This window comes from Weissella cibaria, assembly GCF_004521965.1.
Taxonomy (GTDB): Bacteria; Bacillota; Bacilli; order Lactobacillales; family Lactobacillaceae; genus Weissella; species Weissella cibaria_A.
This window is the reverse complement of record NZ_SDGK01000031.1, coordinates 57672-98820: the sequence shown is the minus strand read 5'-3', so window position 1 is coordinate 98820 and position 41149 is coordinate 57672. Positions and strand designations below refer to the sequence as shown.

General features: G+C 44.2%; 44 protein-coding genes, 1 tRNA gene and 1 pseudogene (1 of these 46 running past the window's edge). 8 read left to right on the top strand and 38 right to left on the bottom strand.

Annotated features, from left to right (window positions below; genetic code table 11):
• Positions 1-865: 865 nt before the first annotated feature.
• Positions 866-937, bottom strand: a tRNA-Glu gene (locus EST42_RS04945).
• Positions 938-1013: 76 nt separating this feature from the next.
• Positions 1014-1763: a hypothetical protein gene (locus EST42_RS04940; RefSeq protein WP_134644473.1), complete on the bottom strand. Its 750-nt coding sequence runs from the start codon at positions 1761-1763 to the stop codon at positions 1014-1016.
• A 114-nt stretch (positions 1764-1877) separates the two neighbouring features.
• Between EST42_RS04940 and EST42_RS04935 the strand changes: the two genes are divergently transcribed.
• A complete protein-coding gene (locus EST42_RS04935; RefSeq protein ID WP_134644472.1) occupies positions 1878-2126 on the top strand; it encodes a hypothetical protein in 249 nt (82 codons plus the stop codon).
• A 94-nt stretch (positions 2127-2220) separates the two neighbouring features.
• Here EST42_RS04935 and proC read toward each other — a convergent pair whose 3' ends face one another.
• From proC to mreB, 4 genes are all read right to left on the bottom strand, one after another.
• Positions 2221-3012 carry a pyrroline-5-carboxylate reductase gene (proC, locus tag EST42_RS04930; protein ID WP_134644471.1) on the bottom strand — a complete coding sequence of 264 codons (792 nt, stop codon included), beginning with the start codon at positions 3010-3012 and terminating at the stop codon, positions 2221-2223.
• Positions 3013-3144: 132 nt separating this feature from the next.
• Positions 3145-4335: an FtsW/RodA/SpoVE family cell cycle protein gene (locus EST42_RS04925; protein WP_134644470.1), complete on the bottom strand. Its 1191-nt coding sequence runs from the start codon at positions 4333-4335 to the stop codon at positions 3145-3147.
• 21 nt (positions 4336-4356) lie between these two features.
• Positions 4357-4566: a DUF2969 domain-containing protein gene (locus tag EST42_RS04920; protein WP_010371407.1), complete on the bottom strand. Its 210-nt coding sequence runs from the start codon at positions 4564-4566 to the stop codon at positions 4357-4359.
• A 2-nt stretch (positions 4567-4568) separates the two neighbouring features.
• Positions 4569-5558 carry a rod shape-determining protein gene (gene mreB, locus EST42_RS04915; protein WP_134644469.1) on the bottom strand — a complete coding sequence of 330 codons (990 nt, stop codon included), beginning with the start codon at positions 5556-5558 and terminating at the stop codon, positions 4569-4571.
• Positions 5559-5710: 152 nt separating this feature from the next.
• Here mreB and EST42_RS04910 point away from each other — a divergent pair, with 152 nt between their 5' ends.
• Positions 5711-7075, top strand: coding sequence for a UDP-N-acetylmuramoyl-tripeptide--D-alanyl-D-alanine ligase (locus EST42_RS04910; protein WP_134644468.1), 1365 nt, complete (start codon positions 5711-5713; stop codon positions 7073-7075).
• Between the two features lie 60 nt (positions 7076-7135).
• Here EST42_RS04910 and EST42_RS04905 read toward each other — a convergent pair whose 3' ends face one another.
• The 8 genes from EST42_RS04905 to EST42_RS11045 form a co-directional block, all read right to left on the bottom strand.
• Positions 7136-8092, bottom strand: coding sequence for an ABC transporter permease (locus EST42_RS04905; protein WP_134644467.1), 957 nt, complete (start codon positions 8090-8092; stop codon positions 7136-7138).
• Positions 8093-8094: 2 nt separating this feature from the next.
• Positions 8095-9231, bottom strand: coding sequence for an ABC transporter permease (locus EST42_RS04900; protein ID WP_209019474.1), 1137 nt, complete (start codon positions 9229-9231; stop codon positions 8095-8097).
• Positions 9228-10787 carry an ABC transporter ATP-binding protein gene (locus EST42_RS04895; protein WP_134644465.1) on the bottom strand — a complete coding sequence of 520 codons (1560 nt, stop codon included), beginning with the start codon at positions 10785-10787 and terminating at the stop codon, positions 9228-9230. Before EST42_RS04895 ends, EST42_RS04900 begins: the two co-directional genes overlap by 4 nt.
• Positions 10788-11009: 222 nt before the next feature.
• The gene (locus tag EST42_RS04890; protein ID WP_134644464.1) at positions 11010-12086 is read right to left on the bottom strand and encodes a BMP family lipoprotein; all 1077 of its coding nucleotides are present in this window, start codon (positions 12084-12086) and stop codon (positions 11010-11012) included.
• A gap of 506 nt (positions 12087-12592) precedes the next feature.
• Entirely contained in the window at positions 12593-13330 is a 738-nt protein-coding gene (locus EST42_RS11060; protein WP_245150388.1) for an FAD-dependent oxidoreductase, read from the bottom strand.
• Positions 13331-13412: 82 nt separating this feature from the next.
• Positions 13413-13643 carry a hypothetical protein gene (locus tag EST42_RS11055; protein WP_245150387.1) on the bottom strand — a complete coding sequence of 77 codons (231 nt, stop codon included), beginning with the start codon at positions 13641-13643 and terminating at the stop codon, positions 13413-13415.
• A gap of 57 nt (positions 13644-13700) precedes the next feature.
• Positions 13701-13877: a hypothetical protein gene (locus EST42_RS11050; RefSeq protein WP_245150386.1), complete on the bottom strand. Its 177-nt coding sequence runs from the start codon at positions 13875-13877 to the stop codon at positions 13701-13703.
• Positions 13874-14059: a hypothetical protein gene (locus tag EST42_RS11045; RefSeq protein WP_245150385.1), complete on the bottom strand. Its 186-nt coding sequence runs from the start codon at positions 14057-14059 to the stop codon at positions 13874-13876. Before EST42_RS11045 ends, EST42_RS11050 begins: the two co-directional genes overlap by 4 nt.
• A 171-nt stretch (positions 14060-14230) precedes the next feature.
• On the opposite strand from EST42_RS11045, the gene EST42_RS04875 reads away from it, so the two are divergent.
• Positions 14231-14560, top strand: coding sequence for an ArsR/SmtB family transcription factor (locus EST42_RS04875; RefSeq protein ID WP_134644463.1), 330 nt, complete (start codon positions 14231-14233; stop codon positions 14558-14560).
• A 72-nt stretch (positions 14561-14632) separates the two neighbouring features.
• Positions 14633-15664 carry an AI-2E family transporter gene (locus tag EST42_RS04870; protein WP_134644462.1) on the top strand — a complete coding sequence of 344 codons (1032 nt, stop codon included), beginning with the start codon at positions 14633-14635 and terminating at the stop codon, positions 15662-15664.
• Positions 15665-15710: 46 nt separating this feature from the next.
• Here the strand turns inward: EST42_RS04870 and EST42_RS04865 are convergent, their stop codons facing one another.
• From EST42_RS04865 to EST42_RS04845, 5 genes are all read right to left on the bottom strand, one after another.
• A complete protein-coding gene (locus tag EST42_RS04865) occupies positions 15711-16550 on the bottom strand; it encodes a YitT family protein (protein ID WP_134644461.1) in 840 nt (279 codons plus the stop codon).
• Positions 16551-16637: 87 nt separating this feature from the next.
• Complete coding sequence (locus EST42_RS04860) at positions 16638-17498, bottom strand: aminotransferase class IV (RefSeq protein WP_134644460.1); 861 nt, start codon at positions 17496-17498, stop codon at positions 16638-16640.
• A 94-nt stretch (positions 17499-17592) separates the two neighbouring features.
• Positions 17593-17931 (bottom strand): heavy metal-binding domain-containing protein, encoded by a 339-nt coding sequence (locus tag EST42_RS04855; RefSeq protein ID WP_010371450.1) that lies wholly within the window; start codon positions 17929-17931, stop codon positions 17593-17595.
• A 74-nt stretch (positions 17932-18005) separates the two neighbouring features.
• Positions 18006-18578: a hypothetical protein gene (locus tag EST42_RS04850; RefSeq protein WP_134644459.1), complete on the bottom strand. Its 573-nt coding sequence runs from the start codon at positions 18576-18578 to the stop codon at positions 18006-18008.
• 100 nt (positions 18579-18678) lie between these two features.
• Positions 18679-19155 carry a glutathione peroxidase gene (locus EST42_RS04845; protein ID WP_134644458.1) on the bottom strand — a complete coding sequence of 159 codons (477 nt, stop codon included), beginning with the start codon at positions 19153-19155 and terminating at the stop codon, positions 18679-18681.
• 259 nt (positions 19156-19414) lie between these two features.
• On the opposite strand from EST42_RS04845, the gene EST42_RS04840 reads away from it, so the two are divergent.
• On the top strand, positions 19415-20683 hold the full coding sequence (locus EST42_RS04840) for an ISL3 family transposase (RefSeq protein WP_134643756.1): 1269 nt from the start codon (positions 19415-19417) through the stop codon (positions 20681-20683).
• Positions 20684-20803: 120 nt separating this feature from the next.
• Here the strand turns inward: EST42_RS04840 and EST42_RS04835 are convergent, their stop codons facing one another.
• From EST42_RS04835 to EST42_RS11025, 12 genes are all read right to left on the bottom strand, one after another.
• Positions 20804-21946, bottom strand: a complete 1143-nt coding sequence (locus tag EST42_RS04835; RefSeq protein WP_134644457.1) for a PTS sugar transporter subunit IIC — start codon at positions 21944-21946, stop codon at positions 20804-20806.
• Between the two features lie 139 nt (positions 21947-22085).
• Positions 22086-23081: a D-2-hydroxyacid dehydrogenase gene (locus EST42_RS04830; protein ID WP_134644456.1), complete on the bottom strand. Its 996-nt coding sequence runs from the start codon at positions 23079-23081 to the stop codon at positions 22086-22088.
• 345 nt (positions 23082-23426) lie between these two features.
• Positions 23427-24020, bottom strand: coding sequence for an ATP-dependent Clp protease proteolytic subunit (locus EST42_RS04825; protein WP_010372244.1), 594 nt, complete (start codon positions 24018-24020; stop codon positions 23427-23429).
• An 84-nt stretch (positions 24021-24104) separates the two neighbouring features.
• Positions 24105-25061, bottom strand: a complete 957-nt coding sequence (gene whiA / locus EST42_RS04820; protein WP_099088478.1) for a DNA-binding protein WhiA — start codon at positions 25059-25061, stop codon at positions 24105-24107.
• A 16-nt stretch (positions 25062-25077) separates the two neighbouring features.
• Entirely contained in the window at positions 25078-26082 is a 1005-nt protein-coding gene (locus EST42_RS04815; protein ID WP_134644455.1) for a gluconeogenesis factor YvcK family protein, read from the bottom strand.
• Positions 26079-26972, bottom strand: coding sequence for an RNase adapter RapZ (rapZ, locus tag EST42_RS04810; RefSeq protein WP_134644454.1), 894 nt, complete (start codon positions 26970-26972; stop codon positions 26079-26081). The genes EST42_RS04815 and rapZ overlap by 4 nt, the downstream gene beginning before the upstream one ends.
• A 155-nt stretch (positions 26973-27127) precedes the next feature.
• The gene (locus tag EST42_RS04805) at positions 27128-27250 is read right to left on the bottom strand and encodes a putative metal homeostasis protein (protein ID WP_010372234.1); all 123 of its coding nucleotides are present in this window, start codon (positions 27248-27250) and stop codon (positions 27128-27130) included.
• A gap of 119 nt (positions 27251-27369) precedes the next feature.
• Entirely contained in the window at positions 27370-30225 is a 2856-nt protein-coding gene (uvrA, locus tag EST42_RS04800) for an excinuclease ABC subunit UvrA (protein WP_134644453.1), read from the bottom strand.
• 116 nt (positions 30226-30341) lie between these two features.
• Positions 30342-30692 (bottom strand): hypothetical protein, encoded by a 351-nt coding sequence (locus EST42_RS11040; RefSeq protein ID WP_245150384.1) that lies wholly within the window; start codon positions 30690-30692, stop codon positions 30342-30344.
• A gap of 3 nt (positions 30693-30695) precedes the next feature.
• A complete protein-coding gene (locus EST42_RS11035; RefSeq protein WP_245150383.1) occupies positions 30696-31043 on the bottom strand; it encodes an MFS transporter in 348 nt (115 codons plus the stop codon).
• Positions 31004-31288 carry an MFS transporter gene (locus tag EST42_RS11030; protein WP_245150382.1) on the bottom strand — a complete coding sequence of 95 codons (285 nt, stop codon included), beginning with the start codon at positions 31286-31288 and terminating at the stop codon, positions 31004-31006. Before EST42_RS11030 ends, EST42_RS11035 begins: the two co-directional genes overlap by 40 nt.
• Positions 31285-31434, bottom strand: a complete 150-nt coding sequence (locus tag EST42_RS11025; protein WP_245150381.1) for a hypothetical protein — start codon at positions 31432-31434, stop codon at positions 31285-31287. Before EST42_RS11025 ends, EST42_RS11030 begins: the two co-directional genes overlap by 4 nt.
• Positions 31435-31550: 116 nt before the next feature.
• On the opposite strand from EST42_RS11025, the gene EST42_RS04790 reads away from it, so the two are divergent.
• Positions 31551-31844 (top strand): hypothetical protein, encoded by a 294-nt coding sequence (locus EST42_RS04790; RefSeq protein ID WP_134644452.1) that lies wholly within the window; start codon positions 31551-31553, stop codon positions 31842-31844.
• 52 nt (positions 31845-31896) lie between these two features.
• Here the strand turns inward: EST42_RS04790 and EST42_RS04785 are convergent, their stop codons facing one another.
• The 3 genes and pseudogenes from EST42_RS04785 to EST42_RS11550 form a co-directional block, all read right to left on the bottom strand.
• Positions 31897-32526, bottom strand: a complete 630-nt coding sequence (locus EST42_RS04785) for a phosphatase PAP2 family protein (RefSeq protein ID WP_134644451.1) — start codon at positions 32524-32526, stop codon at positions 31897-31899.
• Between the two features lie 5 nt (positions 32527-32531).
• The gene (locus EST42_RS04780) at positions 32532-33701 is read right to left on the bottom strand and encodes an ATP-binding protein (RefSeq protein ID WP_134644450.1); all 1170 of its coding nucleotides are present in this window, start codon (positions 33699-33701) and stop codon (positions 32532-32534) included.
• Positions 33702-33756: 55 nt separating this feature from the next.
• Positions 33757-35413: pseudogene (locus EST42_RS11550) on the bottom strand (glycoside hydrolase family 13 protein).
• Positions 35414-35567: 154 nt separating this feature from the next.
• On the opposite strand from EST42_RS11550, the gene EST42_RS04770 reads away from it, so the two are divergent.
• The gene (locus EST42_RS04770) at positions 35568-36410 is read left to right on the top strand and encodes an aldo/keto reductase (RefSeq protein ID WP_134644449.1); all 843 of its coding nucleotides are present in this window, start codon (positions 35568-35570) and stop codon (positions 36408-36410) included.
• An 81-nt stretch (positions 36411-36491) separates the two neighbouring features.
• Here EST42_RS04770 and EST42_RS04765 read toward each other — a convergent pair whose 3' ends face one another.
• From EST42_RS04765 to EST42_RS10505, 3 genes are all read right to left on the bottom strand, one after another.
• Positions 36492-38996, bottom strand: coding sequence for a leucine-rich repeat domain-containing protein (locus EST42_RS04765; RefSeq protein ID WP_134644448.1), 2505 nt, complete (start codon positions 38994-38996; stop codon positions 36492-36494).
• A gap of 112 nt (positions 38997-39108) precedes the next feature.
• Entirely contained in the window at positions 39109-39681 is a 573-nt protein-coding gene (locus tag EST42_RS04760; protein ID WP_134644447.1) for a uracil-DNA glycosylase family protein, read from the bottom strand.
• Positions 39682-39761: 80 nt separating this feature from the next.
• Positions 39762-39920, bottom strand: a complete 159-nt coding sequence (locus EST42_RS10505) for a hypothetical protein (protein WP_167711105.1) — start codon at positions 39918-39920, stop codon at positions 39762-39764.
• Positions 39921-40259: 339 nt separating this feature from the next.
• Between EST42_RS10505 and EST42_RS04755 the strand changes: the two genes are divergently transcribed.
• Entirely contained in the window at positions 40260-40706 is a 447-nt protein-coding gene (locus EST42_RS04755; RefSeq protein ID WP_134644446.1) for a hypothetical protein, read from the top strand.
• A 69-nt stretch (positions 40707-40775) separates the two neighbouring features.
• Here the strand turns inward: EST42_RS04755 and spxB are convergent, their stop codons facing one another.
• On the bottom strand, positions 40776-41149 hold the 3' portion of the coding sequence (gene spxB / locus EST42_RS04750; protein WP_134644445.1) for a pyruvate oxidase. The gene runs 1447 nt beyond the window's last position; 374 of the gene's 1821 nt are visible here — the last part of the coding sequence; its start codon lies off the right edge, out of view; it ends in the stop codon at positions 40776-40778.

Genomic DNA, 41149 nt, shown 5'->3' with positions numbered 1-41149 from the left:
TGATAAATGCAAAAAAGCGTTGGCGATTAACCACCAACGCCAAAAAGAATAGAACCTTAATAGTACCGCTGTCAGAATCATATTTTTTCTTCTAAATGACTGTGCTGACCGTTTAGTATTCGTTGAATTTCTAGTGAAAATGTCTTTCTGCTGATCGGGCGTAATTTTTTTAAGGAAGATAGTTTTGCCACATGCGACAAAAGTATGCCGGGGATAAAGGAACTTAATCGCGTTTTATCATAAATAATACCCGGATAGACAATGTACGCACGTCCCGGCAATGAATGATTCATTAGTCTTTCCGCCGCTCTTTTTACGTTTAGATAGGGTTTCATAAAAAAGGCCACTATTTGCGGAAATTAATAAAAAATTAGTATTTGCTTGTTTGATCAGTTGATTGATTAAGTGTCTAGCGGGTTCATAACCACTGTTTCTGTAAGTAATACCTTTAATAGGCTTGGGCAGCAAGATTCCTACCGCACTTATCACCCAGTCAGCGTCTACAATTCCGATGAGTTGAATAGATTAACTACATGATAAATCGTTTTATCGGTTGGATGCGACTTTTATTTATTTCGTGAAAGACTATGTACTTCAAATTTTTTGGGAGAGAGCAATTGAATAATCCACTGACCGAAAAATCCGGTTCCGACGGCAATAACGACTTTAATCATCATATACCCTCCAATTTTTTTGGCTATATTGTTTTTAGTGTGTTAAAACGTACTTTACGTATGGTGCCGATACGTTTTCATTCTAACAAAAACATTGTGAAAAAGTAACCGCTGTATGATTGCGTGCTGTCGCTATGGATTTGTTTGTTGTGAATACAAAAAAGGCATCCAAAACTGGATGCCTTTCAGAATAGCTCATCAGGGAGTCGAACCCTGGATGCCGGTGTGAAAAACCGGAGTCTTAACCGCTTGACCAATGAGCCATTATGTCGCTTCGTTGCCTCAACAACATAATACATATTACCAGGATAATCATCTCTTGGCAACCCTTTTTTAAAATTAATTTTCGCCCCATGTACGTGCCGTTTTATTGATAACTAAAACACCCCGACCTGGCACTGTAATTGTTGACAGTTGATTACAATCTTCAAATTGTGACAGAGCAGTCACCCAAATTGCCGCATCCGTTAAATCTGGCAACATCACTGCCACTACCCCATCGATTAATTCATGCGTTGCAATGGCCCCCGAATGAATCGGTACTTCTAAATAAGGGTCGACATCATCCGTCTTATCAAAAACTTCAAACGTCCAAAACCAATCTTGATCCTCCGGTTTCGTCTCAACGCGACGCATTCCACCACCTTCCAATGAGACAGCCGTGACTTCAGGTAACGCCAGCAACGGTCGCAAATGTTGTTCAAACGCCTGTTCAATTGCCCACCCCTGCACTAATGCACCTGGATGATAATTTGGCATTTCACCAGCAACATATAACTGATTAGTCATCTGCTCCCCATATGTTGCCGCTGCTAAGACCGTCCGAAATTGAGGCGACACCTCATGAATCGGCAGTTCACCTGTATTAAATCGATTCAAAGTCGACATTGGTCGCTTTTCTGAAAACTCACGAAAGACCCAGTCAAACCAATACTGCATTTGCACTTCGGCCAAATTGCCATGCTCAGCAATCGCTTGTCGTGCCGGTTCACCACCTTTAAACGCTATCTTCGCCTCATACATGACACCATCTTTTTCCACTGACAAACCTGCAAGCCAATACTTTGCATTAATTGGTTGTACAAACATTTGGTAGCCCCCTTCATTTGGTTACTAAAAGTTTAGCTGTTCAGGATTAATCTCACCTTGATTTAAACTTACCGGTTCTTCACGTATAATGAAATAGACAAGAGGATAAACAATATGACAACTAAACAATTAGCTCATCCGAAGCTACTGCTATTCTTTGAAACGTTAACGGCTATCGGAGTCGTTGTTGCACTATTACGTTTTCTCGCCAGTATCATTAATGCGATTTATAAGCATACAACTGGCAATGAATTAACGTTTGTCACAACTATTCGTGATAATGCCTGGCAAAATTATTTAACGCTAGCGCTATTAATCACTGGTATTATCGGCACTCGCATCCTAAAGCGCCGTTTCAAGTAAAACAAAGCCGCAACCTCATCTGAAGTTGCGGCTTTTAAGCGTGTTCCGAAAGGCGAATCCTTAATATAACGCCGTTCATCTCGCGCTTTTTATTTTATTCAAACTCGGCATTCTTTTTCATAGTTGCTTGAATGGCGTCAGCCACCAAAGCAGTTAAGTTGCCTTGTTCAAGTGCTTCCCAACCAGCAGCTGTAGAACCACCCGGTGTCATCACTTCATGGGCCAAGGTCATGGGGTCCTTCTTTAAATCACCCATGTGACGAGCCGTACCAATAACTGTTTGTTCTGCCAAACGCGTGGCTGTATCTGGTGTGATACCTGCCTGAATCCCCGCTTGCGTCATCGCTTCCGCAAATGCTGCAACAAAGGCTGGTCCCGAACCTGCTAATGCGCTAACAGCGCCAAACTGTTCTTCTGGCAATTCGTCTGTCCGACCCAACTCCAGGAACAAAGCTGCGATTGCGCCCTTCACATCTTGATCCATATCTGCATCGAATGCCAATGCTGTGTAGCCATACTTCAGCGCCACATTCACATTTGGCAACGTACGTGCGACCATGACATGATCGCCAAAGGCTGCATGTAAGGTTGCCAATGACACGCCACCCAACACAGATGCCACAATCACACTTGGCTTCATCATAATACCAAGTTGCAACTCTTTTGCGACAGCTTCAAGCTGCGCAGGTGTCATAGCCAACACGACCATATCTGATTCAGCCCAGACATCCAAGGCCGACTGCTTCGCTTCCAAACCTAATTCCGCAGCCACTTGGGCACCGGAATTAGGTGAATAAACTACTTGACGAATATCTGCATTGCCTGACCAGCCTTGCATCATCGCTTTGGCCATATTACCAGCGCCAATAAAACCGATTGTTAACATCTCACACCTCACTTATCACATTGTTATTATTCATATCATAACATAGCCAAATCACTCGCACTGGCTCAAAATACTTTTAAAATTTCGGATAAAGAAAAAGGTCTAGCAATTGCCAGACCTTTATTATTGATTCTATGAGAAACCTTGTCGTTCTGATAATGAGAATGACCGGTTATGATAGCGCATCGACATTACCAGGCCGATACCAATCATATTTCCGACTAACGCCGAACCACCTTGCGAAATAAATGGCAATGGAATACCCGTCAATGGTACCAATCCAATGTTCATCCCAATATTTTCGAAAATGTGGAAGAGTAGCATCATCACAACACCAGCTGCAATATAAGCATAGAATTGATTTGACGTATCGTAAACCACTTGGAAGATTTGGTAAATCAACAAGAAGTACAAAATCAATAACAAGATACTACCTGCGAAACCAAAGTTTTCTCCAATAACCGAGAAAATCATATCAGATTCGCGCACTGGCACAGCCACGTGTGATACGTTGAAACCTGTACCACTCAAACCACCCGAACCAATTGCTTTCATTGATTGCCACAACTGATAAGCACTGTTTGATGTATCGCCAGATGGCTTCAACCAAGCATCGACACGCGCAAACTGGTAAGCTTCAAATCCCACCTTTTCCAGAATATGGCGTCCCCAGGTTTGGGTAACGAACAGAATTGCTGTCGTTCCCAGTGCCCCAGCAACCCCCATAATTGGTCCAAGGATTTTCCAACTCAAACCAGATACAAGCGTCATACCAAAAACGATTGCCAAGAACACCATCATGGTTCCAAAGTCGTGTTGGGCAAGCACCAAAACAACAACCGGTGCCGACCAAGCAATGATTTTTAAGAGCAACATCTTATCTGAACGCCAATCGTGAACTGGATTGTTTAGATTGTGTTGCGAAATAGCGCGGGCCAACATCACGATGAAGGCCGGCTTCATAAATTCAGCTGGTTGAAAAGTTAACGGTCCAAAGGCGAACCACATACCACCAGTCCTTGCATAATACGAACGTGAATAAAACACCAACACGGCCAACATCAAGAAAACACCAAATCCAAAAATGTAAGGTGCTACTCGCCATAGCTGTTCCGAGTCAAAGCGCATAATAATCATGACGACTACAACACCTGCAAAATAGTAGGCCGTCTGCATAATTACCATTCGCGTCACGTTCACACCAACTGTATCGTGTGTTCCCGCCACATATAAGGATGCCAAACCAATCAACGCTAGCATCATGACAACGAAGATGATCGACCAATCAACCTCACCTTCGTGTGCAAAAAAGCGTTTGATCATGTTTTACCTCTTAACCTGCAATTAGTGGTGCAAATTGAATTCTGCAATCAACATTTCCATTGCATCATCAAAGTCCTTAGCCGTTACTGAACGGTTATCAGAAAAACGCACCGTCAATGGTGTCGTGGATTCATCAATCGTTCCCAAACGAACCTTGTTAATCTTTACTTCTGAGAGGTTATCTCCCATATCGTTAATTTCTACTGAAACTGGCTTATTATTCCGTGACATAATTACTTCCCTTGTGATCCGTGCATGTGTTCTAGCAACTTTCCAGCACCCTTGGCAACATTATCCAATGGGCTTTCTGAAATCATAACGGGTACGCCTAAGTGAGCTGAAATCAACTTGTCCATCCCGCGTAGTAGGGCACCACCACCAGTTAGCACGATACCACGATCGATGATGTCAGAAGCTAATTCTGGTTGAATGCGTGCCAATACTTGGTGTGCCGCATCGACGATTTGTGCCAATGCATCGTGCATCGCCGCCTCAACTTCATTAGCATTCAACGTAATTGTCCGTGGCATACCTGAGAAGTTATCTCGTCCACGAACTTCCATCTCTTCTGGATCGTCTAATGGTGTTGCCGTCCCAATCTTAATCTTAATTGTTTCAGATGTACGCTCACCGATTTGCAAACCGTGGTCACGCTTAACCATGTTGGCAATGTCTGCGTTCATCTTATCGCCGGCAATTCGAATTGATTCAGATGCCACGATATCACCAAGTGACAACACGGCAATATCAGACGTACCACCACCCATGTCGATAACCATTGACGCAATTGGTGAGAAGATATCCAAACCAGCACCAATCGCCGCAACCTTTGGCTCGTACTCTAGGTAGACCTTACTACCACCAGACTTTTCGGCAGCACCGATAATCGCCTTACGTTCAATTTCTGTAATATTCGTTGGGGCGCACACCATAATGTTTGGTCGTGACATGATGCCCTTTGCGTTCAACTTTGACATAAAGTATGACAACATCGCTTCCGTCATATCGAAGTCTGAAATAACACCATCCTTCAACGGACGAACTGCGCGAATGTTACCTGGCGTACGACCAACCATTTGGTAGGCTTCAGTCCCCACAGCCAAAACCTTCTCTGTTTTGGTATCAATTGCGACAACAGAAGGTTCGTTAAGGACGATTCCTTCACCCTCAACATAAATTAGGACATTTGCCGTTCCTAAATCAACGCCGATTTCCTTGGCCATGATTTTCCACCTCTTATTTTACTTGCGCATACTCGCTTTAATTCTTAAATATGTATCTTTAATAGTATACAACAAAATCCGCCTTAAATTGACCCCAGTTTGCTTTCCAGCGTAAAATAGGGGGTGACAAAAAATAAAGGACATTATTACCTATGAAACTGACATTGCAAGAAATGGCAACGGCCATCAACGCGGAAATTATTAACGCGGCCGATGTCGCTGTTACCAGCACCACATTCGATTCACGTAAAGCTGAATCCGGTAGTTTATTCGTCCCCCTCGTTGCTGCAAATGATGGTCACGATTACGTTGCTAGCGCTGTTACTAATGGCGCCACAGTTACCTTATGGCAAGCTGACCACCCTAATGTACCAACCGACGTGCCAACATTGGTCGTTGCCGATACGCTCGTGGCCTTCCAACAATTAGCCGTCTACTACTTGAAGCAAGTTCAACCAAAAGTCGTTGCGATTTCAGGTTCAAACGGTAAAACAACGACGAAAGATTTCGTCGCCGCAATTGGTGCTTCAACATTCAAAACTGTCAAAACACCTGCCAACTTCAATAACGAAATTGGCGTCCCAACGACCATCCTATCGATGCCTGCGAATACTGAATTGTTAGTCATCGAATTCGGTATGGATCGTCCTGGTGACCTAACCTTCCTATCTGAAATGGTTCACCCCGACATCGCCGTTTTAACGATGATTGGTGAAGCCCACATTGAATTCTTCAAAACTCGTGAACGCATCGCCGACGGTAAGATGGAAATCATTGCCGGCCTTCAACCTAACGGCGTCCTCGTGTACAACGGCGACGAGCCATTACTCCGCGAACGCGCTGGTCAACACGCATTCTTGCATACTACAACTTTTGGACTTAATCCTGATAACGATTTGTACGCGTCAACAATTGCTATGAATCCCGTCGGTGCCACCTTCCAAACGGATAAATCAGCGATGTCTTACCACATTCCATTGACGGGTCGCTACAACGTTTCTAACGCCTTGGCCGCCATTTCAGTCGGCATCTTGTTGGGGATTTCAGACGACAAGATTGCACAGGCGCTTGCAGACGCTCCCATCACTGAAAACCGCACTGAATGGTTAACTGGTAATTTTGGTGGTAAGATTTTGTCTGATGTTTACAACTCAAATCCAACCGCCGCCAAGGAGGTCTTGCACTTCTTTGCCGAGACACCTGTTACAGGCCGCCGTATTGCTGTTTTGGGTGATATGCTCGAACTTGGTGAAGCTGGCCCAGCCTTGCACGCTAGTCTTGCTGAAAAGCTTGATCCGGCAACGATTCAACATGTTTACCTCGTGGGTGACATCATGGCGAGCCTCGAAGATGCCCTGAGCGTTAATTATCCAGCTGGTACCGTTAAACGCTATAGTAAGGCTGACAAAGCAACTCTAATTGCTGATCTCCAAGCTGATTTAACGGCTGACGATGCCGTCCTTCTGAAGGGGTCACACGGCATTCACCTTGAAGAAGTGGTTACTGCCTTGATTTAATCCAATAATAATAAAAAGCGATGCGACATTCAAATGTCGCATCGCTTTTTATTATTGTCATTAGACTGACTTAATATAGTTTACACCGTCTGCTGCTGGGGCCTTTGACTTGGCGAAGAAGACAACCAAAATCAAAACCGTGAAGACGTATGGCGCAACTTGTAGGTAAACTGCTGGCACTTGGTTCAATAATGGCAATTGTGCACCGACGATTGCCATTGATTGTGAGAAGCCGAAGAACAACGCAGCCGCCATGGCACCAACTGGATTCCAGCGACCAAAAATCATGGCCGCCATTGACATAAACCCTTGTCCAACAATCGTTGATGCTGAAAAGTTACCCGCGATTGATTGGGCGAACAACGCCCCACCAATTCCACCAAGGACACCTGAAATCAGCACACCGGTATAACGCAAAGCATAAACATTCAAACCAAGCGTATCTGCAGCTTGTGGGTTTTCACCAACTGAACGCAAGCGCAACCCAAAGCGGGTCTTAAACAATACCCACGAAGCTACAAAGGCTACGATAATCGCAACCCACGCTGTGGCAGAAGTCTTCGTAAAGAAGATTGTGCCGATAAATGGAATCTTTGCCAAACCAGGTACATTCCAGTAACCAAAGTTTTCTGCAATCATTGATGTTTGACCCTTACCGTACATCAACTTAATCAAGTAAACACCCAAGGCTGGGGCCATCAAATTCATCACTGTACCTGACACGATGTGGTCAGCACGCAAAGTCACCGTTGCGACCGCATGTAGCAATGAGAAAATCAGACCAATGACTGCACCAGCAATCAAACCAAGCCATGGCGTCAAAGACCCAAATTGGCTTGCAAATGTTAAATTAAAGACAACGCCGGCGAAAGCTCCCATAATCATGGTTCCTTCTAGCCCAACGTTAACAACTCCAGCACGTTCTGAGAACGTACCCCCTAATGCAGTGAAAATCAAAGGCGCTGAGTAAACCAACGTACTTGAAATCACCAATTGCAAGATCGTTTCCAAACTCATGGTTACTCCGCCCCCTTCTCTACCTTCTTGTCTTTACGACCCTTTTTCTGAGGGCCGGCTAACTTCTTGGCTTTTTGCTTTGCATCATCTTCATCGATCTTAACCAAAATCAAACGAATCAAGTAGTTCGCACCGATAAAGAAGATAATTGACGCTGTCACAACAGAAACCAATTCAGTTGGGACACCAGAAGCCAATGGCATTCCTAATCCACCAACAGACAAAATAGAGAACAACAAGGCAGCGAAGAAGATACCCAAGAACGAACCAGATGCCAACAAGGCAACCGCCATACCGTCGTATCCAACTTGTGGTGCACCAGTTTGCGAGAAGATGTTCAAGTACGTTCCCAAACCTTCAGTTGCACCAGCCAACCCGGCTAACAAGCCAGAAATCGTCATAGCTGTAACTGCCGTGCGCTTTGCTGACATACCCGCATAACGAGCAGCATCGGGGTTCAACCCAACTGCACGGATTTCAAAACCAAGCGTTGTCCGCTTCATAATGAACCAAATGGCTACCAGCACCACAATCGCAATGATAAACCCAATGTTCAAACGAGACCCACCCGTTAAGTTCGCAAGCAAATCCCAACGTAGCGAATCTTCCGTTGGCAACGTAACCGTCATATCAGTTGTCGTCATTAACTTCTTAGGTAACCCTTGCACAAAGGCATTTCCACCATATAAGGCAATGTAATTCAACATGATTGTTGTAATAACTTCTGATGCACCAAACTGAGCTCGCAGCCAACCTGGTAAGGCACCCATCAAAGCACCAGCAAGTGCCCCGATGATAACTGCCAACGGAATTGACAGCCATGGTGTTATTGATTGGTTAACCAACACAAACCACGTTGATGCAATCCAACCAACCCAAACTTGACCAGCAAGTCCGATGTTGAAGAAACCAGCTGATTGTGCAACCAAGAAACCGGCCGCCGTTAGAATCAGGGGTGTCATTGATCGCAACACTTCACCTATATTCAATGATGACCCGAGCGCTGATTGCACCAAGCTCACATAACCAGTCACTGGATTAAAACCAGAGACCAACATGATGATCGCACCGACCATCAAACCAAAGAATACAGCCAGGCCTGCAACGAGACCTGTACCGTATGAATTAATTTTATTCACCAGTCTACTCCCCCCGCTAATTGCGCACGCGCTTCAGCCAATGACATTCCTGCCATCAACAAACCAAGCTCATTCTTTGACGTTTCATTTGCGTCAACGACACCTGTAATCTCACCATGTGAAATAACGGCGATGCGGTCAGCGACATTCAAAATTTCGTCCAATTCAAAACTAACCAACATGACAGCTTTACCAGCATCACGTTGATTAATGAGTTGCTGGTGAATATATTCAATTGCGCCAACGTCCAAACCACGTGTTGGCTGAGCCGCGATTACGAAGTCAGCATCGCGATCTAACTCACGCGCGATAATTGCCTTTTGTTGGTTGCCACCAGACAAAGCACTAGCCGGCACTAATTCGTTCACCGTACGAACATCAAACTTTTCAATCAACTCACGCGCGTGGGCGTTGATTTTGTCGTAATCCAACACACCCGCCTTCGACATCGGTGCCTTGTAATACGTTTGTAGGGCAATGTTCTCAGCCAATGTCATATCCAATTCCAACCCAAAACGGTGACGGTCTTCTGGAATGTGACCGACACCACTTTCAGTGATTTGGCGAGGCTTTTTGTTGGTAATATCTTTACCCTTAAGTGTCACCTTACCTGACACTGATGGCATCAGCCCGGTCAAAGCAGAAATAAATTCTGATTGTCCGTTACCATCAATACCAGCGATACCCACAACTTCACCAGCTCGGAAATCCAAACTCAAGTTTTTCACAACTTCAACACCACGAGCGTCCTTAACCGTCAAATCCAACACGGACAAAATCGTGTCAGTTGGGTGAGCAGGCTCCTTTTCAGTTGAGAAGAGTGATACTGAGCGGCCAACCATGATATCAGCCAGTTCTTGTGACGACACACCAGCAACAGGGAATGAGTCAATTGACTTTCCCCGACGGATAACCGTCACTTGGTCAGCCACCGCCTTGATTTCATCAAGCTTGTGCGTAATCAAAATGACTGACTTACCTTCAGCGGCCAAGCCCTTCAAAATTGTCATCAACTCATCAATTTCTTGTGGCGTCAACACGGCTGTTGGCTCATCAAAAATCAACATATCAGCGCCACGGTACAACGTCTTCAAAATTTCTACACGTTGTTGCATACCGACCGAAATGTCCCCTGCCAAGGCGTTCGGATCAACATCCAGCCCATATTGTTCAGATAACTTTTTAATTTCAGTCGCGGCAGCTTTCGTATTTAACTTCAGCCCATTAACGGGTTCTGATCCCAAAATAATGTTTTCTGTAACTGTAAATGCATCAATCAACATAAAGTGTTGGTGCACCATTCCGATTCCTAATTCAGCGGCTTTCGAAGGGCTATCAACAATAACCTTTTGACCATTAATCAAAATATCGCCGGCAGTCGGTTGTAGCAAACCTGACAATTGATTCATCAGCGTTGATTTTCCAGCTCCGTTTTCTCCTAACAAGGCATGAATTTGGCCTCGCTTCACTTGCAAATTAATATGGTCGTTCGCACGGAATTCACCAAATTGCTTCACAATGTCGCGCATTTCTAGCACGATTGGCTGATCTGCCATAGCACATTTCTCCCAGACATTTTTCTCGTCACATCTTCATCAAGACTATGACGTAATAGGTATATGTTACCTACTTTTTACTAAATTTTCTAGTCTATGCAATCGTTATTATTCGTCTATTAACATGGTTGTAATACAGAAATCGATTAACTAGAATTTTCCAATACACAAAAACAGGACATTCAATTAAATGCCCTGTTTTAAGTTCGTTTTTTAAACGTTTTACTTCATCGTGCTTGGCACAGTCACATCGCCAGACTCAATTGCCTTTTCAGCCTTCTCAACTGCAGACTTCTCTTCAGCATTCAAGTTCTTCTTTGTGATTGCAACACCACCATCCTTCAAACCGTAAGTCGTTGTCTTACCACCAGGGAACTTACCATCCATTGATTGGTTAGCAACCTTTTCGATCGAGCTAGCAATTTTCTTAATTGCTGACGTCAACGTGAAGTTGTCGCTCTTGCCATCCTTTGTTTTGTAGTTTCCTTGGTCGTTTTGATCCATATCAACACCAATGACCCAAGCCTTGTCTTTTGAACCAGCATTCAAACCCGTATTGATGTCCTTGGCAGCTGTAAATACCGCGTTACCTGCAGGACCAGCAGCTTGGAAGATAACGTGCGCACCTGACGTGTAAATAGCGCTGGCGATTGTCTTAGCCTTCGCCGTATCAGTAAATGACTCCGCAAATTGGGCATCAACCTTCATATTTGGGTCAACTGACTTTACACCGGCGATGTAACCTGCCTCAAATGATTGAATGACTGCTGAATTCATTCCACCGATGAACCCAACCTTGCTGTCACCCAACTCCTTAGCTTTCGTTGCTGCAGCAACACCAGCTAAGTATGACGCCTCTTGTTGCTTAAACGTTAATGAAGCGATGTTCTTATATTGCTTTGATGCCACATCGTCGACCAACACGTAGTCAGTCTTTGGGTTTTGCTTAGCTGATGCAACCAACGCATCATTCGTAGCGTAACCCACACCAATCAACATGCTGTACTTTGCTGATACACCTTGTTGGAAGTTCGTTGCAAAATCAGCATTTGTCTTTGAAGCAAAGTAGTCATAACCATTTGTGCCCTTCTTCAAATCGTGTGACTTTCCCCAAGCTTTCACACCATTCCAAGCCGACTCGTTAAATGACTTATCGTCGACACCACCAACGTCAGTAACCATCGCTACTGAGAAATTCTTCTTGTTTGAATCTGATCCGTTGTTTCCGGCGACTGCGGCCCCAATACCCACAGCAACAACAACGACACCACCAATAATCAAATTACGACGTGAAACCATTTCTCGTATCCTCCAAAGTAACAAACTGTATGGTTCTAGTTTAACCGTTTGGTTAACAGAACGTTTAACTGTTAACCTAACTTGCTGTGATTAGTATATAAGGTTCTTTTAATAAAAACAATGAATGGAGTGTGAATTTCGTTCGTTTATACTCTAAAAGGTTAAACGTTTTACTATATTTCAGACCTATTGTAGCTCCAATAAGCGAACAATAACGTCTGAAATAAATAAAACGTTTTTAGTAAAAACGTTTTACTTTTAAATTATCCATTGGTTAAATGGCTTATTTTCGTCACAATTTCTTCTTTACAGTTTAATGACAAAAAAGCTATCTCACGTAAACGCAACGCGAGATAGCTTTTTATCGTCAATTCTATTTAAAGTTCACTTTACTGAAACCCATTCAAGTTATCGTCACCATCAACGGTGTTACGATCGATAGCTTTACCAGCCGCACGCTTAGCTTCAGCAATAACACCTATCTCACCCAATCGGTTTGCTACTGATTATGGCAAATTGATTTCTGATTCGAAGTACGTGTCCAGGAATGCTAATTCTGTAACCGTTAGTCCTGAAGAAACTGCGTGTGACAATGTGGTAATCACCTCAGCTGCTGCTGGAGCATTCGTTGAAATTTGCGCACCATACACGATGCCTGACTCATAGTCATAAATCAATGATGCCATAATGTCCGTTTGTTCACCCAACGTATGAATTGTGGCGGGCGTGTGAATATCGAGACGTTCGATGTGATCACCGATACGCTCCTTCGCTTCTTCAACGGTCAATCCTGTCTTATAGACGAAGCGATCAAAAATCGAGAGTCCAATCGTACGCAAGATTGGTTGGATCTTAACGTCCAAGCCAGCTGCCGAATCACCAATAGCGTAAATATCAAGGTTTGATGACTTCATAGTGTCGTCGACCACAATCGCACCGTTTTCACGCATATCAACCTGACCAGCAAACAGCATCGTGTCAGGCTGCAACCCCGCCGCAATGGCCATGAAGTCGAACACTTCTGACGTGCCATTGTTAAAATTAACTTCAATCTTCTTCCCTTGATTATCAACTGAAACAACTTCTTGGTCCTTACGCCAGACAACTTTGTTATCGGTCAGCGTCTTTTCCAAGTCCTCTTGAATTGCTTGGTCAAAATAGCGCGTCACAAATGTGACATAGATACCTGAATGCACCAAAGCAGCCGCCAATTCAGTTGAAACTGGTCCACCACCGTAAACCAAGACTCACTTGCGGAAGCCCTTGGAAAACTTATTGATATCCACAGCATCTTGCTCATTTTTCACGAAGACAGCCCGGTCCAGATCAGCCCCCACAAATGATGGTGCGGGCATAAATTTTCTTGTCTGTGGCATCAACTCGTTCAACTAAAGCGCCTGAGCGATATGTTGTATTGGGTTGACCCTCAAAATGCTCAAAATTTACTTGTTCAACACTTGTCACGTGTTCATTCAACACCAACTTGATCCCCGCCGAAATAAATGGTCGTTCGCTTAAATTCTTTTCTAAGATGACAACTTCATCTGTTTCGTTCATTTGACGGAACGCATTGACGGCCGATAAGACAGTGTGCGTGCGTCCAAAAAATGACGCTTATAATAATAACCGAATTTTTGTATCCATGCGTGAAATTTTCGTATCAACCGGTTGCAACCGCTTTTTGACCCACTCCTGTCGTGAAAAACGATCACGATTCAAAATTGAGTAATAAATCAATAAGTACAACGTCGTAAAGAACGCTACCGCAGTTCCCACAACATAGGCTATCATCTTATCGATTGCCAAGAATGGCAAGCCAAAACAGCTGCAAGCGCCGTCAACACGAATGAGAGAATAAACGTCGCCGTATTCTTGAGTTGGCCCAAACGAACACGACGTTCAGCACGTAGCCGTCGGCGCCGTGCTAACAATTGGATAAGCGTATCATTCAGCTGGCGCAAGTGCTCCAGCAAACCAATCTTTTCGTTATTGCCATCTATAACTCAAACAATCCTCATCTCACTATAATTCAACATACTATAAGGTAGTACAGCGGGTTTATTTAACAAAAACCACCATAATGGCTTCTTTCACTTACTTTTAATTCGTGCATTTTCACAAACGGATGCGGTAAACTATAAAGTATGGAATTATCACAAGAAATATTTTTAAAAGAGCAAGAGGCTCTCAAAATTGCCAAACTCCTCGCCAATGATTTGCGTCTGAAAATTCTTTGCCTATTGCAGGAAAACGGTGCTGCTACTGTCACTGAAATCATGACTGCCTTGCATGCCGAACAATCCCGGGTGTCACACCAATTATCAGCTTTACGTGAGTATCAGATGATTTCTGCCACTCGAGAAGGTCGCACCATCACATACGCTTTAACTGACCCACACATGATGGAATTGCTCCAAGATTTGCTTGATCACGCTAATCACGTGCGCCTTCACCGCAATCATAATGACATTTAAAGCGTAACCATGGGTTGCGCTTTTTTTGTGATTTGTGACTATAATAGTAGAAACCACAAAAAGGAAGTAACAATGAAAGAAGTCAAAGCGTTTATTTTGCGCAATGATGTCCAGCAGTATATCGCCCTGGCCTTTATCGTGCTCTTATTGTTTATTGTCCATGACCTTATCAGCATCTTGCTACTAACCGTCATACTCGGCTATCTCGCTGTCAAAGGTGCTAATAACGTCCAACGATGGACTAAAATCCCCTACGGATTCTCAGTGTTAATCGTTTACCTATTGAGTATCTTCGTGGTTGTGATGGCATTTGTCTACATCGTACCAGCTTTGATCGACCAATTTGCCGTCATCCCCAACGAGGTCAACAAGCTCATCAAAGAGTATCCGGTCATTAAACAGTACTTCAATGAGACCTATCAAAAGTTAGACCTACTGAGTGAATTTTCAAAAAATTGGAAATCCCTTTTGGCTAGCGGTTGGGATACTATCAGCACTGTCGCGACAGTATTCACACAAATCATCCTGTCGATTTTCTTAAGCTTCGTGCTGGCATTGACTTGGCAACGCCTACGCGTCTTTGGATCACAATTTCTCCACTCCACCTACCCTAAGTTTTTCAAGAATGTCTATGAACTTGGTAGCACGTTCGTTCTCATTTTAGGTAGCGTCATCGAGGTCCAATTACTAATCGCCTTCATCAACACAATCTTAATGATGATCAGTTTGAGTATTCTGGGCGTGCCGAGTGTCTTGGTAATGGGGTTGATGATTTTCATCCTAGGCTTAATTCCAATTGCCGGTGTAATTATCTCACTACTACCGCTCAGTGTTATGGCTTTCGCAGCTCTGGGCTGGGTCGGCATGATTGAAGTATGGATTCTAATCGCTGTTATTCACATGTTTGAATCTTATTTCTTACACCCACGTTTGATGGCTAGCCGAACAGAGTTACCAGTGTTCTTCACATTTGCAACAATCATCGTGATGGAGCATCTGCTTGGCGCCTGGGGCTTGATTATTGGCGTCCCAATCGTCGCCTTTATCTTAAGCATCCTTGGTGTGCAAGATGCTAACATTACCCGTAGTGCAAAATCTGAATAATCAAAAAGCAGCGCACCAATTTGCGCTGCTTTTTGATTATTTATGATTAAATACCAAACGTACCACCATGAACCTCGTGTACATTGGTCGTCACAATAAATGCATTCTGGTCAATATCATGAACGCGGCGTAACATACGCCCGTAATTTGCGTTATCTACCATAACCATGAGCATTTCTTTGTTGTTATCAGTGTAGCCACCACGCACATCAAAAACGGTTAAACTCTGATCTTCTTGTAGCAACATCGTTTGAATGTCAGCCAAACGTTCATTACTCATGATCGTTACCTGGTGCTTTAAATCAAGCCCGGTTTCAATATAACGCATCACAATCGACGTAATGACTAATGAAAAGGCAGCCAAAAAGAACGCATTGGTGCCTGAAACCAACAAATTAAACAAGGTCACCACCATATCAATGGCTAACAATGACAAAGCGGAATTAATTTTAAAATACTTTTTCAAAATCATCGGCGGTACTGTTGTACCACCACTTGACGCTTCAAGCCGGTATAAAATGGCGATGCCCGATGCAAAAACAGCGCCACCAATAACAACCGCCAGTACTGCATCTTCAACAAGCCGATGACTAGGTGTAATGTACATTAATACCGGTAATAAAAAGCTGCCAAACGCAATATTGCGGACTGTACTTTTGTCTAAGAAAATAGCAGCTAAAATAATCATGACAATATTAATGATTAACACCGTCAGCGCACGGTTAATACCAAACGCAGCATCCAGCAAAATGGCGACCCCAGTTGCGCCACCAGCGGCAACGTTAATCGGGGCATAGAAAAAGTTAATAGATAGTGCAATAATTTCGAGCGCAATCACAAGCATAACCACTCGAAACCAGCCCTGTTGACTCAGTCTTCTCGGCATGTGGGTCTCCTTTGGGTTGGAAATGTATATCTGTTACCTTTCTAGCATACCATTTAACGCTATTTCATGTATGACACTTGTGTTAATTCATTCCGTTTCGGCATACCATTCATCCACCAATTTCGTTCGAAGTGGCAGAAAATGCGCTTCATCCCGTTGCCCAACTGATTCACCATCAATAGCGACAACTCGACCAGCCATCATTGTTGAACTCGTGATGAACACCTCGTCAGCCGTTTTTAATTCCGCCACTGTGAAGGCGCGTTCTTCAACCGGCATCCCCAATGAACGCGCAGCCTGCAATAAATGTTGCCGCGCAATCCCTGGTAAAATCAACTTATCCGTTGGCGCTGTAACTAGTTTACCCGCCTTAATCATATGGACATTCGTTTTAGAACCTTCAGTCACTCGGGTGTCACCGTTCTCAGTCATTCGGTAAAAAACAGTTTCATCCACTGATTCTTGTATCGCCCGCTGCGCTGCCAGCACATTTGGTAGTAAGTTAATCGTCTTCACATGCGTCAACCCTGATCGAATATCCAATTCGGTCCGTAAACGGTATGGACGTTCTTGTTTGTCCCGGTCTAACGACATAGGCGTTATCATCACCGCCAAATTTGGCGTCGCATCTAGTGGAAAATTATGGCTACGTCGTCCGGTTCCTCGGGTTACCTGCCAATAAATCATGTAGGCCTCCCCTGTCATGTTGGTAAGCAAATCATTCAAGAGATTGGTTAACTCTTCACGCGTAAAGTTAGGCGTTATCATCACTGCCGCCATACTGCGCCAAAAACGCTCTAAATGCTCGCCCAACGCAAAAATCTTTTGATTGCGCGCCATTGTTGCATCGTAAACACCATCACCAAACGTAAACCCACGGTCAGTTATCGGAATCATCATGTCATCAATTTCCGATATCTGACCGTTATAGTAAGCTACAGTTTCCATACTATCCCCACCGTTCCTAATCTTTTATTCATAATAGCACCTTTTTGTACACAAAAAACGTCCGAAGTGCAATTAGCATTCGGACGTTCATTAACTATTTCTTTTGCAATTTAACAGCCGTGCCGTAAGCAGCCACCATGTTCATATCAGCACCCATTGATCCTGAATCAAAACGCATCATAATCACTGCATCAGCACCCATTTTAGCCGCGTTATCACGCAACCGCTCCAAAGATGAATTACGTGTCTCTTCAAGCAATGACGTGTAGGCCTTGATTTCACCACCCACGATGGTCTTCAATCCAGCCCCAATATCTGCAACGACGTTCTTTGAGCGTGTCGTTAGGCCGAAGACCTCACCTAGTGTTTCCACCACTTCATAACCCGCAATATTTTCTGTCGTCGCAATGATAATATCATTTGCATTCGCCATGTTTGTTTATCCCCCTTAGTTTTTCTATTGTAATCATACCGATATAGTCTGGTCAGTGGCAACCAAATTTGTGTTTAATAATTAATTGTTCCAGCAGCCATCCCTGGATTAGACGAAGAATCCATCGTGACAGTTGCTTCGTGTGGCGTCATACGGAATTGGTAATGCACTGACGTTGTACTGTTTGGGTCAGTGGCCTGCATATGATACCCACCGTCTACATAACGAATCCCACTCAAAGCCCAAGATGACAGGTCTGTTTGCGTGTATTGATTGACTACTTCACGCACCGCTTGCGTCAACTGATCAATCGATGCATTTGGATCACTAAAAATATCATACTGAGATGCCGTGGTAGTCGACACTGCCATACTTGTCGATTCAGTCCCAGCTTCAGCTACCGATGTATTATCATTACTAGTCGCAACGTCAACGCTTGATTGGCTAACTGATGTTGCCTTATTACTTGTCACTTGCTTTGCACTTTCAGATTGCAACGAACTTAAAGCACTCTCCGCTTCACTAAGTCGTCGCTCCTGTTGCTGTTTTGAATCATTATGTTGTTGCCATGCGTAATACCTACCGGCGCCACAAAGTGTCACAACTGGCACCGCGATATTCGTCGCAATCATTCCTTTTTTAACCATCTACTAAATCCCCCCTTAGTCAAACTTGTGCTTATTACCTTGGATACTACCAAAGAAATATGACCAAATTTAACAAGAGCTATTTGTCGTTGGTTATCAATTACTTCGTAGTTGCGAGAGCTCGTTCAATATCCTTAACCATCTTGCTTGGCGCTGTCGTCGGCGCATAGCGTGCAATAGGTTGGCCATCGCGCCCAATCAAAAATTTCGTGTAATTCCACTTAATGCGACCGTGACCAGACTCAGCCTTCAAGTAGTCGAACAACGGTGCTGTCTCATCCCCGTTAACTGCGATCATTTCTGTCATTGGAAATGTGACGCCATAATTTTTTCGGCAAAATGCGCCAATTTCAGAAGTATTATCCAATTCTTGTTTGAATTGATTAGATGGGCATCCAATAATCGTAAACCCCTCATCTTGGTATCGATCATACAGCGCTTGGAGATCCGTTAATTGCGGGGCTAGGCCACACCTGCTTGCCGTATTAACAATAACCATCACATCCCCTGTAAATTGTTGCAAGTCTAGCTCTTGGCCCCCTTGGGTACGTTCTTTAAAATCGTAAACAGTCGTCATATTGTTTCCCCCATATAATCATTCCTGTGCAATCGCTTCTACAATTATTGTAACCGTTTTTCCATGGCAAATTTATTATATTTTGGCATCATTATTAAATAATGTAGATTAAAAAAGACGGTTCTATTCTTTTTGGCGTTGGTGGTTAATCGCCAACGCTTTTTTGCATTTATCAATCATTCTCAGAACAACAATAAAAACACCAATAGCTCGGTGTATCCTAAAGTCGTCTAAGACCAAAATACAAGGAGAGCTATTGATGTCTTTAAATGATTCTATCCTACGTAGCGTCGGATTAACAGACCCAAATTTCGAATTTTTAATGGATGATAACGGTGAATTCAACCACATCTCATATCGTGGAAAAGATAATCATAAAACTATCGTTTATGAAGCTGCACTACACGGTGATATGGATCGATGCACGTTGTGTGGCCAAGAGAGTATATTAACCAAAAATGGTTTCAGCAAACCCACCGAAGTAAAGCTACCCGCAACTAACGGTTTCGACAACCGCCTACGCCTGCGTAAGCAGCGCTATTACTGCCATGAGTGCAACGCTTCCGTAGTTGTGTCATCACCCGATTTAGAAGAAGCCCGAAACATCTCTAAACCCCTACGCCTTCAAGTTATTCGACTGGCTATGGAGGATATTTCAGAGAAAGTTATCGGTTTTATTTTGCGTCTTTCACACTCAACAGTTCACCGTGTTATCAACGACGAACTCCAGGATTATCGTTATGACTACAGTCATTTACCAGCAGTTCTAAGCTTCGATGAAATTCGAATTAGCAGATCATACGCTTTCGTGTATGCATCACCTGACAACTTTATGGAGATATTGCCAAGTCGTGATTTAAACACAATCCGAAGTTATTTCTATGGCTTCTCTTTGAAGCAACGCCAGGCAGTCACGCACGTCGTCATGGACATGAACGCTAGCTACGCTACCCTCGTGCCGGAACTATTTCCTAATGCCCAAATTGTCATTGATCGATTCCATATCGTTCAACTAATGACCCGTGCCATCAACACTATTCGCACAGGCATTCAGCATCTACTTGATAAGCACTCTCGTGAATACAAAATAATGAAAAACGGCTGGCGCCTTTTCCTCAAAAAATACAGCAACTTAGAAACTACCCATCGTAAATATATGCGAGGCTTGAACGAATATATCACGGAAGAAGAAGCTCTCACGCTAGTGTTCAAATCATTTCCGGTTCTCGAGGCGGCTTATTTAGTGTACCAAGAAGCTTTAGAAGCAATGGACAAGCGTAGCCCCGAGCTAATTCATGCATTGATCAGCACTTACAAACCGGTGGGTTCCGCCATGGACGTGACCATCGGTACTTTTAAGCGCAATTTAAAAGGCATCCTCGAAAGTCTTCGTTGCCCATGGTCAAACGGTAAAATCGAAGGCATCAACCGTCGCCTTAAGCAAATAGCTCGTACCGCATACGGTTATCAAAACCTCGGTAATTACATGCGACGCATCCGTATCCAAATGAAGTATGGAAAATTCTAAAAAAAGTGGTGACAACATTTCTGTCATCACCACTTTTTGCGACTCTTCAAATCGCGTTAATTTTCAAATTCATTGTCGACCAACGCTATTTGGCATAGAGCCCTTTTTGTTTGTCTCATATTACATGTCTTGCTCAAAATCAGCAGGCGTGTACAACTTAAAGACTTTTGTAAACAATAAGTCGACTACGAAACCAGCAACAGCTGGCACAATCAACCAAGTCAACAAGGCTGGGAAAGCACCAATCGTGTGCGTTACGATATCTCTTTCGGCACCATCAGCAATCATTGATTGAATTGGTGAAACCATTCCAATCCAACCGAAACCAGCTGATGTAGGCGTTCCTTGTACGTTGAAGATTGCCACTGGGATAGCTGAGATAGCTGCTGCAACCAAGAAGCTCAAAATCATAATAGGCTTCTTGAAAATTGCTGGCATCATACCCTTCATCGCACCCAAGAAGATGGCAACCGTCGTTCCCTTCTTGTTAACCTTCCATGAGTTGATCAACAAGATAACTGTCGTAGCAACAACACCAACACCTGCAGCACCAGCACCCAAACCTGACAAGGCGATTGCCAAAGCAATTCCAACCGTTGAGATAGGCGTGATAATGATGAATGAGAAGGCCATCGCAATCGCAATTGACATTGGCAATGGTTGCAAGTCAGTTGCCAAACGCACAGCATCACCAACCCAAGTCGTGATGTAAGCAACGTATGGAGCAATTGCCTTACCAAACAAAGCCACACCACCACCAATAACAATTGGGCTCAAGATAATCGCTACTGAACCAAAGCCCTTTAGGTACTTTGATACTAACCAGATAACCAAAACTGCAACCGCAGCGACGATGATAGCGTTAATCACGTCACCAGCGCCAGCTGCGATGTACACGTTAGCAGGTGCCGTCAACTTAACGCCTGTCACTGGGTTTACGAAGCCAGCAGGTGCCGTTGCCCACTTTAGAGAACCAGCAGATGCACCAACCGCAATCGCCATAACACCCGCATCAAGCGCCTTCATGCGGAATTGCATGGCAACCGCAAGACCAATCAACAACGGAATGAATGATGCGAACAGCGTCAAAATCGCTGACAAATCAAGTGCCCATTGCGCCGTGCCGAACATCTTCAAGATGTACTTCATTACGGCAGATGGCAAAACACCAATCAAGATACCTTGGGCAGATCCAGAAAGCACCTTGAAGAAGAAATCCTTCAACTTCAGCTCGTATGAACCGTCAAAAAATTCGCTCGTCATAATATTCAATTAACCTTTCAAACCAAAAACTCAATTCCCAACAAATTCTCGAAAACCGCTGAATCTCACAACAGTCGGCATTTCATTTGGAGAGGATTATAAAAATGAATAATTACTTACAAAAAGCAAGTTATCACAATTAGTATTCAACTGCAATAGCTGGAGTTTCACCATTAATAAATGCCAATGAGGCATCCATTGATTGGTGAACCATTTCAAGCACAGCCTTTGTCGTGTAGAAAGCCGTGTGAGGCGTAACCAAAACGTTCTCGCGGGCAATTAAGTCAGCAATCTTAGCGTCTGGGAATTCCTTATCTGACCAGTCGACATTAAACAAACCAACTTCTTCTTCGTAAACGTCCATCGCAAAGTCTGAAATCTTACCTGAATCCAAACCAGCAATAACTGCGTCGATATCCATCAAGTTACCACGTGAAACGTTAACCAAGACAACGCCGTCTTTCATCTTTGCAATTGACTCTGCGTTGATCATGTGGTGGTTAGCTGGGACACCTGGTACGTACAATGAAATAACGTCTGCTTGTGCGTACAACTCATCCAACGTATCAACGTAGATGCCTTCTGCTTCCAACTCTGCGTTGCGGTACAAGTCGTAAGCGATTACCTTGGCGCCAAAGCCCTTCAAGATGTTAATTGCAACACGACCAATGTGACCAGTACCGATAACACCAACCGTTTGCATGCGTACTTCACGTCCAATTGTTGGTGCCCAACGCAAGTCATGGTTCGCAATCTTGGCGTCCAACGCCTTCGCGCGACGCAACAAACGTGACATTTGAATCATTGAGTGCTCAGCAATGGCATTTGGTGAGTAAACAGGTACGTTTGAAATTGAAAAATCAAATTCGCGAGCGGCATCGAAATCAATGTTATCCGTACCAACGTTACGTAATGACATCTTATTGATGCCCAATTCGTGCAATGCCGTCAACGTCTCACGTGTGTAGTCCAATTGTTGGTAGACATTAACTGCATCAGCACCTTCTGCCAACTTAGCCGTCTTGGGATCCAACAACTTGTCAGTGTACCCAACTTCAACTTCCGGGTGAGCGGCAATCCACTCGTTCAATGATGGCTTTTCGTCTTCACGAATACCGTATGCAAAAATCTTCATAACTAAAATCCTCCAAAGCGTTTCTTAACACTTATTCATTATAGGGCAACTTGTGAATAAGTCAACATGCTTTCCCAAACTAGTTTCACATAGTTTTGTCCCATTTGGACAAAACTCGGGCCAAAACACCCACCAATGTCACAGTAGTATGTCAAACGGCGTATCTTTTGGCCCTTTTTTTGCTGCATAAAAGTTCACAAATTTCACGAATAATTCACATTCGGCCCTAAAAAACGGTCAAAAACCACTAAAACTCCAACTTATCGGAATACGCACTATTAATCTAAGAAAAAAACATGCCCAAACGACGATATTAAGGACATGTTTATGACGAATATTAACGATTTACTTACGATCGTCAGCGTTCTTCATGATCTTATCAACCAGACCGTATTCAAGTGATTCTTCCGCATCCAACCAATGGTCACGTTCCGTATCACGTTCAAGACGCTCATATGGGTTGTCTGTGTTTGCAGCCAAGATTTCATTCAACTTCTTACGCGTCTTCAAAATCTCTTCAGCCGCAATCGCAATTTCAGTTTGTTGACCTTGTGCACCACCAGATGGTTGGTGAATCATAAACTGAGAGTTAGGTAGCATAAAGCGCTTGCCCTTTGCTCCTGATGAAGCCAAGACTGACGCCATTGAAGCAGCCAGGCCGATAACAATCGTTTGTACATCGGCGTGAATGAAGTTCATAGTGTCATAGATGGCCATACCGGCATTAACTTCTCCACCAGGAGAGTTAATGTACATGTAGATATCCTTATCTGGATCTTGTGCATCCAAGAATAGCAATTGGGCAATGATTGCCGTTGCCATTTGTGATTCAATTGGTCCACTGACCATGATAATACGGTCAATCAACAAACGTGAGTAAATGTCGTAAGAACGTTCACCACGTGATGATTGCTCAATAACGTATGGAATTGGGTTCATTTTTTATTTCCTCCTGATGTTCAAATCATAACATACCTATATTTTAGACATTTCGTCAAACATGGTCAAACAAAATGAGGCCTTCTAGTTGATTCCTTTAGGAAGTGCCCCCGTAGTCCGTAAATCATCAGCCATCTTCGAGAGTTTACGCAGACGATGATTAACCCCTGACTTAGAAATTTCACCAGACGGCACGTATTGACCGAGTTCCGACAACGGTTCCTCGCGATGGGCAAGCCGAACCTCAGCAATTTCACGTAACTTTTCAGGCAGACGGGCTAACCCAATTTCTTCATCTAAAAATTCAATATCATCAATCTGCTTTTGGCTGGCGTTAACTGTCTTATCCAAATTAGCATTCTCGGCATTAACTAATCGGTTAACAGAATTACGCATATCCCGTAGAATACGCACGTCTTCCATTTTAAGCATGGCATTAGTCGCCCCAATCACCATTAACATATCACCGATTTTTTCAGCTTCTTTTAGATAAACAATGTAACCTGACCGGCGATCAACGACTTTAGCATTTAAATCAAACCGATTCATCAAGCCTTCCAATTGGTGCGCTTGTTCTTCATACAATGAATAAATCTCCAAGTGATACCGACTTGTTTCTGGATTATTAACCGATCCGGCCGCTAGAAACGCCCCACGCAAATAAGAACGTGCTTTACCTTCATCAGCTAGCCAGTCATCTGGTACCGTTGGCAATAATTCAAAGTCTTCAAAAATGTGCAAATCATCCAACAATTCATTTACACCTTGCACGATTCGCACGACATACAGATTATTCTTCTTCAGTTTCATCTGGCGTCGGACCGAAATTTCTGACGGCAACTGGTAGAACTGTTGGAGCAATCCCAGAATCCGTCGGGCTGTCGCTGCATTCTCAGTTTGTACATTCAGCGTAAACCGCATGTTTGCTAGTCCTAGCGAACCATTCATTCGCAACAATGCTGACAATTCAGCCTTCGCATTATCTGGATTGTTAATCTCAAGCATTGTTAATTCTTTTTTCACATCACTTGCAAATGACACAGTTTACACCTCCTTTTTATATTTCGGGCGAGTTAGCAATTTGCATGATTAATTGGGCCACAGTATCACCATTGTGAAAGGCACCATCATCCCGCAACTCTAACAAATCGCCCAAGACAGGTACCGCACCTTCTTGTCGGACTTCTTCCGGATCAAACGTCACCTGGTGCGAGACCTCATTCCACTTCTTCCAATCGATATAGTCTTCTGGTACGACGCCAGTATTCATAATCACAGCATCAACGACGTTATCACCCACGTGTCGATTAATCGCGCGAAGGTGATCAGCATCTGAGAAATCATCAGTTTCGCCCTTTTGCGTCATGATGTTCGCAATGTAAACCACTTTCGCCCGGGTTGCCTTTAATGCTTCAGCGACGTTAGGAACCATCAAATTTGGTAAGACACTCGTAAACAAACTTCCTGGTCCTAAAACAATCACATCTGCGTTCAAAATGGTGTTAATGACCTCTGATGGCGCTTGCGCAACTTCATTCGTCGAATCATCTTGCGGTGTCACCCAAATACTATCAATGCGCTTGTGGGCAGCCGTAATTTCAGCTTCACCAGACAAAGTCGTGCCGTCTGAAAATGTGGCATGCAACACCAGCGGCTCGTCCGCTACCGGATACACATGGCCCCGTACGCCCATGACTTTTGCCAACGTCTGAACGCCTGTAAAAATGTCACGTTCCTTTTCTGCCATCGCCGCAATAATTAAGTTCCCCAACGCGTGATTCGCTAGCATTTCATCCTCTTTATGAAAACGGTATTGGAAAATATCAATAATTTCTTGTGGCAAACTCGATAAAACAGCCATCACATTTCGAATATCACCAGGCGGTACCATATTGAGATAATCACGCAACGTTCCAGAAGAGCCACCATCATCAGCCACCGTAATAACGGCAGTTAAATCAGTATCATACTGCTTCAACCCCCGCAAAATCACTGGTTGGCCGGATCCACCGCCAATGACAACAATCTTTGGCCGTGTCGTTACTTTAAAAGTCTCTGTCATGAGCGATTACTGCTTTCTTTGCGACGCTCAGTATCACGGTGGTATTCGTTTACCTTCCAATCAGTCGCCAAATCTTGGCTCAAGCGGTGTGCATACGCCACCGATCGGTGTTGACCGCCAGTGCAACCAAAGGCAATCGTTAGTGTACTTTTGCCCTCAGCCTTATACTTTGGTAACAACCACTTAATCAAGCTACTTTGACGCTCATAAAATTCTTCGGCATCTTCACTTGACCAGACATAATCCCAAACTACCTTATCCAAGCCTGTTTGTTCACGCAAAGTCGTGATGTAGTAGGGATTCTTTAAAAAGCGCACATCAATAACCAAGTCAGCATCAACTGGCACACCATACTTAAACCCGAAGCTCATCACTTGCACAGAAAAAGTCCCCGCACGATCAGCATCCGACCCGAAATGTTCTTGAATATAGTTACGCAATTGACGAGGAGCAAAATCATCTGTATGAATCACTTCGCTCGCCATATCATGAATTTCTGTTAGTTGTTGACGTTCAGTTTGAATACCGTACAACGTTCCCCGGTCACCTGACAGCGGGTGCGAACGACGTGTTTCCTTATAGCGGGCCACCAATTCTTCATCCGTCGCATCGATATACACAATCTTCAAATCATACTTATCATGATTTGAAGCTGACATAATACGAATCTCGTCATCTAAGTCAGCGAAAAAACTTTGTGACCGCAAATCGATCATCACTGCAGCCCGCTGAATGTTTTCTTCATCAGAAATCATTTGCCAGAATTTTGGCAACATAGCAGGTGGCAGGTTTTGAACAGTAAAGTAACCAAGATCTTCAAAGGCTTGAATAGCAACTGTTTTACCAGCGCCACTCATCCCCGTAACGATAACCAATTCTTTTTTAGGCATATGCATCCCTCCGAACATATAATGTGTCTAGGTTATTATACCATTGAGAGAAAACGCCCGGCTATGTGGTTTTTGTGAACCGTTAACTTGATATCAAAAAACTCCCTAGATAGCTGATTTCAGCCTTCTAGGGAGTTTTTACATAACGCCAAGAATTACTTCTTGTTGTTCGCTGCCTTACGTGCATCGTGCAATGCCTTCAATGCTCGCTTGCGAGTCTTAATGTTTGGACTCTTCATCTTACGACGAGCTGATGCCACATCCAACTTTTCAGCCATGATGTTTACCTCACTTTTAGTCTTTATTTTCTTCAAAAATGTAACTTACAAAAAAGTAGTATACACGCATCAAACCCCAAACGCAACCTAAAAGGCCAACCGTAACATGCACTTAATCTTTACTTTGCCGTCGGCGCAGCCGCACGTTCGCGGTCACGTGTCATAATTGGGCCAAGATATTGACCTGTATATGAAGCTGACACGGCAGCGATATCCTCTGGCGTACCGGTGGCAAGCACTGTTCCACCACCTTCACCGCCTTCTGGACCCATATCAATTAGCCAGTCAGCTGTCTTGATGACATCCAAATTGTGTTCGATAACCAAAACAGTGTTACCACCATCAACTAGACGTTGTAACACTTCAAGCAAGCGTGAAATGTCATCAACGTGCAAGCCAGTGGTTGGTTCGTCCAAGATGTAGAATGTCTTACCAGTTGACTTACGTTGCAGTTCTGACGCCAACTTCATCCGTTGTGCTTCACCACCAGACAATGTCGTCGCTGATTGGCCAAGCGTTACATAACCCAAACCTACATCAACAATCGTTTGCAACTTACGACGAATCTTTGGAATTGGGGCGAAGAAGTCGACAGCTTGTTCAGCCGTCAAATTCAAAACATCAGCGATCGTCAAACCACGATACGTTACTTCAAGCGTTTCTGAGTTGTAACGGGTTCCACCACAAACTTCACATGTTACGTAAACGTCAGGGAGGAAGTTCATCTCGATTTTGATGACACCATCACCCTTACATGTCTCACAACGGCCACCCTTCGTGTTAAATGAGAAACGGCCTTTGTTATAGCCACGTAGCTTAGCTTCATTTGTCTGCGCAAATAGCGTGCGAATATCATCAAAAACGCCCGTATACGTCGCTGGGTTTGAGCGTGGCGTACGCCCGATTGGACTTTGATCAATATCAACAATCTTGTCGACATTCTCAAAACCGGTTATCTTCTTGTACTTACCAGGCTTTTCAGAGTTATTGTTCAACTCCATCTTCAAAGCTCGCTTCAAGATTGTGTTCACCAGCGTTGATTTTCCAGAACCAGAAACCCCCGTCACGGCGACAAACTTGCTTAACGGAAAGTCAACTTTCACATTTTTCAAGTTGTTTTCCGATGCACCAGTAATCGTAATTTTTTTACCGTTACCCTCACGTCGCGTTTCAGGAACTGGAATAAACTTCTTGCCTGATAGGTATTGTCCCGTTAGCGAGTTATCATTTGCTTCGATTTCTGCCGGAGTACCCGTCGCCATGATTTCACCACCATGGTCACCAGCCCCTGGCCCCACGTCGATGATGTAGTCTGCCGCTTTCATCGTATCTTCATCGTGTTCAACGACAATCAACGTGTTACCTAAATCACGCATCTGCTTCAATGAATTAATCAAGCGGTCATTATCACGTTGGTGCAACCCAATTGATGGCTCGTCCAAAACATACATCACACCCGATAGGTTTGACCCAATTTGCGTTGCCAAACGAATACGTTGTGCCTCACCACCCGACAACGTTCGCGCTGAACGAGAGAGCGTTAGATAGTCTAGCCCAACGTTCTTCAAGAAGCTCAAACGATCCGTAATTTCCTTAACAATGGGAGCTGCAATCTGACTGTCTTGCTTACCAAACTTCACATTTTCAAAAAATTCCAATTCCTTATCAACTGGCATCTCTGACACTTGACCAATGTGCTTGTCACCGACCTTAACCGACAAAGCAGCTGGGTTCAAACGGTATCCGCCACAAGCGTTGCAAGTCAATTCGTCCATGTAGCTACGCATTTGTTCACGAGTAAAATCAGAATTTGATTCACGGTAGCGACGGTCGATGTTATTGATCACCCCTTCGAATGGGACGTCAACATCACGCACCCCGCCAAAATCATTTTCATAGTGGAAGTGGAACGGCTTCAAACGTGAGCCATACAGCACCATGTCTTGTTGATCAGCAGTCAATTCTTCAAATGGGACGTCCATTGGAATCCCAAATTGCTCAGCAAATTGGCGCAACATTTCTGGGTAGTATGATGATGAAATTGGGTTCCAGGCCACAATAGCTCCATCAGCCAATGACTTTGACTTATCAGGAATAACTCGGTCAAAATCGACCTCAAGTGTCATCCCCAAGCCCCCACAGATTTCACACGCTCCCATGGGTGCGTTGAATGAAAACAGCTGTGGTTCCAGCTTCCCCACCGCAAAGTCCTTCAACGGACCAGTGTAGTGATCTGAGAACGTGATTGGTTCACCACCAATCACATCAACCGTCACAACCCCTTCGGCCATGCGCATTGCTGATTCAAAAGACTCGAACAAACGTGCGCGTGACCCATCCCGCAAGATAATACGATCAACCACAATTGAAATATCGTGATACTTGTTCTTATCCAACATCAGTTCGTCGGTGATTTCATGCATCTCACCATCGACCATGACACGGACAAAGCCTTCTTTTTGAATACGTTCAAAAGCCATCGCGTGCGAACCACGCTTATGACGAACAATTGGTGATAGGATTTGCATTCGCGTGCCTTCATCCAAGTTCTCCGTCAAATAATTCAGCATTTGGTCAATTGACGTCTTCACAATCGTGCCATCTTCGGCCGCGTCAGGCTGCCCAACACGGGCAAACAATAGACGATAATAGTCGTTAATCTCAGTTACCGTACCCACCGTTGAGCGAGGATTTTTTGAGGTCGTCTTTTGATCGATAGAGATAGCAGGACTTAATCCTTCAATGGCATCTACATCTGGCTTATCCATTTGTCCTAAGAACTGACGGGCATAGGCAGACAAACTTTCAACATATCGTCTCTGTCCTTCTGCATATAACGTGTCAAAGGCAAGTGAACTCTTACCAGAACCAGAGAGTCCGGTCATCACCACGAATTTGTCACGGGGAATCGCCACGTCCACATTTTTCAAATTGTGAGCGCGCGCGCCGTGAATATTGATCCAATCATTGGCCATTTCGGACAGCCTCCTTCATGTGTTTTTAGTTAGTACTATTATACCCCTAAACGCAAGTGAGGTGTTAGTTATAACCTAACACCTCACTTGCTTTCTTAAATTAAATTCAACTTGACTTATTCTGAATAAGGCGCATTATGCTTCAAAAAGCAGTTAAACCATACAAAGTTTAGCACTCCCAAGGCCACCATAAACCAAAAGACATGCTGGGCACCACGCGCCGTTTGCATTGCAACAAAGGCCACACTATCAGGATTCATCTTCATCAACAATGACGCCACCGTTGTTCCGATAGCGCCAGAAAACTGCTGTGCTGTGTTAAAAATCGCATTACCATCTGCGCGCTCAGCCAATGATAACTCTGCTAGCCCAACGGTCATCGACGTACCAAAGGCTAAAGTCCGGCTGAGCGTCATCAACAGGTAAAAGATTGTCATTGAGATGACAATGCCATTCATCGTCATCATCGATCAACCCATCATAATCACAACAAACACTGCATTACCTGCCAACAGGGGCATCTTTGGTCCATACACATCATACGCACGCCCATAAATTGGATTCGATAACGCTCCTGCCAAAGATACCGGCATCAAAGCAAATCCGGCAATCATCGTTATCACTCCCAAGGATAATTGGACAAATGTCGGTACGGCAAAATTCACCATCAGTGAGACAAACACAACTGGTAACACCAATAAGAAAATTTCACGCCAAACTATGTAATAGACCACGACACCACCAAAAATTGGGTCAAAGGCTGGGGCCAACGATAAAATCATCGTGCCAAACCCCATATACTTACCAATACGTGCCATCGGAACATTTCAAGGATAATATTAAAAACCAATGATGTGATGACACCTGTTCCAATTCCTTGAATCACACGGCCAACTAACAGCAATGCGAAGGAATGCAACACAATCACCATGATATCCCCAATCAAGAATGCCACAATCGCGATGATAAAAATTTGTCGTGGATTGAATTTTGCTTTTAAAAACGCTGAGGTGGTCATCACCAATGATACTATTAGCAAATAGGCCGTAGTCAGCCACTTCACCACACTGAAATATTAAATCGCTTCATCAAATCCGGAAAGGTTGCGTTCATGGATGTATCTGTTAAAATACCCGTAAACGCTAAAATACCAATCCCCACAATCGCCCAAATAATCTGCGGACTAACCGTTTGACCTGTTTTCGCCATACATCACTCACCCCTATTATTTCAATATCCCTAGTTTTCCTCAAACCCATACCCACAACAACACTAAATTAACGTATAATGGGGACTAGTTATCATTCACTTGGAGGTCGCTATTCATGAATCATAAGGCAGCTAAAGCCTGGTCAATCACTTGGATTGCGCAACACGTTGCTTCATTTATCCTGCTTGCCGGCGCGGTACTGGCCGCAGCGATTGCATTGACTGCTTTGATTATTGCGGTCGAGGAAATCGTGGCTTTGATTACGATGCAACACTTAATCAATACATACACAAACATTTACGGTAATGCCTGGCCAACTGTCTTGTGGCACTTTATCGTCGTCTTCTCGCTGGTTGCATTCTGGTCATCCCTAGATACGTTTGTTCCTGAACCAAAAACAGAAGCTTAATTAAAAACGGTCACACCTGACACAATGAATTGTGCGGTGTGACCGTTTTCAATTAAGCTTTCTTAGGCAGAATAATCGTCGCTGCTGATAACATCGTTGCTAGTCCAAGCAGTAAGCCGGCTAGCACATCACTTGGATAGTGCACACCCAAGTACACCCGACTAATTGGGATTAAGATGAGTACCGCAACCAAAACGATTGTTGCAATCCCCTTTACCCAGTGTTTACGAGCGTATAGCCAAATCAATACCAATAGAGCGCCATAAAACGCCATGGCATTGATGGAATGGCCTGATGGAAATGAATAGCCATGTTCGGTAATCAATCGGTTCGCTGTCGGCCGTGGCCGTTGGACAATATTTTTAATAATCCACATTAAGCCAGCCCCAGCAACAACACTGAATCCTACAAACGCCCCCATACGAAGGTGTTTAGTGATAACTGCCCACACAACGAACAGCGCCGTCAGGGCAACCCCCGTCGCCGGCTGGGCCAAAAGCGTAACCCCGGTTAAGAAGGCGGTTTTGCCATGTGTGAAATCACCTTGAATCCAAGCGATACCCGTGCGATCAATGTCTGAAATCCATGTTGCATGTTGCATGACGCCCCACGCAAAAAAACCAAACAGCAGTATCGCTAAGCCACTAATTGGCATTGTTAATCGTTTATTCAAAATGACCACATCCTCTAAAAAAATTTGGGCGATGCAGTCCGATGTTGCATTGCTGCAACCTGTCGTATCTGTAGCTCACGTGGTGGCACAAATTGATTACCTGCCAAGATGGCTTCACCAACTTGCTGTACTGCAATGCGTTGTCCCAGTGGTGCAAGCGCTGGCAATTGCGCCAATTCTGTTGCCGTATTTAAACGGTGAATCAAATAATTACCAAATTGTCCCAACAACCCAGCCGGCAAATCAAGCGGACTTTGTGTCGTCAGCATTAGATACAAGCCCGCTTTACGTCCTTCACGTGCAACACGTAAAATGCCGTCCACTACACCAGGTTGTTGCAACAAATAACGGTGTGCTTCGTCAATCAACACCGTTACTGACAACTGTTGTGTGCCTGTTTGCTTGATACGTAGCAACGCCGTCATCAATAGTGACACAACAACCTTACCTAAACCTAAATTATCCGCTAATTCTGACAAATCAATGACCAGCATTTTTTGTTCGCTCCGCTGACTACTAAACAACCGCATCAAATACATGACATCAGTTCTCATACCCACCATCGAAATTTTCTTACGACTTGGTAAATTAAATAGCTGCTGAAAGTCCGGTTGACTTGTTTGACTTTTAATGCGACGAATTAGTGGCAAAAGCGTCCGAAGGCCTGCCTGATCAACCCTCTGACCAATCAAATCAAAATTATCTGTGGGTACAGCAAATTCTTGCTGCAACTGCTCTGGCAGCAAATGCATATCGGCCGGCTGTGGATAGTCATACAATCGCTGGGCATCCGCCTCAAACGTTGACCAAGGACGGTTAAGCTTTTGATAGACCCCTGACTGACGGACGACATTCTTTTGAATTTTCAAACTTTGCCACGCATCAACCATTTTCTCTGTCGCCACCGCCTCCGTGACGCCGAAAATTTGCGCGATTTCTGCACCCGTTAGTTGTTCATAATCAATAAAAGCGTTGTAGCCTAATTTTGCAACGACGGCGTGTGGCAACTTCGTATACTCGCCTGTTGGATCGATAATAATCGTCGTTTGGTTTTGCATCATCAAGTCATGCAAAATTGTCACCGCACTCGTCGACTTACCACTACCAGTCGCTCCTAAAATCAGCAGATGTTGTCGCAACAAATCATCTGGCGTTACCGCAAAATTATCAGTCAACGCAATCATTGTAATGAAATCCCCCATTCGTTCGTGTCTGTTCATTAGTATACCAATAAGTGGACTAAGAAATCCCCATTACCACAGCCGTATATGGCGCCATCGTAATGCGGTGCCCACTCATCGTAACTTCACCCAATTGCGTCAGCACCTCACCAACCTGAATCAGACTAAATCGTGATGATTGCACACTTAAATTGACCAACACGGTAATCAGACGGTTACCCAAGCGACGTTGGTACGCGATGACATCGGCCGGCAGGCGTGTTAATGGATGAAAAGTGCCATCAATAATCACATCATGCCATTGTGGCTGACGACGGTAATAGTTCAAGACCGATGCCGGGTCTTGTTCTTCAGTTGCAACATTAATATCAGCCCGATGTTTCCCCATTGGAAACCATGGTTCCACTTCTGAAAAGCCACCAAACGTTTCACCAGTCCATTGCAGTGGCGTGCGGGCATTATCCCGTGACTTCGCATTTAACCATTGCAGTGCTTCGGCCTCTGAGAAGCCGTCACGTAGTGTCATTTAATAGTCATTCAACGATGAGACATCATTGAATTTCGAAATATGCCGGCGCTCAAAATTTTTCATCCCCAGTTCTTGCCCCTGGTAAATAAACGGCACCCCAGGCAGAAAATAATACATCGTCGCTAAGTTTTTTTGCTGTGACCGCTGTTTGATAAGCCACATTCGGCACTAGTTATGATAAAAAGCGTGGCTGATTGTGGTTTTCCAACACGTTACCCAAATACCCTTCAATCACTTGCACTTGCTGTTGTGATTCAACGAGTAAATCACTAGTAGTACATGCCGACCGATCGCGGTACCATTCATCAATATTTTCAACTTCAATATTCATGTACAAAAAATCGAAAATCATTAAAAAATAACCATCCGGTCCAATGTACTGATGCAAGTCCTGTTGGGGTACGCCATATGCTTCACCAATTGTTACGGCATCATATTTAGCAAACGTTTCCGCTTTCAACGCACTTAGGAACCGTTCAATTCCCGGCCGGTTTTGCCCTTTATTTGTTACTGAAACCAACCCATCGCTACCGTCAACCGGTAAACTCGCCCAATCTAAATCCTTTTTTTAATGCGTAATCGCATCAATGCAAAAGACGACGACACCTAGGTCTAACCACCAGTTAACCATGTCATAGATTGCCCGGCGTAGTGCTGGATTTTGTCAATTCAAATCCGGTTGTTCCGACGCAAAGGTATGAAAATAATAAGTTCATGGCTCATTCGGTACTGGCGTCCATGTTGAGCCGCCAAAAATACTGTGCCAATTATTCGGTCCCGTACCATCTGTTGCGGTCTTAAAAATGTAAAACTCACGATATGGACTTGCTGGATCCGCTAACGCTTGTTTGAACCAGGCATGTTGATTCGATGTATGATTGACCACTAAATCTATCACAATTTTAATTTGACGTTCGTTAGCTGCCATTAGCAGTTCCTTGAAATCAGTCAGTGATCCAAACTGTGGGTTGATATCTTGATAATCTGAAATGTCATACCCCATATCAACCATGGGGGGCTTATAGACCGGTGATAGCCAAATTGTTGTAATTCCTAATGATTGGATATAGTCCAGTTGGCTAATCACGCCCTGAATATCACCAATGCCATCATGATTACTATCTTGAAAGGAACGGGGATAAATTTGATAGACCACTTCGTCTTGCCACCAGTGTCGTTGCGCCATTGCTGTGCCCTCCTCTTAACTGTGCGCACTTACCACCAATATACCGAATGACTTCCTAGTTGTGCAAATAATCGCTCTTGGCAATGAGAGCGTTTGCATAAATTGCTTTTTAGTGAGAAAGTATGGTTATCAGATGAAAGGGAGGTTACATCAAATGGTTAATATTCCAACACTAACTTTAAATGACGGACATCCACTCCCTGTTATGGGATTAGGAACGTACCAGATACGTGGTGGCGCTGGTCGTCAACAAATTCTGGCAGCCATTAAAAGCGGTTACCGTTTAATCGATTCTGCAACAAACTACGACAATGAAGGCATTGTTGGCGAAGCCACTCGACAGTCTGGCGTGCCTCGCAGTGAATTATTCATCACATCAAAGTTGCCCGGTAAATATCACGGCTACGATGATGCTTTGATGTCCATTCAAGAATCATTGGCTCGCATGGGCTTGGACTACTTCGACCTGTTCATTATTCACTGGCCACTCCCAAAGCGTGATAAATACGTCGAAGCTTGGCACGCGTTGGTTACAGCCCAAAAGCTTGGTTTGATTCGTTCAATTGGTGTTTCAAACTTTGAACCGGAACACTTGGACCGCATTATTGATGCAACCGGCGTCAAGCCTGCCGTGAACCAAATTGAAATTCATCCTTACTGGGTTCAAACGGATAACGTTCAAGCAAATATTGATCGTGGTATCACGATTGAAGCTTGGAGTCCGCTTGGCCGTGGTGGTGGCGCCATGCGCGAACCAGTCGTTCAAGCAATTGCTGACAAGTATGGCAAGACACCGAGTCAAATTATCACTCGCTGGCATATCGACCGCGGGATTGTCCCAATCTTGCGTTCGACCAACCCAATTCACCAACGCGATAATGCCGCAACCTTTGATTTCAATCTGACCGCTGAAGAAATTGACACGATTAACCAGCTAAATCGTGCCGATGGCCGGATTGACGGTCAGGATCCTAACGAGTACGAAGAATTTGAATAGTAAAAAAGGTCGCCAGTCTCCTGATGTATCAGATGATTGGCGGCCTTTTTCTCACACGCTTTTCACTTATAAAAGTTTGAATCAGACTAAGAAGCCCCATGCAAGCCCTAATCCGGCCAGACCACCAATCACGCTGGCAAGCGTATCAAACGTTGACCACGTTTTAGTAGCGGTTGCCGGTTGGTTCACGGCCCTGGTACGAGTCGTTGCTTGCGCCGACTGACGTGTTGTCGCACGGCCAGTCGCTTGGTCAACTACCGAAGCGGTTTGTGGCGCTGCGTGCACTGCTTGACCGCTCTGGACTGGTTGCACCGCTGAACTCGTCGGTGCCGTTGCTGCAATTTGTGTTGGTTGCGTCCTTGACGGCGCCGCCACAACACTAACCGCTTGGCTGCCCGCCATGCTTGGCACACTAATCGCGACGCTATTTGGTGCTACGGTTTGTGATGCGACTACCGATGGCAAGGTTTGCGTTATTGCCGGTGTCGTATCAACTACCTCACTAGCTGACATTGCCTGACTAGCAACCACCAATGGGATGCCCCGCTTACCGACCGTTGACCGTTCTGCTGATGAAGCCACTTTCTGTGTTGCCGCAGAGTGCTTAGCCCGCGTCTGGGTCGTCATCGATGATCTTTGGTGTACGTGAGAAGCCTGGCTGCTAAACTGCTGCGACGGCTGAGCTTGCTCACTCGTCAATGCCTGGCTTGATTTCATATGTGACGCCGCTTGGCTCATACTTGATGACTGTGAACTAGCCTGGCTAGACTGGGACGCCCGTGAGCTAGCTGCTACCAAACCGGGTAATGTCACCGTTGGTTGGCTGTCCGGAATACCCGTTACCTTAAAGGCGACATCATAACGATGATTATATCCAATACTAGCAATATTCACGTGCATATTTTCCATAAAGTATAGATTCGCAACTTGTGCTGGCGTTAGATGAAACTTTGTCGTCATTAAGGTCGACACGCCAACCGTCTTCGTCGATAGTCGTTCACCATCCTTAAAGGTCACACTATCATCCCCATAAGTACTTGGCACACTAACATTGACATACAGGCAGCCACCACCGGTACCATCAGCTTCGAACATCGCATCTGGTTGGACATAGTTACTGGAAACCGATGTTAATTGACTGCCGTCACCTTTCAGTACGGCTAGTTTCACTGCAATCCGTTGTGTTTCTGGAGCGTTTGTCTCAACTGCCTGCTCAAACGATTGCGCAATCGTACCAGAGAAGCGCTGACTCTTCCCCGTTGCCGCTGCGTTATCCCACGCCAAATAACCAGTCGTACCAGCTGTGACCCCGGTAAATGTGACTTGGTCATCCGTTACCGTTGCATTAGTATCTGCTTGTGGGGTAATTGCGACCGACGTGCCGTCAATCGCTTTAGCAGTGACTGGTACGGTGACGTCCATCTGCCCCGCACTAACCGCAGCCGCTGGCAACGTGATTGACTGTTGCTTAGCATTCACATAGGTTAACCCTGTCATATTAGCTAAAGGCGTCAAATCCCGTACATGATTACGTAGCAAGTTCACATAAGCCAAATTCGTTAATCCTGCGATTGGCTGTAGCGTGGTCACTTGCGCATTTGAGAAATTCAAACTCGTTAACGACGTCAAATGCTGCAGTGGTGTTAAATCGGCGACTTGATCTTTGCTTAAGTTCAAGCTCGTCAATTTCGTTAACTGTTGCAACGCGGTCAAACTTGTAATTTGATCATTAAAATCAATTGATAACTCCGTCAAATCTGGCATCGCCGCAAATGTTGGCATCATCGCATCCGTTAAGCCCATCTGCGAGAACGTTCCCTGCTGCAACTTCGTCAAAGCGCTTAACATGCTGATATCGCTGCTACGATTATTACCAATTACAAGCGTGGTCAAATTCGTTAGTTTGGCAATCGATGTAAAATCAGTAATTTGATTCGAACCAACCTTTAATGACGTTAATTCTGTCAAATGTGCCAATGCACTAACATCTGTTAGTTTGTTACCTGCCAAACCTAATTCGCGCAGTTGCTGCAAATTGCCTAGTTCGGGCACACTGGTTACTTTCGTATTCTGCATTTCAAGTGATGTTAACGTTGTCATCTGATTAAGTGCCGCTAACTTTTCAGGAACCAACCCATAATCGTCTGCAACCAAGTTCAAGCTTTTAATCGGTGTACTTGTTAAAGGCGTTAAATCAGGCAAGACGGTCGCTTTGTTCATCCGCAAACTAACATCCTGCAACTTAGGTAGATTGGCCAACGCGCTAATGTCTGAAATCGCATTCTCCGTTAAGTCAATGATACTGAGATTAGTGGCGTATTCCAAACCAGTTAAGTCCGTGATACCGTCATAAGTCAAATTCAATTGCTGAATTTGGGCAACATTGCTTTTAGTCAGTGGTACACCGGCACCCAACGCACTTTGTAGTGCTTGACGCAGCGCTGCATTTGGTACCCAGTCAGAGGCAGCATCAGTTGCCATAGCAATATTATTAGTCGCGTATGTTGGCGTTGACGTAATCGTCACGCCGCCTAACACACTACTAAATAGCAACCCACCAATCATTGCCGTCCACTTTATATTCATAAGATTCTCTTGCCTACATATCCTAGGTCGACATGTTCATAGCCGACATTAAATTAGTCCTACTTTTAGGAGTGTACAGGAATACTTACTAATAAACAGTGTTTCCACAAACTTATTTAGCCAGAATCATCGCCACCTTTTTTTGAAGTGCTGGCACAACTGTAGCTTCAAACCATGGATTCTTAGCCAGCCAAATGTTGTTCAGTGGGGATGGGTGGGCCAACGGAAAATACTTAGGCCCAAAATCTGCAAAACGTTTCACAATCGACGTTAAGGTCTCACTGCTCTTAACACCTAAATAATACTTTTGCGAATAACCGCCAAGTAACAAAATCAAGTCAATATTCGGCATCGTCGCCATGATCCGCTGATGCCATTCCTGTGCCACAAATTTACGTGGCGGCAAATCACCCGTTTTCGCTTTACCTGGATAATAAAAATCCATTGGCAAAACGCCAATTAGGCCCGAATCATAAAATACGTCACGATCAATGCCCATCCACTCTCGCAGTCGGTCGCCACTCTTATCATTGAACGATACCCCCGTCTGTTCAACCTTTAATCCTGGCGCTTGACCAATGATTAAAATCCGGACATCTTTCCCGACCATGTAAATTGGCTCAAGTCCTCGCTCAGTAAATGATTGATTCCGCGGATCAGCCATAATTTCTGCTTTTAAGTCCATTTCCCCGCCTCCTTGTTACTACTATCATAGCAAACAAAAGTAAAACGCTCACACCAATTAATTGCAGTGCGAGCGTTTTGTTAGGCATTCAATTTTACTAACACAACCAGCCAAAGTACTAGCATAATTCCAAATGGTATATCTAGAATCGTCCAAAACTTTGTTTGCTGTTTACGCGTCGACATCAGTGCTATCCAAACCACCACTGTAACCACGAATAACGTCACAATTGCTGACATCGTCCCACCTCATCATCATAAACCATACCCCATAAGTTTATGATATACTTGGTCACCTTTCCCCTCAATGCCCCGTAGTTGTCATCTGTAAACGTCATCTAAAAATAAATGGAAAATGAAATAAAACAGCATTAAATCCGCTCTATATAATATATGTCATGTATGCAATACTGTTTCATTAGATTGCCGCATTAACTACTCAAGGAGGTAATCATGTAATTCACTGACTCTGACATTCACATTTTTCAAGCATTTGCTAAAGTCGCCCAACGTACCACATCATTTTCTGATATTTCAATCAAAGCGATTGCGGAGGAGGTCGGCATCTCACGCCAGGCTATGTATCAAAGCCATTTTCGCAATACCGATGAATTATTAACGTCGTTGTATTACTACGTTGATCAGAATATTCAGGCTGAAATTGACGCGATTGTCACCGAGCTGTCTGGTAGTCCAACTATTATCCATCAACTGGTTTACGCTGTATTACCACTGATTTATGATAAACGTGCCTTCTTTCAAATTCTTTATTCTGGTAAAATCAATTCCACTTGGAACGGCTTTATGGAAGACCGTTATAGCGATTTACTACTTCCACTATTTGAAGATTGCTCACGCATGGCCGTGGTTATCCCGGCGACTGTGCAATCTAAAGTGATTATCCACGAATTCATTGGCCTCGTGTCAATTTGGATGAATCAAGATGAGCCGGTCTTGCCCGAGGCTTTCGCACCAATTTTGATTTACGCCTTGAACAATTCAGCCAGTACAATGATCAATAGTTAAACCCATAAGAAAAAGTAGCTAAGTGTCGTTAGCTGCTTTTTCTTATATGGTCATCTAATTTAGGTGTGTTTAGAAGCTAAACTTATTACCTTCGTCAGCCTTAATGTAGTTTGACGTCAAACCTTCACCTTCCAAGTATTCACGGAATGGCACTAGGTCTTCCGCCTCATACTTTTTCTTGTAGGCTGCAACGACATCATCACTGTACAAGTTGGTATCCAACTTCAATGTTTCAACTGGAATTGGACGATCCTTTGTAATCTTGGCATCCACTACCACCACACGACCTTGCTTGTAGTAATCAACCGCTTCTTGCATGACACGATCAATATCTTCAATGCGGTTAACCGTCAAACCAACGGCACCTTGCGCCTCACCAACCTTGGCGTAATCAACGTCAGTGAAATCTACCCCGAAGTTGTACTCATTAGTATCCTCATACT

Coding starts and splice junctions, on each gene's coding strand:
- EST42_RS04940 (WP_134644473.1), bottom strand. CDS start 1,763: ATGTTTGTACAACCAATTAATGCAAAGTATTGGCTTGCAGGTTTGTCA.
- EST42_RS04935 (WP_134644472.1), top strand. CDS start 1,878: ATGACAACTAAACAATTAGCTCATCCGAAGCTACTGCTATTCTTTGAA.
- proC (WP_134644471.1), bottom strand. CDS start 3,012: ATGTTAACAATCGGTTTTATTGGCGCTGGTAATATGGCCAAAGCGATG.
- EST42_RS04925 (WP_134644470.1), bottom strand. CDS start 4,335: ATGATCAAACGCTTTTTTGCACACGAAGGTGAGGTTGATTGGTCGATC.
- EST42_RS04920 (WP_010371407.1), bottom strand. CDS start 4,566: ATGTCACGGAATAATAAGCCAGTTTCAGTAGAAATTAACGATATGGGA.
- mreB (WP_134644469.1), bottom strand. CDS start 5,558: ATGGCCAAGGAAATCGGCGTTGATTTAGGAACGGCAAATGTCCTAATT.
- EST42_RS04910 (WP_134644468.1), top strand. CDS start 5,711: ATGAAACTGACATTGCAAGAAATGGCAACGGCCATCAACGCGGAAATT.
- EST42_RS04905 (WP_134644467.1), bottom strand. CDS start 8,092: ATGAGTTTGGAAACGATCTTGCAATTGGTGATTTCAAGTACGTTGGTT.
- EST42_RS04895 (WP_134644465.1), bottom strand. CDS start 10,787: ATGGCAGATCAGCCAATCGTGCTAGAAATGCGCGACATTGTGAAGCAA.
- EST42_RS04890 (WP_134644464.1), bottom strand. CDS start 12,086: ATGGTTTCACGTCGTAATTTGATTATTGGTGGTGTCGTTGTTGTTGCT.
- EST42_RS11055 (WP_245150387.1), bottom strand. CDS start 13,643: ATGAACGAAACAGATGAAGTTGTCATCTTAGAAAAGAATTTAAGCGAA.
- EST42_RS11050 (WP_245150386.1), bottom strand. CDS start 13,877: ATGATAGCCTATGTTGTGGGAACTGCGGTAGCGTTCTTTACGACGTTG.
- EST42_RS04875 (WP_134644463.1), top strand. CDS start 14,231: ATGGAATTATCACAAGAAATATTTTTAAAAGAGCAAGAGGCTCTCAAA.
- EST42_RS04870 (WP_134644462.1), top strand. CDS start 14,633: ATGAAAGAAGTCAAAGCGTTTATTTTGCGCAATGATGTCCAGCAGTAT.
- EST42_RS04865 (WP_134644461.1), bottom strand. CDS start 16,550: ATGCCGAGAAGACTGAGTCAACAGGGCTGGTTTCGAGTGGTTATGCTT.
- EST42_RS04860 (WP_134644460.1), bottom strand. CDS start 17,498: ATGGAAACTGTAGCTTACTATAACGGTCAGATATCGGAAATTGATGAC.
- EST42_RS04855 (WP_010371450.1), bottom strand. CDS start 17,931: ATGGCGAATGCAAATGATATTATCATTGCGACGACAGAAAATATTGCG.
- EST42_RS04850 (WP_134644459.1), bottom strand. CDS start 18,578: ATGGTTAAAAAAGGAATGATTGCGACGAATATCGCGGTGCCAGTTGTG.
- EST42_RS04845 (WP_134644458.1), bottom strand. CDS start 19,155: ATGACGACTGTTTACGATTTTAAAGAACGTACCCAAGGGGGCCAAGAG.
- EST42_RS04840 (WP_134643756.1), top strand. CDS start 19,415: ATGTCTTTAAATGATTCTATCCTACGTAGCGTCGGATTAACAGACCCA.
- EST42_RS04835 (WP_134644457.1), bottom strand. CDS start 21,946: ATGACGAGCGAATTTTTTGACGGTTCATACGAGCTGAAGTTGAAGGAT.
- EST42_RS04830 (WP_134644456.1), bottom strand. CDS start 23,081: ATGAAGATTTTTGCATACGGTATTCGTGAAGACGAAAAGCCATCATTG.
- EST42_RS04825 (WP_010372244.1), bottom strand. CDS start 24,020: ATGAACCCAATTCCATACGTTATTGAGCAATCATCACGTGGTGAACGT.
- EST42_RS04815 (WP_134644455.1), bottom strand. CDS start 26,082: ATGACAGAGACTTTTAAAGTAACGACACGGCCAAAGATTGTTGTCATT.
- rapZ (WP_134644454.1), bottom strand. CDS start 26,972: ATGCCTAAAAAAGAATTGGTTATCGTTACGGGGATGAGTGGCGCTGGT.
- EST42_RS04805 (WP_010372234.1), bottom strand. CDS start 27,250: ATGGCTGAAAAGTTGGATGTGGCATCAGCTCGTCGTAAGATGAAGAGT.
- uvrA (WP_134644453.1), bottom strand. CDS start 30,225: ATGGCCAATGATTGGATCAATATTCACGGCGCGCGCGCTCACAATTTG.
- EST42_RS11040 (WP_245150384.1), bottom strand. CDS start 30,692: ATGATGACGATGAATGGCATTGTCATCTCAATGACAATCTTTTACCTG.
- EST42_RS11035 (WP_245150383.1), bottom strand. CDS start 31,043: ATGGCACGTATTGGTAAGTATATGGGGTTTGGCACGATGATTTTATCG.
- EST42_RS11025 (WP_245150381.1), bottom strand. CDS start 31,434: ATGGCGAAAACAGGTCAAACGGTTAGTCCGCAGATTATTTGGGCGATT.
- EST42_RS04790 (WP_134644452.1), top strand. CDS start 31,551: ATGAATCATAAGGCAGCTAAAGCCTGGTCAATCACTTGGATTGCGCAA.
- EST42_RS04780 (WP_134644450.1), bottom strand. CDS start 33,701: ATGATTGCGTTGACTGATAATTTTGCGGTAACGCCAGATGATTTGTTG.
- EST42_RS04770 (WP_134644449.1), top strand. CDS start 35,568: ATGGTTAATATTCCAACACTAACTTTAAATGACGGACATCCACTCCCT.
- EST42_RS04765 (WP_134644448.1), bottom strand. CDS start 38,996: ATGAATATAAAGTGGACGGCAATGATTGGTGGGTTGCTATTTAGTAGT.
- EST42_RS04760 (WP_134644447.1), bottom strand. CDS start 39,681: ATGGACTTAAAAGCAGAAATTATGGCTGATCCGCGGAATCAATCATTT.
- EST42_RS10505 (WP_167711105.1), bottom strand. CDS start 39,920: ATGTCAGCAATTGTGACGTTATTCGTGGTTACAGTGGTGGTTTGGATA.
- EST42_RS04755 (WP_134644446.1), top strand. CDS start 40,260: ATGTATCAAAGCCATTTTCGCAATACCGATGAATTATTAACGTCGTTG.